Here is a 57,671-nt window from a genome sequence, read left to right on the forward strand (position 1 = left end):
CGGACCGGCTGAATTCATTCAGACCAATATCGTCGGTACCTACAACCTACTGGAGGCAGCACGTCACTATTGGGCGGCGCTGGATGACACTCGCAAAGCCACCTTTCGCTTCCACCATATTTCGACGGACGAAGTTTACGGAGACCTCGAAGGTCCGGAAGACCTCTTCACCGAAACCACTCCATACCAGCCAAGCTCTCCCTATTCCGCCAGCAAGGCCAGTTCCGATCACCTCGTTCGCGCCTGGGGTCGTACCTATGGTTTGCCTACGTTGATCACCAACTGCTCAAACAATTACGGTCCTTGTCACTTCCCCGAGAAGCTCATTCCTTTGATCATTCTCAACGCGCTGGAAGGCAAGCCCCTGCCGGTATACGGTGATGGCAAGCAGGTTCGGGACTGGCTCTACGTCGAGGATCATGCTCGGGCGCTTTATAAGGTTGTAACCCAAGGTGTGGTGGGGCAGACCTATAACATTGGTGGTCACAATGAAAAGCAAAACATTGAAGTGGTGCGTGCAATTTGCGCGTTGCTCGATGAACTCTGTCCAGGCTCCTTGCATCGACCTCATTCCAGTCTGATCACTCACGTTCAAGACCGTCCTGGTCACGACCACCGTTATGCGATCGATGCCGGTAAGGTGCAGCGCGAATTGGGTTGGGTTCCCGAGGAAACCTTTGAATCCGGACTTCGCAAGACTGTCAGGTGGTACCTCGACAATGCTGAGTGGGTTGCTCATGTGAAGAGTGGTAGCTACCAGCAGTGGATCGATCAAAACTACGCCGATCGATTGAGTCAGGTATGAAAATCCTCTTGTTGGGGAAAAACGGGCAGGTGGGCTGGGAGTTGCAGCGCTCTCTCGCCCCCCTTGGTCATCTGATTTCCCTTGATCGGCACACAGTGGATGGCTTGTGCGGTGATCTGGCTGATCTGGTTGCGTTACGCGCGACGATCCGGCAAGTGAAGCCAGACGTTATCGTCAATGCTGCCGCTTACACGGCCGTTGATAAAGCTGAAACCGACACTGAATTGGTCAGTCGTGTGAATGGCCTGGCATGTCAGGTGTTGGCTGACGAGGCGGCGTCATTGGGGGCCTGGCTGGTTTATTACTCATCCGATTATGTTTTCAATGGTCGGAACTCCACGCCATGGCGAGAGTCCGATGCAGTCGCACCGTTGAACCACTACGGAGTCAGCAAGCTGGCTGGCGAGCGGGCGATTATCTCGAGTGGATGCAAACATCTGATTTTCCGCACCAGTTGGGTTTACAGCTCCCGCGGAAATAACTTTGCGCTCACCATGCTGCGCCTGGCGAGGGAGCGAGAGTCTCTGAACGTTATCGCCGATCAGTTCGGTGCCCCAACCGGGGCCGACCTGATTGCCGATGTTACCGCGTTGGCCATTCAGCAGGTGCTGTGGCGTCCTGAGCTGTCGGGTTTGTATCATCTTGCGGCCAGTGGAGAAGTGTCCTGGTACGGCTATGCAAGCCATGTGATCGATTTTGCCCGATCCAACGGTGAGGCATTGGCAGTCACGTCAATCAATCCCATCGAAACCAGCGCGTATCCGACGCCTGCGTGTCGCCCGCTGAACTCGCGTCTGGATACGCAAAAGCTGCGTGACAACTTTTCTCTCAACTTGCCTGATTGGCAGAGTGGTGTGACCCGAATGCTCAGGGAAGTTCTGAACAAATGACAGTGATAAATCGTAAGGGCATCATTCTCGCGGGTGGTTCGGGCACGCGTTTGCATCCGTTGACCTTGGGTACGTCCAAACAGATGCTGCCAATCTACGATAAGCCGATGATTTTCTATCCGCTGTCGGTGCTGATGCTCGCGGGCATACGTGAAATTCTGATCATCTCTACGCCCGTAGATCTACCAAATTTTCGTAAACTGCTGGGGGACGGCAGTCTTTACGGGATCGAGCTGAGTTATGCGGAACAGCCAAGTCCTGATGGGTTGGCACAAGCCTTCATCATTGGTGAGGCATTTATCGGTAAAGACCCATGCTGCCTGATTCTGGGCGATAACATTTTCTATGGTCACTACTTCTCGGAAAGCTTGCGCTCCGCTAGCAAGCAGGAGCACGGGGCGACTGTTTTTGGTTATCACGTGTCTGATCCGGAGCGTTTCGGGGTTGTGGAGTTCGATGCGAATGGCCAAGCCTTAAGCATCGAAGAGAAACCCGATAATCCAAAATCCAATTTCGCTGTCACTGGCCTGTATTTCTACGACAATCAGGTGGTTGAGATCGCGAAGAGCATCAAACCGTCCGGGCGAGGTGAGCTGGAAATAACGGATGTCAATCTCGCTTATCTCAGGCAGAAGGCGCTTAAGGTTGAAATCCTCGGGCGCGGTTTTGCCTGGCTTGATACCGGAACGCCCGATTCGCTGCTTGAGGCCAGCCACTTCGTGCATACCATCGAAAAGCGCCAGGGCTTGAAGGTGGCTTGCCTGGAGGAAATCGCCTACAACAGTGGATGGATTTCCAGCGAAGAGCTGTCAGTTCAAGCAAATCGTCTTGAAAAAACGGCGTACGGGGATTACTTGAAAAAGCTGCTGAAGGTGCCTGGTCCAAGGGCTCATAATTGAAGCTCTTATTTGTTTTCAAATGATTTTTTGTCTCTCGTCGGCGCGTGAGTTATTAATTATCGATACTCCCTGTAGAATGGCCGGCAGGCATATCTGACCTGATTCGGCATTGCATCTCGATCTCAATTGACTTGCTTTCCCTTCGATGGGGACCTCCATGTCGAGCTGTAACCACTGGGGAGGCAAGGGCAGGGGAGGGATCGATCAAGGGTGGAGCAGGACATCAGGGATGTGAGTTCGGGAAGACTCGATAGGTGTGGATCGACATTGAGCTGTCACCTTTGCATTTACTCCAAGTAAAATTTTTTGCATTGATTACGATGCAGGAAATGACTGGAAACATAACTGAGCCCCGCTTGCTGGCCGTACCTGCCAGAAGGGGATTAAGGATTTAGAGCATGGAACTGATTCCTGTAATTTTGTCTGGTGGAGTGGGCAGCCGGTTGTGGCCGGTTTCTCGGGAGGCGCATCCGAAGCCGTTCATGGAACTGCCGGATGGTCAGAATCTCATCCAGAAAACCTTCCTGCGTGCAGCGCGCCTGGAAGGTGTTGTGGAGATTCTGACGGTCACCAACCGCGAGCTCCTGTTCAAGACTGAAGACGAGTACGGCGCGGTCAATAATGCCAAACTTGCTCAAGGGTTCATTCTGGAACCTTTCGGTCGTAATACAGCCGCCGCCGTCGCAGCCGCTGCGCTTCAACTGGAGGCCACCCATGGGCCTGATGCCCAGATGCTGGTGTTGGCCGCAGACCATCTGATCCAGGACGAAAAAGCGTTTGCCGCAGCCGTGGCAAATGCCATGGCGTTGGCTTCCGAAGGATGGTTGGTCACATTTGGTATCCAGCCAACGTACCCGGAAACCGGGTTCGGCTACATCGAAGCGCAAAAAAATGCTCCATTGAAGGGGGGGCTGAAAGTCGCCCGCTTTGTCGAAAAACCCGACCTCGACACCGCTCAAGGTTATGTTAGCGCAGGCAACTATTACTGGAACTCCGGTATGTTCTGCTTCCGGGTTGGCACGGTTCTCGAAGAGCTGCGCGAGCATGCACCGGACGTCGTGGCCGCGGTCAGCAGTACCATCGAGCAATCACGCCTCACCTCATCTTCCAAGTATCGCTGCCTCGCGCTCAATGCCGATGCGTTCGCCGAGGTGCCGGATATTTCCATCGACTATGCATTGATGGAGCGCTCTTCCAAAGTGGCCACCATTCCATGTGATATCGGTTGGAGCGATATCGGTTCGTGGAATGCTGTCAGTGAGTTGACCGAACCTGATGAGAACGGCAACCGCTTTGAAGGAGAGGTGCTCTCTCACGGATCGCGTAACAATTATGTGAGCAGCGATGGTCGTCTGACGGCGCTGGTTGGCGTTGAAGACTTGTTGGTCATCGATACCCCCGACGCGGTGATGATCGCGCACAAGAACCACGCTCAAGATGTAAAGCATATTGTTAGCCAGCTGAAGGCCAGCAGCCATACGGCCCACCTGCTGCATCGGACTGTGCACCGCCCATGGGGAACTTACACGACCCTGGAAAACGGCGAACGATTCAAGATCAAGCGCATTGTGGTGAAACCCAAGGCGTCCTTGTCCCTGCAGATGCACCATCATCGAAGTGAGCACTGGATCGTCGTCAGTGGCACGGCCGTGGTCATCAACGACAAGCAGGAGCTGATGCTGCACACCAATGAGTCCACCTTTATCCGGGCTGGTCATCAGCATCGCCTGATGAATCCAGGGGTCATAGACCTGGTGCTCATTGAGGTGCAAAGTGGCGACTATCTGGGCGAAGACGATATCGTGCGCTTCGAAGATAATTACGGTCGCACCGACAAGTAAGGCCATCGCAAGCCGGGTCGATGAGGTATTCATCGACCAGGTTTTTTTGCAATTTGCCAAGGCCTGATACATTTCCATCCTGACGCATGCGTGGAGGTCCGGTTTGGCCCTCTCATAGCCTATACCTCAGCAAGAGAGTGGTATGAACACCCCTATCAAAACCCAGTGTTTCAAAGCCTATGACATTCGTGGCCAAGTGCCTTCCGATCTCAATGAAGACGTCGCGTACCGTATAGGCCGGGCAATGGTTGCCGAGTTACAGGGCAAGAACATTGTGCTGGGACGGGATATGCGACTTGAAAGCCCCATGCTGGCGCAAGCTATGACTCGCGGATTGCTCGATGCGGGTGCAAACGTGATCGATATCGGTTTGTGCGGAACCGAAGAAGTCTACTTTGCGACCAGTGCCTTTGAGGCGGACGGTGGCGTGATGATCACGGCGAGCCACAATCCCAAGGGCTATAACGGGATGAAGCTGGTGAAGTCCGAATCGCGACCTATCAGCGGTGATACAGGGCTCAATGCCATACGTGACCGGGTGGAGAGCGGTGATCTGGGACCGATTGCCACTACCCTCGGGGAGGTTCGATTCGAGCTGGATAAGACCCGATACATTGATCACCTTCTTACCTACATCAATGTTGCGGACCTGAAGCCACTGAAAATACTTGCTGACCCAGGCAATGGCGCGGCCGGCCCTGTGTTGCAGGCTTTGATTCCAAAGCTGCCATTCGAGTGGGTGATGATCAATGTCGAGCCCGATGGCAACTTTCCCAACGGAGTGCCTAATCCGCTGCTACCAGAGAACCGCAGCCTGACACGGCAAGCGTTGCTGGATAACGGTTGCGATTTGGGTTTGGCCTGGGATGGTGATTTCGATCGTTGCTTCTTTTTCGACCAGGACGGCCGTTTCATCGAGGGCTATTACCTGGTGGGCCTGCTGGCAGAAATGCTGCTCAAGAAGAACCCGGGCTCCAGGATCATCCATGACCCGAGATTGACCTGGAACACAATCGACCAGGTTCGATTGGCGGGGGGTGTTTCAGTACAATGCAAGACCGGGCACGCCTTCATAAAGGAATGCATGCGTCTGGAGGATGCGATCTACGGCGGCGAGATGAGCGCTCATCATTATTTCCGGGATTTTGCCTACTGTGATAGCGGCATGATTCCCTGGCTGTTGGTGACGGCGTTGATGTCTGTTTCGGGCAAGAAATTATCGCAGCTTGTTGATGAGCGCATCGCCGCATATCCATGCAGTGGTGAGATCAACTATCGAGTGAGCGATGTAGCGGCGGCGCTGGAGGAAGTGTTGAAGCACTACATGCCTCAAGCGCCTCACCTCGATCAAACGGATGGAATAGGTCTGGATTTTCCTGACTGGCGATTCAATCTCCGAGGTTCAAATACCGAGCCTTTGTTGAGATTGAATGTGGAAAGCAGAAGGGATCCAGCGTTGGTGGCGTTAAAAGTCAAAGAAATTGAGGGATTGCTGAACAGTAAGCATATGGAATGAAAAAACGAGTCTCACTTCCAGATGGAAGGGGAGGGGCAGCGAACAAGCTGACCCTCCGGTCGAGATTTACTGTTCTATTGATTAATTCAAATTGGTGAAAAAATGAGCGATAAGAAAGTAGCGTTGATTACGGGTATTACTGGTCAAGATGGTGCTTACCTTGCTGAGTTCCTGCTCAAGAAAGGTTATTCGGTACACGGCATCAAACGCCGCGCCTCCCTGTTCAATACTCATCGTATTGACCATCTCTACCATGACCCGCATAAGAAAGGCTATGATCTGAATCTGCACTACGGTGACCTGACTGATTCGAGCAGCTTGATTCGCATCGTGCAGGAAGTACAACCGGACGAAGTCTACAACCTCGGGGCGCAAAGCCACGTTGCCGTTTCCTTCGAGTCACCAGAATATACTGCTGACACTGATGCCATGGGCACCCTGCGCATCCTTGAAGCAATCCGCATCGCCGGGCTGGAAAAGAAGACCAAGTTCTATCAGGCATCCACCTCCGAGCTGTACGGTCTGGTTCAGGAAATTCCTCAGAAAGAAACCACGCCTTTCTATCCACGCTCCCCGTATGCCGTCGCCAAGATGTATGCCTACTGGATCACCGTGAACTATCGCGAGTCTTATGGCATGTATGCCTGCAACGGCATTCTCTTTAACCACGAATCCCCGATCCGTGGTGAAACCTTCGTAACCCGCAAGATCACCCGCGCCCTGGCACGTATCAAGGTTGGTCTGCAAGATTGCCTGTACCTCGGCAACATGGACGCCCTGCGTGACTGGGGTCATGCCCGTGACTACGTGGAAATGCAATGGCTCATGCTGCAACAGGAAACACCGGAAGACTTCGTGATCGCGACCGGCGAACAACATTCCGTGCGGGAATTTGTTGAAGTCGCAGCGAATGAAGCCGGTATCAAGATTCGTTGGGAAGGCAAAGGCGTAGACGAGAAAGGTTACGACGTCGAAACCAACAAATGCATCGTTGCCGTCGACCCACGTTATTTCCGTCCTGCCGAAGTTGAGACGCTGTTGGGTGACCCAAGCAAAGCCAAAGCCAAACTGGGCTGGGAACCTACTACCTCCTTCAATGAGCTGGTAGAAGAAATGATGCGTGAAGACTTGAGTGAAGCCAAACGCGACAAACTGGTCGCTGAACACGGCTTTAAATACTTCAAAGGCCAGGAATAAAGGGGGCTGGGATGATTCCGGTATATCAGCCCTTCTTGGGCGGTCGTGAAAAAGAATACGTAAACCAGTGTCTAGATTCGACCTGGATTTCTTCTCGCGGAGAGTTTATCTCTCGTTTTGAGAGCGAATTTGCCCAATACATTGGTGCAGAACACGCGACCACTGTGAGCAATGGCACCGTTGCCCTTCATCTGGCAATGGCTGCGTTGGGGCTTGGGCCTGGCGATGAAGTGATTGTTCCGACGCTGACCTACGTCGCGTCCGTCAACACCATCATGCAAACAGGCGCGAGCGTCGTATATGCCGAGTCTCTGGCAGATACCTGGAACGTCAGTGTTGAAGACATTCGCAGCCGCATCACGCCGAAAACCAAAGCGGTCATGGTCGTGCACCTGTACGGCTTGAGCTGTGACATGGATGCAGTCGTCGCTCTGTGTAAAGAGCACAACCTGCTGTTGATTGAAGACTGTGCAGAAGCCTTCGGCTCCCTGTACAAGAATCAGCATGTCGGTACTTTTGGTGATGTCGCTACCTTCAGTTTCTTCGGAAACAAAACCATTACCACCGGTGAGGGTGGGATGGTGGTTTGCAAAAACAAGGACATTCACGAAAGAGCCTGTCACCTCAAGAGCCAGGGTGTGTCCAAGACTCGCGAATACTGGCATGACGAGTTGGCATACAACTACCGGATGACCAACATCTGCGCAGCCATTGGCCTGGCTCAATTGGAGCGCGCAGACGAGATCATCGCCCTCAAGCGCCAGGTAGCAGACTGGTATCGTGAAGCGCTCGAAGGTCTTCCATTGCAGATGCATGCAGAACAACCTGGAACACGTCACTCCTATTGGATGTGCTCGGTGCTGCTGGATGATGCTAGCCAGCGTCAGGCGCTGCGTGATCACCTGAAAAACAAAGGCATCGAGACACGTCCGCTGTTTGCTCCCGCTAACACCATGCCGCATTGCAAGACGGATGAAACCTTTCCGGTCGCGCAGGACCTTAGTTCACGAGGGATGAACCTTCCGAGCTACCCGACGCTGACCCGCGAACAGGTGCAGAGCGTAGTTGACGAGATTCGAAGCTACTTCGCCGACTAAAGTGCAGGAAATCGGGGTTGAGTAATCAACCCCGATTGCCAAGTGGAATTCAGAATATCAAGTCTTAACTGAATTTCTGGATTTATTAATTTACTCAGGTGAAAAGATGCTTTCGTATTTTTCTCGTGTATGGGCCGCCCGGTATTTTTGGGTGCACCTAGCACTAGCAGATTTAAGGTCACGATGGAGACGATCTTTTTTTGGAGTGACTTGGTCGATAATCCAGCCGCTTGGGTTGACTTTGTTATTGACACTTGTTTTTAGCAGGCTTTTTAATACAGATATTGTTACGTACGCGCCTTATATTCTCTCCGGAATTATTGTGTGGGAGTATATTTCGGCAAATACGGTAGGCGGCTCTCTATCGTTTGTTCAAGCAGATGCTTATATAAAGCAATGCAATCACCCGTTGGCAATCTATACTCTGCGTGGTGTTGTGGGAAGTGCGATAGTCTTAATGCTGGCTAGTCTATCTCTCTATGGTTGGGTTGCCGTTGTACTGCCACAAAATATTGGTTGGTGCTGGCTGGCAACGCTGACAATTTATCCGATATTGGCACTTATTGCGTGGCCTGTATCAACCATACTAGCCTATATCAGTGCGCGTTTTCGCGATGTTCCCCATGCACTTGGTCTTGTAATGCAGTCATTGTGGTTCGTGTCTCCAGTGTATTTTGAAGCGAAGATGTTTCAAAATGGAGGGTTACATGCGCTCGTAGATTACAATCCTATTTACCATATTCTACAATTAATTCGTGCGCCCTTGCTGCAAGGGCAATGGCCAACAGTTTCTAATTATATGTTCAGTATTGGCACGGCGGTGTTTTTTGGTGTCGTAGCTATTTTGGTTGGATATAAGTCCGAGCGGAAAGTGATCTTTTACCTATGAGAAATAATAGGATTTTATTAAGTAATGTAAATCTTCATTATGCTTCTGTTGCCTATCAGGAGCGCTCCTTGAAGTCTTTGATGGCTAGTGCATTTCGTAAGCGCCCTAACGCTTCAAAGGCTTGTGATATCCACGCGTTGAAAAACATCAACGTGGAGATAAATAGTGGTGAGCGTGTTGGCCTGTTAGGCCACAACGGTGCGGGTAAAAGTACGTTTCTTAAGACTGTCGCAGGACTATATCCGATCTCAAGCGGAACTTTAAGAGTTGAAGGTCAGGTACGCTCGCTCTTCGATCTGAGCTTGGGGTTCGAGCCGGATGCTACTGGCAGGGAAAATATTCTCTACCGTGGTCTATTGCTAGGATTGTCTCCGAAATTCATGCGTGAAAAAGAAGCGGAGATAGTTGACTTCGCCGGTTTGGGGGAATTTATTGATTACCCTATCAAGACCTACTCAGCCGGTATGCAAGTGCGTTTGGCATTTGCGATTTCTACGACAGTAGGTGGAGATATCTTGCTACTCGATGAGGTGATTGGAGCCGGCGATGCCAATTTCATGTCGAAAGCTAAAAATCGAATCACAAGCCTTATTGAGCAGGCGGAAATACTTGTACTGGCTTCTCATGACTTTAGCGCTCTGCAGTCGATATGCAATCGAGGGTTAGTATTTCATCATGGTGATCTTGTTTTTGATGGAGAGATTGCCCTGGCAGTTAATGAATACAATAAAATAAATGGCCTGTGAAATGTTAAATAACTCCCTCAGGGTGATGTGGCTTCTAAATCACACGTCTGCACGAAAATTTGAACTTAAGATGCTGAAGAGCTTAGGTGTAAAAGGGGTTTTTACGCCAAAAAACTACCCTCAATTACCTAGCTTTCGTTCAGCCTCTGTTACATATTCTGAGGATCAGGCATTAGATATCCCGGAAGCTGAACTAAAAATTCTGAATGATCAGGATTGGTATGGCGCTCCGACGGTTGAAGCGTGGGGAATAGCAAATAAATATTTTGATGTTGCTTTTTTTATTGTAAATAAACCGGAAATTGTCCGGAATATATCGAGTAACTTCAACGGGGCGATCCTTTGGCGTGCGTATGGGCAAGTACAAGGCTTGACCCATGGCGATATACTTAACCTAATTTCCCCAGATGATGGAGTTTATAAGCTGAAGGGCTTGGGTGAACGTTTCTGGTTTGCTCAGGCTTATCAGAATCTTTCCGCAAAAGAACCTCAGTGGATGGCTAAAAGAAGTCTCTATCTGCCATTAGGAATGGCCGATTCATCAATTCTTGATGGGTGGGTTGGCGGCGATAAGAGAATTTTCTTTATTTGTCCGGATATCGAGACTAACAGCTATTATTCGGGCGTATTCAATGAATTCGAAAAGAACTTCAAAGGCCTGCCTTATGCAGTAGGTGGCGCTCAGTCGATTCGTAGTTCATCGAAGGATGTTCTGGGGTATGTTACGGATGAAGAACACCAGAGAAATATGCGTGAAATGCGGGTCATGTTTTACCATTCTACCGAGCTGACCCATGTTCATTACCACCCGTTTGAAGCTGTTAGGGCGGGAATGCCTTTGGTATTCATGGCTGGTGGGATGCTGGATTCATTAGGCGGAAAGGAGCTTCCGGGTCGATGCCTGACCATTAAAGATGCGAGAGATAAAATCAAACGCATACTGAATGATGATTGGAAGCTAATTAACAGCATTCGTGATGCTCAAAGTGTTCTTTTGGAGGCGATGAAGGCTGAAAACTGCGAGCCTAGTTGGAGGCTTGGGTTTGAGAGAGTGCTGACAGAGCTTGCAATCACTAAAAAGGAACAAGCTCTTCGCCCGGTGAAAAGAAAACGCATTGCTATTATTGTCCCAGTAGGATACAGGGGAGGTAGTCTGCGAGGAACTAAGTTGCTTGCGGAAGCCTTACTGGAAGGAAGTAAACAATGGGGAGAACCCGCGGAAATTGTACTGCTGCACCTTGATAATGACGAGGTGTATTCGCCTGAAGAGTTTTCTGATTTACATAAAGATGTGAAGGTCAGATCTTTTAATTGGAAAGTCTTGGATCAGGACGCTGCCCGAAGAGCTATGCATTATTCAGGTCGTGAAGGGTGGGAACCAGTATCGGGTAGTTATGTCGTCCCCGATGACGGCATTAAACAGCTTATGGATTGTGACGCATGGGTTGTTATTTCTGATCGCCTTACAGCACCACTGCTCCCTCTACGACCCATCCTGCTTATGGTGTATGACTATTTGCAACGTTATGTCCCCCTTCTAAGTAATGGGGCGGATTTGCCATTTATTGATGCGGCTCGATCTGCTCGTAAGATATTGGTGACAACAGAGTTTACAAGGTTGGATGCTCTTCAATACGCAGGTGTAACGGAGGCTGCGGTTTCTAAAGTCCCCATGCTGGCACCGCTGTTTTTCAACGGATTAAAAAAGCAAGAGAGTGCAGGTTATTTTTTGTGGACTACAAATTTGAGTTTGCATAAGAATCATAAAAATGCACTAAAGGCTCTCAAAATTTATTATGAAGAACTAGGTGGTAAGCTAAGTTGTCATGTAACCGGCGTGAACACAGATGTATTGTTAAAAAGCCCGCTTGACCATTTGAAAGGATTGGCAAGTCTGGTTAAGGGTAGCGAAAAGCTGCGTAGCAAGTTTAGAGTTTTGGGTGAGTTATCAGAAGTAGACTACACAGGAGCACTCTCAAAGTCGGCATTTTTATGGCATGCGGGTACTATTGATAATGGAACCTTTAGCGTGATTGAAGCTGCTTGTCTTGGGGTTCCTTCTCTAAGTAGTGACTATCCACCGATGCGCGAAATTGATGAGCAATTTAGAATAAATTTAACTTGGATGGATTCGGGTTCCCCACGAAAAATGGCTCAGCAGCTTAAATATATGGAGGAGCGGCATTCAGTTATTAGGAGTTCTCTGCCTACTTCAGCTGATTTTAGTGAGCAAAGTGTTGCTAAACTGGCAGGTAAGTATTGGGGAGTGGTGCGCGAATGCCTGTAAAATATTTTGGTATCTATTTGGCCTACGCTCCTGGGGTTGATCTTCGTCATGAAGGATTAGGTCGGTACCTTGCAGCTTTTTTAAAGGGCGCCTCGGAGCGAGAGGATGTTCGCTTCGTTTTAGTTTGCCCTAGTTGGTCAAAGGAAGGCTTGGCTGAGTTGTTTGAAAGTGAGGGGGTAAGTAAAGCTTCCTTTGATGTCGTTGCTCCTGATAAAGAGCCGATGGTGTTGAGGCTTTATGAGGCGTATAAAGCAAGGAAGGAAAGAAGGGCTAAAAGTAGTTTGATGCGTCGCATTTCATTGTTCGGAAATTCAGTCAAGATGAAATTTTTTGACCGAGTAGAACGACGCTTGGTTGAGGCTAACTCCTACAGTGATATGTTTTCTGTTTTTATAGAGGGGTTCCTGCTCAGCTTCTTGCTGGTTTTAGTTTCGCCTCTGTTGTTGATTGGTATGTTTTGTTATTTTTGTTTTTTGATGAAACCTAAGTTTGGTAGTTTTTTCAAGCCGATTACAAAAAAAATTGCGCGACTTCGACGTCTGTTGAGAACTCCCAAAGATGACGCTTTAGTATTGCGCCTTTACAATGGTATTGCTCGCGTAGAAGCTGATAGGATGTTGAAGCTGGTTGATGGCTTATCTCATGTTAAAGCGTGGTATAGCCCAACTGCATTTTGGCCCGCTTTCAATAAAATTAAAGCGCCCCGCGTAATGTGTGTACCTGATGTCGTTTTATCGGATTTTCCTGTGGCATTTTCAACTATTGGGGGGAACAGGTTTGCCCAAGTGTTTTACGATGTAAAGTCTGCCATTGAAGCGGGTTCTAATTATATTACTTACAGTAACGCAGTTAAATGGTCCACCTTGGTCGAGCAATTCGGAGTTCGAGGGTCTAACGTTTCTGTAATACATCATGCACCTAATGATCTCAGTCCTTGGGTGGCTGTCAATGGATATCCAGATAATGAATCGACATCGATAAATTACTGCGAGCAGCTTTTTAAATCAGCTTTGAAGAGATCATCAAATCCAGATTATACTTCCGGGTTTGGCAATGTGAAGGTTGATTTTATTTTTTATGCAAGTCAGTTTAGGCCGAATAAAAATGTAATTTCATTGCTTCGCGCATACGAGAGTCTTTTAAGAAAGAGGTTGATCAAGCATAAGTTAATACTGACTGGTCGCCCTGAAGCCTCTTCCGAGGTGAAGTCATTTATTAAGAAACATCATTTAGAGAATGATGTGCTGTGCTTGCATGGACTCAGTATTCAGCAATTGGCGGCATGTTACAAGTTGGCAGACTTAGTGGTTAACCCAAGTCTGAGTGAGGGGGGGTGCCCTTTTACATTTACTGAAGCTTTATCGGTATCTACACCGGTCGTGATGGCGAGAATACCTGTAAGTGAGGAGGTTCTGACAGATCCGGAGCTGCAGGACGTCACTTTTTTTGATCCTTATAGCTGGGAAGATATCGCTGATAAAATCGAATGGGCACTCGATCACAGAGAGCATGTTTTGAAGGTCCAGTCAGTTGCTTATCAGTCTTTGGCCGAGCGGTCATGGGCTAATGTAGTTGATGAACATATCGATGTTTTACTTAAAATATCAAAAACAGATAAAGTGGTTGAAGAGGTCGCATAATGGCGTTGATGAACGGGGTGTTGATCCTTGGCTTTGGTGGGCACGCCCGTAGCGTTGCGGATGTGGCGCTATCACTTGGTGTAAAACAACTCCGCTTCATAGACAGTAATGCTCGGCCTAATGAAAACTTCGGTGGCTTCCCTGTTCTTTCTGAATGGATGTTGGAGCTACCTGACGGGTGGTCTGTTATGCCTGCGTCCGGCGATAACGCTGCCCGTCAGGCGCAGATCGAAGAAATCATTAAGCGCGGTTGGCCTCTTGCTACTCTAATTGCTCCAACGGCGACTATCGGCTTTGGCTCTAACGTTGGGCCTGGTACCTTGATTGCACACCATGCTCATGTGGGGCCTATGGCGGTTGTGGGTTCGGGATGCATTATCAATACGGGTGCAATTATCGAGCATGAGTGCATTGTGGGTGACTACACGCATGTTTCCGTTAATGCAACCGTGGCAGGTAGGTGCCGGATAGGAAGTCGCTGTTTCCTTGGAGCAAGCTCCACCGTCATTGATGGCGTAAGTGTGGGTGATAGCGTGATGTTGGGTGCCGCCGCTTGCGCGCACCGTGACTTAGTTGAGCCTGGAACTTATATTGGCGTTCCTGCGCGGTTGCTTGTAAGGAAAGATCAAGGTTGAAAGTCTTACATTTTTTCAAAACTTACTATCCTGAAACAATGGGAGGAATTGAACAGGTTATCTTTCAACTTGCAGAGGGCGGTGCGAGGCATGGCATTCACTCTGAAGTCTTGTCTTTAAGCAAGAATGGAGCTTCACGGAATGTTCCTCTCGAAGGGCATTTGACGCACACTTCAAGATTGGATTTGCATGTGGCCTCTACTGGATTTTCCGTCTCCGCATTCAAGGATTTTGCCGAGTTGGCCAAAGAGGCCGATATTATCAACTATCACTTTCCATGGCCTTTCATGGATGTGGTGCATTTTGTATCGCGCATACGTAAGCCTACGGTTGTTAGCTATCACTCGGATATTGTTAAGCAGAAAACCCTGCTAAAGTTGTACCAGCCTTTAATGCACGGTTTTTTAGGTAGCGTAGATCGAATTATCGCATCCTCTCCAAAATATATAGAAAGCAGTCCGACACTCCAGCGGTTTAAGGATAAAGTCACTGTCATCCCGATTGGTTTGGACAAAAATACTTATCCAGATGTTCCTTCGGAGAAGTTGAGTTATTGGAAGGCGCAGCTGGGAGAGCGGTTTTTTCTTTTTGTCGGGGCCCTGCGTTATTACAAAGGTCTGGATTATCTGCTCGAGGCCGCTTGCAAGGCACGGTTTCCGATCGCTATTTTGGGGCAGGGACCTATGGAGGCCGAGTTGAAGGCCAAGGCCATGAAATTGGGTCTTACCAATATTCACTTTCTTGGTGGCCTGCCAGACGTTGATAAAACTGCATTGCTGATGTTGTGCTGCGGCTTGGTGTTCCCCTCTCATCTTCGTTCTGAAGCATTCGGTATTTCGCTTCTTGAAGCCGCAATGTTTGGCAAGCCGCTTATCTCTTGTGAGATTGGCACGGGCACAACCTACATAAACATTGCCGGTGAAACCGGACTCGTCGTCCCGCCCCGTGATCCCGATGCATTGGCGCAGGCTATGATTACGCTTTGGGAAAATCCTGAAGAAAGCAGTGCGATGGGCCGACGGGCCGCATTGCGTTTTGAACAGGTATTTACAGCGGAGCGAATGGTTGACTCTTATGCGAAGGTTTATCGATCTTTGTTGAGTTGAATCATCTACACACCCTCGAGTTTAAAGATGATCTCCAAGTCCATTCTAGTTACTGGCGGTTCCGGCTTTTTAGGAAAGGCTGTTGCTCTGCGTCTCGCATCGATGGGGGGGAATAATCTCATTCTGCCCCTCAGAACGCTTGGCGAGGTTCTGCCCCAAGGGGTGAATGCAGTACAAATCTCCGATATTGATGGCCAGACCGACTGGAAGGCGCTACTCAAGAGCGTCGATGTTGTTGTGCATGCTGCCGCCAGGGTTCATGTGATGCGTGAGCAGGCTGCTGACGCCCTTGCTGCATTTCGCAAGGTGAACGTCGAGGGCACTCTGAATCTCGCTCGCCAGGCTGCCGACGCTGGAGTAAAGCGGTTTATTTTCATCAGCTCTATCAAGGTCAACGGAGAGGGTACGTTGGCAGGTGTGCCCTTCACTGCAGATGATGTTCCAAACCCCGATGATCCATATGGACTCTCCAAGCTTGAAGCGGAGCAAGGTTTAAAAGCTCTCGCGACGGTCACCGGCATGGAGATAGTGATTATTCGCCCCGTCCTGGTCTATGGCCCCGGGGTAAAAGCCAATTTTCTGAGCATGATGCAGTGGCTTTGTAAGGGGATACCGTTGCCTTTTGGCGCTATCAGGAATCGTCGCAGTCTGATCTTCCTGGATAATCTTGTAGATTTAATAGTGACCTGCCTCGATCATCCAGCAGCGGCCAACCAAACCTTTCTGGCGAGCGACGGTGATGATGTTTCTACCTCTGATCTGTTGCGCAAGCTTGCCAGGTGCATGGGGAAATCGGCACATCTCGTTCCCATACCCGTTTGGTTAATGAGCACAATGGCAACTTTGCTCGGCAAGCAGGCCCTTGCTCAACGTCTTTTCGGCTCTTTGCAGGTCGATCTCAGCAAAAATCGGCAACTTTTGGGTTGGACTCCTCCAGTCAGTCTGGATCATGGTTTGAGTCTTACAGCACAACATTTTCTGGATTCTCGAAAGTCATGAGTTGCGTGTGGTTTATTCCGGTGATTGCCGGCATTTCTTTTTTCCTGACTGCGCAACTGCGTAAATATGCGTTGTCCCGCAGCTTGATGGATGTCCCCAATGCGCGGAGCTCGCACTCGACTCCTACTCCTCGGGGCGGAGGGGTATCCATCGTTGTGGCTTTTCTTTTTGCGTTGGTTCTTTTGTTCTTGATGGGCCGGATTCCATTAGCCCACTTCCTGGCTATGGCTATTGCAGGCGCCATAATTGCGATCATCGGTTTCATGGACGATCACGGCCATATCGCTGCACGTTGGCGCTTACTCGGCCATTTTTCTGCGGCAATCTGGTTTCTGGCCTGGATGGGCGGATTGCCTCCCGTGGAAGTCTTCGGCATCGATGTCAGTTTGGGATGGGCAGGTCATGTGCTCGCCGCGTTCTATCTGGTGTGGCTGCTCAATCTCTACAATTTCATGGACGGCATCGATGGTATTGCCAGTGTCGAAGCCATCTGTGCCTGCCTCGGGGCTTGCCTGCTTTATTGGTTGTCAGGGCTCGACAGTCTGATGTGGGGGCCTCTGCTGCTCGCCGCGTCCGTGGCCGGTTTCCTGTTCTGGAATTTTCCACCCGCGAAGATTTTCATGGGCGATGCCGGCAGCGGGTTTCTCGGCATTGTGTTGGGCGGACTTTCCCTACAGGCAGCATGGTTGAGTCCGTCTATGCTTTGGGCTTGGCTGATTTTGCTTGGGGTGTTTATTGTTGATGCGACGTTCACGCTGTTTCGTCGATTGCTCAGAGGAGACAAAATCTATGAGGCACATCGCAGTCATGCCTACCAGTTCGCTTCACGTCGCTTTGGCAAGCACTTGCCGGTGACTGTCACGGTGGGCGTGATCAATCTGTTCTGGCTGGTACCGATCGCCGTTTGCGTGACGCGCTTTGGTCTGGACGGTGCCTTGGGGGTGATGCTGGCTTACGTACCGTTGATCGTGTTGGCGGTAAAGTTTCACGCCGGAGAACTGGAAGTTCCGCTGGTCAAGAACTAAGCAGTAACTAGCGTGTCTTTTAGGTTTAGAGTCATCGTGATGCGCCCTTGAAATTTCACCATGGCGAAGGGGGCGCTGAAAGGAGTGATTGAGGTGTTTGAAGGGTTTATGGATAAAATCAGAGAGTACCTGGTAGGACTGCCCCGACGCCGAAAACGGTTGATTCAGGTCGCCACGGATATTGTACTGGTCTGGGCTGCCTTGTGGTTGGCCTTTATTGTCCGGTTAGGTGTGGACGATATGTACAACCCGTTCAAGGTGCATTTCTGGCTCTTCGTTTGCGCGCCCATTGTTGCCATCCCTTTGTTCATCCGTTTTGGCATGTACCGCGCCGTCATGCGCTATTTCGGAAACGACGCACTCATCGCCATTGTCAAAGCCGTCAGCCTCTCATCGCTGGTCCTGGCGCTCGTGGTCTATTGGTACAGCAATCACGAAGCGGTAGTGCCACGTTCCATCGTCTTCAACTACTGGTGGCTTAGCCTCGTCATCATCGGCGGTTTGCGCCTGTGCATGCGTCAATACTTCATGGGGGACTGGTTCTCCGGGGCTCATCATGTGCCATTTACCAACCGCGATGACGGCCTGACCAAGGTTGCGATCTACGGTGCAGGCGTGGCGGGAAATCAGTTGGTTGCAGCGCTGCGCATGGGCCGGGTCATGCGCCCTGTGGCTTTCATCGATGATGACGCAAGCATTGCGGATCGGGTGATTGCCGGTCTGCAGGTCTACAAACCCAAGCATATTCAGCAGATGATCGATGAGACGGGCGCTCAGGAGATTCTTCTGGCGCTGCCATCCTCCACGCGTGCGCGGCGTCGGGAAATTCTTACGTTTCTCGAGCGTTTCCCGCTGCACATTCGCAGCGTTCCGAACTTCACCGATCTGGCCAGTGGCCGGGTAAAGGTCGAAGACATCCAGGAAGTGGACATTGCCGACTTGCTGGGGCGCGATTCGGTGCCGGCGCAACCGGATCTGCTCGAGCGTTGTATCAAAGGCAAGACAGTCATGGTGACTGGCGCGGGTGGTTCGATCGGTGCGGAGCTTTGCCGGCAGATTTTCGTCCTTGGCCCGACCACACTTTTGCTGTTTGACCACAGCGAGTTCAACCTCTACAGCATTCTGTCGGAACTGGAGCAGCGCGGTTGTCGCGACTCGGTTCAAGTCCGGCTTCTGCCGATTCTCGGTTCCATTCGTCATCAGGACAAACTGCTGGATGTCATGAAGACCTGGGGGGTGGACACGGTTTACCACGCCGCGGCTTACAAGCACGTGCCCATGGTCGAGCACAACATCGCCGAGGGGGTGTTGAACAACGTCATAGGCACGCTTAACACCGCTCAGGCGGCGTTGCAGTCAGGTGTTTCCAACTTTGTATTGATCTCCACCGACAAGGCGGTTCGTCCGACGAATGTGATGGGCAGCACCAAGCGCCTGGCCGAGTTGACGCTTCAAGCCTTGAGTCGCGAGATTGCGCCGGTTCTGTTCGGCGATAAGGCCAATGTGTCCCGGGTCAACAAGACACGTTTCACCATGGTTCGATTCGGCAATGTGCTCGGGTCGTCCGGTTCGGTCATTCCACTGTTTCACAGCCAGATCAAGTCCGGTGGGCCGTTGACGGTGACTCACCCTAAAATCACCCGCTATTTCATGACCATTCCCGAAGCCGCGCAGTTGGTGATCCAGGCGGGTTCCATGGGGCAGGGGGGCGATGTGTTCGTGCTGGACATGGGCGAGCCGGTGAAGATCGTCGAGTTGGCAGAGAAAATGATCCATCTGTCCGGCTTGAGTGTGCGTTCGGACAAAAACCTGCAAGGCGACATCTCGATCGAATTCACCGGTCTTCGTCCTGGGGAGAAGCTTTACGAGGAGTTGCTGATTGGCGATAACGTGTCGGCAACACAACATCCCATGATCATGAGCGCCAATGAGGATCATCTGCCCTGGGATGTGCTCAAGGGCCGTTTACGGGCGTTGTTGACGGCGGTTGATCAGGATGATTACTCAAAAGTCCGGCAACTGCTGAGCGACACCGTCAGCGGCTACACCCCAGACGGCGACATCGTCGACTGGATCTACCAGCAACGTCGACTCGAACCCTGATTGTTTCATATCCCGCAACAGACACGTTTTTGACAGGCTCCAGACATCGCCTAAGTTTGGGAGGCAGCTTCGGAAAAGCTGCTTCCTCAATCGATGTCATGGAGCGTCATTTATGCGTACTGGCTATTTCTACTCCCTGGTTTTTGCCCTGCTCACCAGCTTCTCCACAGCTGCCCTTGCAGCACCTGCTGTAAAGGAGGCTGGCAATGTGCCGCAAATGCAAGAGGTGACCTCGAAGGCACAGAGCGATAAGGTCAATCTCAACGTGGCCGATGCGCCAACTTTGCAGCGCGAGTTGTCTGGTATAGGCGAGGCCAAGGCTAATGCGATTGTTGCGTATCGTGACATTAACGGGCCATTCGCTTCGGTGGACGAATTGCTGGAAGTGAAGGGCATCGGCAAGGCGATCCTGGATCGCAATCGCGAGAAGCTGGAAGTGAACTAAGCTCATTATTCAACGCCAAGGGGCCGGTCATTGACCGGCCTTTTTGCATCCCGGCGAACACTGCCGGGAAAAACCTTCTGTCGGCGCTGTGAAAATTATGGCTATCATATGCAGATTAGATTATGCCTATAATAAATTCGTTTGCCGCTGAGGCGCCCTGACATTCCGCGCCAGGCTTTCCCTTTAGCATTTCACAGGAGCACTGCCATGAATTCTGTTCAGTCCCAAGGTACGGCCCTCGTCACCGGTGCTTCTTCCGGTATCGGCGCGGTTTACGCGCAGCGTCTGGCGTCACGTGGTTTTGATCTGCTGCTGGTTGCTCGCGATCAGCAGCGGCTGGACGAGGCGGCGAGCAAATTGCGCGCTGAATATGGTGTTCAGGTCGAGGTGGTCAAGGCGGATCTGACGCAAAAGGATGACGTGTTCAAACTCGAGCAACGCTTGCGCAGCGATTCGAGCATCAGCTTGCTGTTGAACAATGCCGGCGTGGCGGCCGATGGCTTGCTGGGTAATGCCGATACCGATCAGTTGGAGCGGATGATCCAGTTGAACGTCACGACGGTCACACGTCTGGCTTCGGCAGCGGCGTCCAGTTTTGCCAAGGCGGGTCGGGGCACGATCATCAATATCGCGTCAGTGGTGGCGCTGTTTCCCGAGCGATTCAACGCCACCTACAGCGCCAGCAAGGCGTATGTATTGAGTTTGACCCAGTCGTTGAACGCAGAGCTTGATGGCACCGGGGTCAAGGTCCAGGCTGTGTTGCCAGGGGTCACACGTACTGAAATCTGGGAGCGCTCCGGTATCGACGCGTCGCAGATCCCGGCAGAAATGGTCATGGAAGCGGGCGAGATGGTCGACGCGGCATTGTCGGGGCTGGATCAGGGCGAATTGGTCACCATTCCGTCGCTGCCGGATGTCGCCGACTGGGACAAATTCGTTGCGGCACGTTACGTCATGGCTCCGAACCTTTCCAAAAGCAAAGCCGCCGCGCGTTACAAATGAAGCGCGAGAATTCGGCAAGGGGAATTGCGGTATGAACGATCGTCGAGTGGTTGTAACGGGCATGGGCCTGGTGTCTCCGTTGGGTAGCGGAGTCGAAGTGGTCTGGGGGCGTCTGTTGGCCGGGCGTTCCGGGTTGCGCAATTTGCCGGACGAAGTGGTAGCCGATCTGCCGGCCAGGGTCGGCGGTGCAGTGCCGACCCTGACGGACGATGCCGAGGCGGGATTCAACCCGGACCTGGCGACGCCACCCAAAGAACAGAAAAAGATGGACCGCTTCATTCTGTTTGCCATGGAAGCGGCGCGTCAGGCGCTGGAGCAGGCCGGTTGGCAAGCGCAGACCGCCGACGCCCAGGAACGCACGGCCACCATCATCGGTTCCGGCGTGGGTGGTTTCGGTGCAATTGCCGATGCAGTACGCACGACAGACAGCCGAGGCCCGCGGCGGTTGTCGCCATTCACTATCCCCTCGTTCCTGGTCAACCTGGCGGCGGGGCATGTGTCGATCCAGCACGGTTTCAAAGGCCCGCTGGGTGCCCCGGTGACAGCGTGTGCGGCTGGGGTCCAGGCGATCGGTGACGCGGCGCGGCTGATTCGTTCCGGTGAAGCGGATATCGCGGTGTGTGGCGGCGCGGAGGCGGCGATCGATCGGGTCAGCCTCGCGGGATTTGCTGCCGCTCGCGCCTTGTCCAGCGCTTACAACGACACCCCGGAACGTGCCTCGCGCCCCTTCGACAGTGGCCGTGATGGCTTTGTCATGGGCGAAGGTGCTGGCCTGGTGGTGATCGAGTCCCTGGAGCATGCCTTGGCCCGTGGAGCACAGCCTCTGGCGGAGTTGGTCGGCTACGGTACCAGCGCCGATGCTTTTCACCTGACCGCGGGTCCCGAAGATGGCAACGGTGCGCGTCGCGCGATGTCGTTGGCGTTGGCTCAGGCCGGCGTTTCACCGGATCAGGTTCAGCATCTGAATGCGCACGCAACCTCGACACCGGTAGGCGATCTGGGCGAGCTGGCAGCGATCAAGGCGTTGTTCGGTGCGCAAAACGGCATCGCGGTGACCTCCACCAAATCGGCCACAGGGCATTTGCTCGGGGCGGCGGGTGGGCTTGAGGCGATCTTCACGCTGCTGGCGATTCGCGACCAGGTTGTACCCGCGACACTGAACTTCGATGATCCGGATCCCGCCACCGAAGGCGTGGATATCGTCCATGGCCAGGCCAGGCCGATGGCCATCGAATACGCGTTGTCCAATGGCTTCGGGTTTGGCGGAGTCAATGCCAGCGTGTTGTTCAAGCGCTGGCAGGGTTAGTCCTGTGAGTTGAGGTGTTCGCGCGTGACGTCGAGTATCCGCCGGGCGAACTCGACGTCGGCGACGCTGCGCGATAACAACAGGGCGCCGACGAGCGTAGCCATGATGACAATGCTGCGTTCGTCGGCGTTTTCGCCTTCAAGGGTGCCTTCGATCTGGTCAAGTCGGGCCTTGAGCACCACGTCGCTGGTTGGACTCGGCTGGCCACGTAAGCCCAGCTCCGAAGAAATGGTCAGCAGCGGGCAACCTTCGTGGGGCGAAGTCTTGTGCCATTCAGACAAGTAGGCATCGATGAACGCCTGCAGCGGGCGATCCTGGGCGAACAGCTCGGCGCACACCCCGGCGACTTGATCGCCAGCGGCTTGTAACGCCTTTTCCACCAACTCATCCTTGGATTTGAAGTGCGAGTAAAAGCCACCGTGAGTCAGTCCCAGCGACTTCATCAGAGGTTGCAGGCCGGTTGCGCCGATACCGTCACGGCGAAAGCGTTCTGAGGCTTCCTTGATGATGCGCTGGTGGGTCTGGGCTTTATGGTCCTGCGAGTAACGCATCTGATATCTCCGCATCAATGCGCCATATTAACCAATGAAAATTGGATGGTGACTGTACTTCTATTTCTAAAAAGCGTGCAGATGCGTCGAATCGGGCGCAAATGGACGCATTTCTTGGCATGAATAGTGATTACTCATAAGTTGACGATTGTTGAACAATCCTGAGGCGTTGAGTATGAACAGCGGACTGTCCCTGGCCGATCACATCACATTGGAGTTACGTGCCGATATCATCGGCGGTCGTCTACTGCCCGGTATGGCGCTGGTTGAAAATGACTTGGTATCGGCCTACAACGCCTCGCGCAATACCATTCGTGAAGCCTTGCATCGGCTGGGGCAGGAAGGCCTGACCCGTTATGTGCGCAATAAAGGCGTGATGGTACGCCGCCTGGGATTTGAGGATGTGCGGGATCTGTTCAAGGTCCGACGCACACTGGAATTGCAGGCCATCAGCACGAGTCGCCCACTGCGCGACTATCAATCCGACCGGATGCTCGAAGCCCTCGAAGCCACCGAACTGGCCCGGGAGCGCGAAGACTGGCGCGCGGTTGGCACCCACAGCCTGGCCTTTCATCAACACATCGTCGGGTTGCTGCGCAGTCCGTTATTCGATGAGTTCTTCACCAATGTCGTGGCGCAATTGCGCCTGGTGTTCTGCACCGCTCCCGACGAATCGAGTTTCCAGGCGCCCTGGCTGGCTCGCGACCGACATATCCATGAGTTGCTGGTCGAGGGTGACAAGCCCGCCGCCGAGGATGCGATGAGCTGTTATCTCGACGACTCCGAATACCTGCTGTTGCAAATGCTTGTTCCAGATTCCCATCACTGATCGAGGATTCGTGCGATGTACAAAGACTATCCGGCGGCCTATCAAGTCAGCAAAGGCTCGGCCTTGCAGGTGGACAAAGCCTTCTACGAACGGGTGCGCGACGCGAAGGACGGGCGCACGCTGATCGAGTCCTTCGAAGTACCAATTCGCACTGGCCGCGCCTGGACAGTCCCGGCCGGGCATGTGTTCAGGGTGACGACCCCTGTCGGTCCGCAGGTGGGGGACTTCAACGTCTGGAATGCCCATGATCCGCGCGAACGGCTTTGGGCTTCGCGCACCCGACAATTGCAGGGCGCACACGTCAGCACCCATGACCGGCTCTGGTCGAACCTGCCGTTTTTACGGCCGCTGGTGACCATCACCGATGACAGCCTGGCCGGTTACGGCATCGATGAGCATGGGGGGCGCCTGCACGATTTGCTCGGCACCCGCTGCGATCCCTATGTGAACAAGATGCTCACCGGCGAAGATTTCCATCATCACTGCCATTCCAATCTGACCCGCGCCGTGCTGCCCCATGGCCTGACCGAATTTGACGTGCATGACGTGCTGAACATTTTCCAGTGCACGGGACTGAATCACGACGACATGTACTTCATGAAAGCCTGTCCGGCGCAGAAGGGCGACTACCTGGAGTTTTTTGCCGAGATCGATCTGTTGTGTGCACTGTCGACCTGTCCGGGCGGTGATTTGTCGCTGGCCATGTGGGGGCCGGATGCACAAGACCCGCTGAGCGTGTGTCGTCCATTAGGGGTGGAGATCTATCGTCTGGAGGATTCATTGCTGGAGGGCTGGAGCCAGCCGGAGCGTGCGGCGTACAAAGGGCTGCATGGCTTGCACATTGCCAAAGCGGATTGGGAAAAGTAACTGCAAAAAAGATCGCAGCCTTCGGCCGCGCCTACAGGGAAACGTATATTCCGTGCAGGCGCTGCCGAAGGCTGCGATCTTTTTTATCTAGCGGTCCTGCGCATCCTTGGCGTCCGCTTCCGCGTTGCGTTCGGCCACGCGTCTACGTTGTTCATCGGTCAACTCGACCTTGTTGGCAGTGTCACGCAGCATCATCAGGCCGCCAACGATCGAGCCGATTGCAACGATCAGAATCAACCAGGCATACCAGGGCATAGGAGTCTCCTTGAAGGCAGGCCGATTGACGGGTTTTGCCAATCGATCGCGCTTACCACTTTTGAGCGACTAATTTTCGCAGTGGTTCAATTGTGCGCCTGGATTCAGGAAAAGACTTCAGCGTCCTTGAACAATTGCCCGGCCTGGTCCTTCGCGGACAATTGCGGGGCTTCGTCAAGTTGCCAGTCGATGGCAAGGTCCGGATCGTTCCAACGAATGCTGCGCTCAGCCGACGGAGTGTAGTAGTTGGTGGTTTTGTAGAGGAATTCGGCAAATTCACTCAACACCACGAAGCCGTGAGCGAAACCCTCCGGAACCCAAAGCTGACGACGATTCTCGGCGGACAGGCGTACAGCAACCCATTTGCCGAAATGCGGTGAGCTGCGGCGAATGTCCACCGCCACATCGAGTACTTCACCTGCCGTCACGCGAACCAATTTGCCTTGGGTGTTTTCCAGCTGGTAATGCAGGCCACGCAACACGCCTTTTTGAGAGCGCGAATGGTTGTCCTGAACGAACTGAGTGGTTAGACCCGTGGCGTCCTCAAAAGCCTTTGCGTTGAAGCTCTCGTAAAAAAAGCCCCGTTCATCACCATATACCTTCGGCTCGATGATCAGAACACCGGGCAGGTCGGTGGTGATTACATTCATGGTGTTTCTCCAGCAATAAGCACGATGGCCCACATTCTTGCGCAAAGTGCTGACCGGCACGAGGGCCGATGTAGAAAACCCTTCAAAACCCAGGCGTAACCCCTCCGTAAACTCACTCTTTACGCTTTCTTTATGCCCCGCCACGCCCCTCGGTCTCGTTCCTTTACAGCCTTCCTTCCGACAATGAACCACACGCGGCAATACGCCGTAACACGGAGATCTTCCATGAGCGTTCTGGACGGGGTGTCACTGCTGTTGGCAGTGGGGCTGTTCATTTATCTGTTGGTTGCGCTGTTGCGCGCGGACCGGAACTAGGAGCGGCTATGCACAGTTATGACTATTGGCTGATCCTCGCGTTTTTCGCGGTGGTATTGGTCCCGGCGCCGTTTCTCGGGCGCTTCTACTACAAGGTAATGGAGGGCCAGCGCACCTGGCTGACGCCGATCCTCGGTCCGGTCGAGCGTGGTTGCTACCGGTTGTCCGGGGTCGATCCGCAGGCCGAACAGAGCTGGCAGACGTACACCCTGGCCTTGCTTGCCTTCAACCTCGCGGGTTTCCTGCTGCTGTTCGCGATCCTGTTGTTTCAGGACCATTTGCCGCTCAACCCACAAAACTTGCCGGGCCAGGAGTGGACCCTGGCGTTCAACACTGCCATCAGCTTCATGACCAACACCAACTGGCAGGCCTACAGCGGTGAAGCATCCCTGAGCTACCTGAGCCAGATGGTCGGCCTCACCGTGCAGAACTTCGTCAGCGCCGCCACCGGGCTCGCTGTACTGGTTGCTCTGTGCCGTGGCATCGGTCGCAAATCCACCCGCAACCTCGGTAACTTCTGGGTCGACATGACCCGCGCCACCCTCTACGGTTTGCTGCCGCTGTGCTTGTTGCTGGCGCTGTATCTGGTGTGGCAAGGCGTGCCGCAAACCTTCGCGCAATACGTGAATGCGGTGACGATGCAGGGCGTCGATCAAGTGATCCCGCTGGGTCCTGCCGCCAGCCAGATTGCGATCAAGCAACTGGGCACCAACGGCGGCGGCTTCTTCGGTGTCAACTCGGCGCATCCGTTCGAGAACCCGACTGCCTGGGCCAACCTGTTCGAGCTGGCGTCGATCATTCTGATACCGGTCGCACTGGTGTTCACCTTCGGCCACTACGTGAAAGACCAGCGTCAGAGCAGGGCGATCATCGCCTGCATGCTGGCCCTGTTCCTGATCGGCGGCGCCACTTCGTTGTGGGCGGAATATCAACCGAACCCGGCGCTGAATAACGTCGCCGTCGAGCAGACCGCGCCGCTGGAAGGCAAGGAAGCGCGGTTCGGTACTACTGCCACCGTGCTGTGGTCGGTGACTACGACGGCGGCCTCGAACGGTTCGGTCAACGGCATGCACGACAGCCTAAACCCGCTCAGCGGCATGGTGGCGCTGGTCAACATGATGGTCGGCGAAGTGATCTTCGGCGGCGTCGGTGCCGGGCTCTACGGCATGTTGCTCAACGTGTTGATTGCTGTATTCCTCGCCGGCCTGATGATCGGCCGCACCCCGGAATACCTCGGTAAAAAGCTGCAGGCCAGGGAAGTGCAATTGCTGGTGGCAACCTTGCTGGTCATGCCGATTGGCGTGCTGGTGCTCGGCGCGATTGCCGCCAGCCTGCCCGGCCCGGTGGCGGCGGTGAGCAACCCCGGCGCCCACGGCTTCAGTCAGTTGCTTTACGCCTACACCTCGGCCAGTGCCAACAACGGTTCCGCGTTCGGTGGTTTCAGCGCCAACACGCCGTTCCACAACCTGATGCTGAGCCTGGGGATGTTGATCGGTCGTTTCGGCTACATCCTCCCGGTCATGGCCCTGGCCGGCAGTCTGGCGGCGAAGAAAACCGCGCCGATTGGCCAGAACAGCTTCCCGACCCACGGCCCGTTGTTCGTGACCCTGTTGACCGTGACCATTTTGCTGGTGGGCGGCCTGACCTTTCTGCCAACCCTGGCACTTGGGCCAATCGCAGAACACCTGAGTATGGGCTTCTAAGGAATCCATCATGAATATGCCTGTAACCAAAACCGTCGCTGCCAAAGCGCCGGAACAACCGAAAACCGCGATCTCGGCCCTGTGGCGTCCGGCGCTGGTGCAAGCCTTCGTCAAGCTCGATCCACGGCAATTGCAGCGCGCGCCGGTGATGCTGGTGGTCGAGCTGACGGCGGTCCTGACCACCGTGCTGTGCTTCATTCCCGATACCGTGGTGCCGACCTTCGTCGCCGCGCAAATAGCCGTGTGGCTGTGGTTCACCGTGCTGTTCGCCAACTTCGCCGAGGCCCTGGCCGAAGGTCGGGGCAAGGCCCGCGCCGACAGCCTCAAGGCCGGTAGCGAAGGTTTGAGTGCCCGCCGCAAAACCAGCAACGGCACCTTTCAAGTGGTGCCGGCCACCAGCCTGCGCAAGGGCGATGTGGTACGCGTCGAAGCCGGGGAGATGATCCCGGGTGACGGCGAAGTGATCGAGGGCATCGCCGCGGTCAATGAGGCGGCGATCACCGGTGAGTCGGCGCCGGTGATTCGTGAGTCCGGCGGCGATCGTTCGGCCGTCACCGGCAATACCCGGTTGGTGTCCGACTGGCTGTTGGTGAAGATCACCGCCAACCCCGGTGAGTCGACACTGGACCGCATGATTGCCCTGGTCGAAGGTGCCAAACGGCAGAAAACCCCGAACGAAGTGGCACTCGACATTCTGCTGATCGGCCTGACCCTGATCTTCCTGTTGGTCGTGGTCACGCTGCAACCGTTCGCGCACTTTGCCAATGGCAGCCTGCCGCTGGTGTTCCTGGTGGCGTTATTGGTCACGCTGATTCCGACCACCATCGGTGGTTTGTTGTCCGCCATCGGTATCGCCGGGATGGATCGCCTCGTGCGGTTGAACGTGATCGCCAAGTCCGGCCGCGCCGTGGAAGCAGCGGGGGACGTGCACGTCCTGTTGCTGGACAAGACCGGCACCATCACCTTCGGCAACCGTCGTTGCACCGCTGTCATTGCGGCACCGGGCGTAACCGCCAGGGAGCTGGCAGAGGGCGCCTTGTTTGCCTCGCTGGCCGATGACACGGCAGAAGGTAAATCCATCGTCGAATACCTGCGTGGCACTCAACCGCAGCCTGAGCCGGCCAGCGAATTACTGACGGCCGTGCCATTCAGCGCCGAAACCCGGTTGTCGGGTGTCGACTATCAGGGCCGCGTGTATCGCAAGGGCGCCGTGGATTCGCTGCTGGCGTTCGTCGGCCTCAAACGCGCCGACCTGGCTGCGTCGCTGTCCCGGGAAATCGACAAGATTGCCCAGAGTGGCGGCACGCCGTTGCTGGTGTGCGCCGACGGCAAACTGCTTGGCGCCATCCATCTCAAGGACGTGGTCAAGCCCGGCATCCGTGAACGTTTCGCCGAATTGCGCAAACTGGGGATCCGCACGGTCATGGTGACCGGCGACAACCCGCTGACCGCCGCGGCGATTGCCGCCGAAGCGGGTGTGGACGATGTGCTGGCCGAAGCCACGCCGGAGAAAAAACTGGCGCGCATTCGTCATGAACAGAACGACGGTCGCCTGGTCGCCATGTGCGGCGACGGCGCCAACGACGCCCCGGCCCTGGCCCAGGCTGACGTGGGCATGGCGATGAACGACGGCACCCAGGCCGCGCGCGAGGCGGCCAACATGGTTGACCTCGACAGCGACCCGACCAAGCTGCTGGACGTGGTGCAGATCGGCAAGGAATTGCTGGTGACCCGCGGTGCGCTGACCACGTTCTCCATCGCCAACGACGTGGCCAAGTACTTCGCGATCCTGCCGGCGCTGTTTGCCGCGATCTACCCGCAACTCGGCGTGCTGAACATCATGCACTTGAGCAGCCCGCAGAGCGCGATTCTCTCGGCGATCGTGTTCAACGCCCTGATCATCGTCGTGCTGATTCCCCTGGCGCTGCGTGGTGTGCGGGTGCAGGCGGCGAGCGCGGCGGCATTGCTGCGACGCAATCTGCTGATCTATGGGCTGGGCGGGATTCTGGTGCCGTTCGTGGGCATCAAGGCCATCGACATGCTGTTGACGGCGATGCATCTGGTTTGACCTTGTGCGGCGATGTATCAGACACACCGCCTTCGCGAGCAGGCTCGCTCCCACATTGGAATGCGTCCCCCTGTGGGAGCGAGCCTGCTCGCGAAGAACACGACACGATGCATCTGACTGAACGCCGTATTTGTTTACCGAATTCGAGGATTTTGAAATGTCCACAATGATACGTCCGGCCCTGAGCCTGCTGGTCCTGATGACCCTGATCACCGGCGTCGCCTATCCCCTGGTGGTCACCGGCGTAGCCCAGGTGGCATTCCCGGATCAGGCCAACGGTAGCCTGGTCCGCGATGCCGATGGCAAGGTCCGCGGCTCTTCGCTGATTGCCCAGGATTTCGTCGGTGACGCCTGGTTCCACCCACGCCCATCGGCCGGTGCTTTTGCCACCGTGTCGAGCGGCGCCAGCAACCTGTCGCCGAGCAACCCGGCCCTGGCCACTCGCGTGTTCGACGACGCCAACAAATTGCAGGTGCCCGGCCAGGGTCCGGTGCCATTGGCAATGGTCACCACTTCCGGCAGTGGCCTCGATCCACACTTGCCACCAGCCGCAATTGCCTATCAACTGGCGCGTGTCGCCGCAGCGCGCAACCTGCCGGTGGCGACTCTGCAAAACCTGCTGGACGCGCACATCGAGCGGCCACTGGTGGGACCGCCGGTGGTGAATGTGCTTGAGTTGAATCTGGCGCTGGAAAAGCTCTAGATCGGCGGCGCGGCCATTCGCGAGCAGGCTCGCTCCCACATTGGAATGCGTGCCCCTGTGGGAGCGAGCCTGCTCGCGAAGACGGCCTGACAGGCACTCAATCAACACCTGAAAAAAGAGATCCCCAAGCATGAGCGACTCCGGCCGCGCCGACGCACTGTTAGCCAACCTGCCCCGCGATGGCCGTGGCCGGCTCAAGGTTTTCCTCGGCGCCGCGCCCGGAGTCGGCAAGACCTACGCCATGCTGCAAGCGGCCCATACCCAACTGCGTCAGGGCGTGAAGCTCATCGCCGGCGTGGTCGAGACCCATGGCCGCGCCGAGACCGAAGCACTGCTCGGCGGTTTGCCGCAGCAACCGCTGGTGCGCTCGGAATACCGCGGTGTGACCCTCGAAGAAATGGACCTCGATGGCGTACTCGCGGCCAAACCGAAACTGGTGCTGGTGGACGAATTGGCTCACACCAACGCACCGGGCAGCCGCCACGCCAAACGCTGGCAAGACATTCAGGAACTGCTCGCCGCCGGCATCGATGTGTACACCACGGTCAACGTCCAGCACCTGGAGAGCCTCAACGATCAGGTGCGTGGTATTACCGGCGTGCAGGTCCGCGAAACCCTGCCGGACTGGGTGCTGCAAGAAGCCTACGAATTGCTGTTGATCGACTTACCGCCACGGGAGCTGCTTGAGCGCCTGCGCGACGGCAAGGTTTACGTACCGGAGCAGGCGCGGGCGGCGATCGATGCGTACTTCTCCCAGACCAACCTCACCGCGTTGCGGGAGCTGGCGATGCAGACTGCGGCGGCCCAGGTCGATAACGATCTGGCCCAGGGGTATCGTCAGCTTGGCCAGGCCGCACCGGCGGTGCGCGGTCGACTGCTGGTCGGTGTCGATGGCGATACCCAGGCCGAGCGTCTGGTGCGTCACGCCAGTCGCGTCGCCCAGCGTCGGCATTTGCCGTGGAGCCTGGTGCATGTGGACAACGGCAGCGTGCGTGACGAGCAATCGCGCCTGCGCTTGCAAAGTGCCCAGCAACTGGCCGAGCGCCTGGGCGGCGAAGTGGTGTTGCTGCGCGCCGGGGAGGTGGCGAAGACCCTGATCCAGCATGCCGCCGAGCGTCGCGCCAGCCTGGTACTGGTCGGCCAGTCCCGGCCGCGTTTGCGCCGGCGTCTGTTTGGCGGTGGCCTGGCGGCGCGATTGCTGCGCAATGCCAGTGGCCTGGAAATCAATGTGCTCGACAGCGACCATGAACAGCATCAGCCACGGCAACGCTCGATGCAGCCGCTCGTGTGGTTCGACTATGCCCTGGCCGTGGTGGCGACGGTGTTGGCCAGTGCCTTGGCATGGGCCGTGGCCAGTGTCCTGCCGCTGCCGAATATCTCGCTGGTGTTCCTCGCCGCCGTATTGCTGGTGGCGGTGCGCAGCAGCCTCGGCCCGGCGCTGGCCTGCGCCGCGCTGTCGTTTCTGACCTACGATTTTCTGTTCATCCCGCCGAATTTTTCCTTCAGGATCCAGCGCGAAGAAGACGTGCTGACCTTGCTGTTCTTCCTGCTGATGGCGGCCCTCACCGGTAACCTCGCGGCGCGGCAACGGCGGCAATTGCAGGCTCTGCGCGACACCCAGGAAGAAACCACCGAACTGCTCGACCTGTCGCGCAAACTGACGGCCGCCACCGACCGTCAGGCGGTCATCAGCGCGGCGGCCCAACACCTTAATGGCTGGAGCGATCTACAACTGTGCCTGCTCAATCGCGACGGCCAGAGTGGCTGGAAAGTCGAAACCGGTGGTCCGCTGGAGTTCTCCGAAGCCGAACGCGCCGCCGCCGATTGGGCCTGGCAACACGATCAACCGGCAGGGGCGGGCACCGGTACTCTGCCGTTCGGGCGTTGGTGGTGGTGGCCATTGTCGGTGGAAGATGGACCGCTGGCGCTGCTCGGCGTGTGTGCCAAAGAGGGGCAGACCCTGAGCGGCCAACGCCGGCGCTTGCTGACCGCGTTGAGCCAGCCGCTGGCCCAGGCGCTGGCCCGCGCGCAGTTGGCCGACGACCTGGAGGCGGCGCGGCTGCACGGTGAAACCGAGCAACTGCGCAGCGCCTTGCTGGCCTCGGTGTCCCACGATTTGCGCACCCCGCTGACGTCCATGCGCGGCAGCATCGACAGCCTGTTGGCCCTCGGCGAAGCGATCCCGCTGAAGGATCGCCGCGAGCTGCTTGAAGGCACCCGCGATGAAGCCGAACGCCTCGACCGTTACATCCAGAACCTGCTGGACATGACCCGCCTCGGTCACGGCGCCCTGAAGCTGGCGCGGGACTGGGTATCGCCGGCGGACATCGTCGGCAGTGCGCTCAATCGCCTGCGCGCGGTGTTGGCGCCATTGCAGGTCAGCATCGAAGTGCCGGCGGAGCTGCCGCTGCTGTTCGTCCATGCGGCGCTGATCGAGCAGGCGTTAATCAATGTGATGGAAAACGCCGCGCGATTCTCGCCTTCCCATGGGCGCCTGCAATTGAGCGCCGGGGCTGACGACACTGAGTTGTTTTTCTCGGTGAGTGACGAAGGGCCGGGGATTCCGGAGGCAGAGCGGGAGAAAATTTTCGACATGTTCTACACCGCCGCCCGCGGTGATCGCGGCGGGCAGGGGACCGGGCTGGGGCTGGCGATCTGTCAGGGAATGGTGGGTGCCCATGGCGGACGGATCAGTGTCGCCGACGGTATCGAAGGGCGCGGCACCTGCATTACCTTGCATCTGCCATTGCAGGCGCAGCCGGGGTACGAAGGTGAAGCCTGATCGTGCTTGCGTTACTCTTTTGCCAATTCTCCTTGTTGATATGAATCCATGAGCCAGACCGCGACCATTTTGGTCATCGACGACGAACCGCAGATCCGCAAATTCCTGCGCATCAGCCTCGTTTCCCAGGGTTACAAGGTGCTGGAGGCGGGCACCGGCAACGAAGGGTTGGCCCAGGCCGCGCTGAATAAACCGGACCTGCTGGTGCTCGACCTGGGGTTGCCGGACATGGACGGCCAACAGGTGTTGCGTGAGTTTCGCGAGTGGTCGATGGCGCCGGTGCTGGTGCTTTCGGTGCGTGCCGGCGAAGGGCAGAAGGTTGAAGCCCTGGACGGCGGCGCCAATGACTACGTGACCAAACCCTTCGGTATTCAGGAATTCCTGGCACGGATACGCGCGCTGTTGCGACAAGCCCCGGTGGGCGAAGCGCAACAAGCGGCATTGACCTTCGGCCCGCTGACGGTAGACCTGGCGTATCGCCGGGTGATGCTCGATGGCAGCGAAGTCGCACTGACGCGCAAGGAATACGCGGTGCTGGCGCAACTGGCGCGGTATCCGGGGCGGGTCATCACCCAACAGCAACTGCTCAAGGACATCTGGGGCCCGACCCATACCGAAGACAGCCATTATTTGCGGATTGTGGTTGGGCATTTGCGGCAGAAGCTGGCGGATGATCCGACGCAGCCGCGGTTTATCGTCACCGAAGCGGGGGTGGGGTATCGGTTGTTGAGTGAGGGTAGCCTTTAGATTTGTGCTAAATGGACCGGCCCCATCGCTGGCAAGCCAGCTCCCACAGGGTTCGTCGGTGTTCACACCATTTGGGTGACCGCCAACAATCCTTGTGGGAGCTGGCTTGCCAGCGATGGGGCCCGCTAATTCACCCGAGAAACATCAGGAATCCCGATCGTTCTCATACCGATCCAGCGTATCCCGAGCAATCTCCCGTCCCAGCGCGATCAGCTCCGGCGCCTTGTAAAACTCGAAAAACCGGCACACCCGCTTCGGCACGTTGATCAGGATATCCGGCGGATACCCGGCGATCTTGTACTGCGCCAACGAGGTCTGCATCACCTCGAAACTCTGGTTGATCAAGTCCAGCAAGGACGCCGGCCCGACGTTGTCGATGATGAACGAACCGGTGGCCGATTTTGGCGCGCCGTCACGTTCAGGGGCGGCGGCCGGTTGCTGGGCTTCGGGTTCGGCGGATTCGATCCATGGGTTGATCTCGCCTGCCTCCGCCAACATCGCTTCCTTTTCCAGTTTGAGTAATTGTTCCGCCTGCGTGCGCCGGAACGGCATCTTCGAGCCGAGCGAGCTGATCAGGTTGTCGAATCGGGTCTTGAACGCGGCGGGCCGCTGGATCACCGGCATCTTATAGTGACGCTGGTTAGTGGAGTTGAGGTTGACCGCGATGATCAAGTCGCAATGACTCGATACCACTGGCACGATCGGCAACGGGTTGAGAATGCCGCCGTCCACCAGCATGCGATTGCCCTGCATCACCGGGGTAAACAGACTGGGTATCGCCGCCGAGGCCCGCATGGCCTGGTGCAGGCAACCTTCCTGGAACCAGATTTCCTGCTGGTTGGTCAGGTCGGTGGCCACGGCCGTATAGGGAATGCGCAGGTCTTCGATATTGATCTCGCCGACGATCTTGCGGATCTGCCCGAACACCTTTTCCCCGCGAATCGCGCCGAGACGAAAACTGACATCCACCAGGCGTAACACGTCGAGGTAATCCAGGCTCTCGATCCAGTCGCGATAATCATCCAGTTTGCCGGCAGCGTAGATCCCGCCGACTACCGCCCCCATGGAGCAACCGGCGATGCAGGCGATGTCGTAGCCCCGCCGCTCGATCTCCTGGATGACGCCGATATGGGCATAACCCCGGGCTCCACCCGAGCCCAACACCAGTGCGACACGCTTTTTCATGAATCGCCCTCGTTCGAATGCTTCAACAATGCACCCATCGAGGGCCGCGCTTCAATCGTTGAGGTCGCTCGGTGGAGTGAGTGCGTCGTTTTTTCGACAGCTTATGGCGGCACTTGATTATTCTCGCCAGCACTATAGTTTGCGCAGGCGATGGACGGCACTTTTCCCGCGCCACACCGTCCTACCTGCATGACTGTTTCCTATCTTTGAGGTGTAAGTAATGAAAGCCTGGATCTGTGTGCCATTGATTGCCCTGGTACTCGCCGGTTGTGCCGGCAAAACCGCCTATCGCGACAGCTGCGGCAGCGGGCTCGATGCGGCGTGGCATGAACTGGACCTGGCCAAGGCCGAGGGTTTCGCCGGCACCGTCAGCTACTCCAAGGCCTTGTCGCTGTTGACCGCAGCCAAGACCCAGCAGCAATTCGAAGGGTTCGAGGGCTGCGCCAAGAAAGCCGAGAAGGCGCGTTTTTATATTCGCGAGTCGAGAGCGGGGCGTTAAAAACACTGCTAATCCTGTAGGAGCCGGCTTGCTGGCGAAATGACCGCAACGATCACGCGACCTTGAGGTCGCTTTCGCTGGCAAGCCAGCTCCTACAGATTGGTATTGATTACGGAGTGCTCCCCCCATGATCAATCGGTTGGTGGCCCATGTCCTGGGTCTGGAAGTCCGTCTGCTGGCTATTCAGGCCCGCTTGAGTGCCCGTACCGATCCTGAAGCCTTGCATGATCTTCGCACCACGGTGCGCCGGTTGCGCAGCCTGCTGCGGCCATTGCGCGGCTTGCCCGGCGTTGAACAACTGGAGGCGGCGGCATCCCACGTTGGCGACCTGACCACCCCATTGCGCGATCGCGAAGTGCTGGCGGCGTACCTGCTCCAGCATGGTCAGCCTGAGGCCGCGCGTCGCCGCATGGTCCAGATGGCTCAGGCCTACCCGGCCGTGGCGACGAGCATGGAACTCACGCAGTTACTGTTGATCCTCGATGCGTTTCCACGCTTTTTGCGGGCAGCCCAGCGTCAAGAACTGCTCAACGGACTGGGCAAACTCATCGAAAAACGCCTGGCCAAGCAATGGAAGAAACTCGACAAGGCCCTGCACGACCCGGCCCACGACCGTCATCGTTTGCGTCTGCTGATCAAACGCGTTCGCTATGGTATCGAAGCCTATCCCGAGCTGAACCGTTTGCCGGACGCGGCAATGCCCAGGCTCAAGGCGGCCCAGGGGGCTTTGGGCGACTGGCATGATTGCGTGCAATGGTTGGCCATCGCGGAGCAGGAGGCGGATCTGCAGCCTTGTGTCGCGGAGTGGAAAACCGCCATGGTCAAGGCTGAACAGCGTGCTGACCGGGTCCTCGACAAACTCGACAAGGCCTGCTTCAAATCCTGAAAACTCCCCATTTACCTTTGTGGGAGCGAGCCTGCTCGCGAATGCGGTGTATCAGCTGCCATCGTTTTCGCAGATAAATTGCATTCGCGAGCAGGCTCGCTCCCACAGGGGATTGTGTATGGCATGGGGGGCTGAGCGGCCCTTCTGTCAGTGCATTTGGCCGGAATAGGCGCTGTACAGCCTTCGCCGTCTGGTTAAGATCCCTTCATCGTTTTCCTGTCCTTGAGGTTTTCATGCGCTTTTCCGATCTGCTCGACGCCGTCCGCCGCCAGCCGCTGGAGCTGTCTATCCCGGCAGGATGGGCGCAAGGGCGAGCCAGTTTCGGTGGCCTGGTGGCCGCCTTGCAGTACGAAGCCATGCGCGCAAAGGTACCGGCGGATCGTCCGGTGCGCTCGCTGGCGATCACCTTCGTCGGACCGGTCGAACCTGAAGTGCCTGTCAGTTTTGAAGTCGATGTGTTGCGTGAAGGCAAGGCAGTCAGCCAGGTGCTGGGCCGGGCGGTGCAGAACGGCCAGGTGGTGACCTTGATCCAGGGCAGCTTCGGCGCCTCGCGGCCTTCTGAGGTCGCAGTGTCGGCGCACCCTGCGCCAGAGATGAAACATTGGGACGACTGCCAGGAGCTGCCTTTCATTGAAGGCGTCATTCCGGAGTTCATGCGCCATCTGGCGATGCGCTGGAGTGTCGGCGGAATGCCGTTCACCGGTAGCACCTCACGCCAAATGGGTGGCTGGGCGCGTTTGCGCGGCGATGTGAAGGAAGAGGCGGTCAGCGAAGCGCATATTCTGGCGCTGGTGGACGCCTGGCCACCGGCCGTGATGCCGTTTCTGAAAAAGCCGGCCATGGGCAGCACGCTGACCTGGACCATCGAATTCGTGCAGCCCTTACTGGAGTTGAGCACACTGGATTGGTGCAAATACCTGGTGGAAACCGAGCACGCCGCCGACGGTTACGGCCACGCGGCGGCGAAGCTGTGGGATGTGGAAGGCCGCTTGATTGCCATGAGCCGGCAGACGGTCACAGTGTTTGCCTGATCAGTACACGCCTGATCAATGACGGCGGTGGCGCTCACGCCAGGCGCGCCACCAGCCTCCACTAAGGAAAAAGCGCGGAAAGGTCAGGAACTGCTCGACCATCAGGCGCGACACCGCGTCTTTGCGGTCACTGAACGGCTCGGCAGCTTGCGCTTCAAGGCTGTGACCGTGACGTTGCAAACCCAGCGCTGCGATCACACCGATGACGCCGATGGCGAGGTTCGCCAGATTCAGGTTGAACACCCCGCAAACAATCAACAGAAATGCCACGATGAACAGCGGTACGGCAATCAGGTGCAACACCAGATTGGTCGGGTGCTGGTGATTGTTCGGGTAGGCACGCCATTGCCAGGCGGGAAGGTTGGGATGACGTTTGCCCATGATGCTGATCCTCAAGTCCATGTTGAACACATGATTGAAGGATAGGCGCGGTAAATGCAGGCGGCGAATCAAGGTTGGCTATCGGAGTGATAGGGGTCATGGGCAATATTGATGTTGACCTTGATGACGCCATCGCGGGCAAGCCCGCTCCCACAGGGAATAGTGATCGACCTGTGGGAGCGAGCCTGCTCGCGATGGGGTCCTTACAGCCTGAGCTGCCCTATGGCCTTGCTCAACTCCCCGGCCAACACCGCCAACTCATGACTGGTAGTCGCTGAGCCGACCGTCTGCTGCACGGTGTTCTCGGTCACATCACGGATACTCACCACCGCCCGGTTCATCTCCTCCGCCACCTGGCTTTGCTGCTCGGCCGCCACCGCAATCTGCGTATTGCTTTCACGCATTTGCGCCACCGCGCCGGTGATTTGTGCCAGCGCCGCGCCAGCCTCTTGCGCCTGTTGCACGCAGTCATCGGCCTTGAACGAACTCTCCTGCATGAAGTCCACGGCGTCCCGCGTTCCGGCCTGCAACGCCGATACCATCACAGTGATCTCGTCGGTGGACGTCTGCACACGCTTGGCCAGGTTGCGCACTTCATCGGCGACCACGGCAAAGCCACGCCCCATTTCACCGGCCCGCGCCGCTTCGATTGCCGCGTTCAGCGCCAGCAGATTGGTCTGCTCGGCAATGCTGTGGATCACATTGACCACACCGTTGATCTTCTGGCTGTCTTCGGCCAGTCGCTGAATCATCTCGGCGGTTTGCTGTACACCGGTGGACAGCCCGGCAATCGACTGCTGCACGCGTATGACCACTGCCTGCCCGCTGCCGGCCAGGCTATCGGCCGATTGCGAGAGATCGCGGGTGGCGCCAGCGTGCTGGGCAATGTGGTGGACGGTGGCCGTCATTTCATTGATGGCCGTGGCCGCCTGATCGGTCTCACTCTGTTGGCCAAGCATGCCGTGACGCACTTCATTCATGCTCGACGCCAGCCGCGCGGCACCTTCGTCCAGTTGCCGGGCGGTGCTGGCGACGGTATTGACCACCCGCTGATAGCCAGCCTGCATGGCGTTGAAGGCATTGGCCATTTGCCCGACTTCGTCGCTGCACGCCAGGGGGACGCGGGCCGACAGGTCGCCGGTTTTCTCGACATGGAGCATCACGTCTTTCAGCATGTTGAGCTGGCTGAGCAGGAAACGGATCAACAATTGCGACGCGCCCAGCATGGCCAGCATCAGGATGAACACCGCTACGGCATAGTTCGCGAAGCGCTCGCTGAACACCTGACTCAGACTGGGGCCGCGGGCAATCACCGCAATCTTTTGGCCATCCGCGGGTGTGAATACCTCGGCGCCCAACAACAGGTTGTCACCGAAAATCGGCAGGTCGTTGATCTTGACCCAGCCATTTGCACTATTGGCCAGTTCCGGTATTGGCTGGCCATTGAACACCGGCGCCTGGCCGCGACTGAAGGTCAGCAGGTTCTCGGCTTTTGGCAGCGGCTGCCCGGCAGGCCAGGCACTGAGCAAGCGCGCCTGAACCTGGGCCGATACCTGCGCGGCCTGGCAGCGGGCTTGTTGTTCGAGCTGCACGGCGTACAGCACCAGCAGCAGGGTGGTGACTAAGGCGACGGCATTCACCGCCCAAAATTTGTATTTCAGCGAGATATTGCTAAGCCAGGCACCCATGGAGGTCTTCTCTGATAGCGGAAACAGTTTTGGCAAGGTGCCAGCATTGTGCCGCTACTCAGCTCATGGATTCTTGATGTGGATCAATGTGGGAGCGAGCCTGCTCGCGAATGCGGTGTATCAGTCAACTTCTACATTGATTGTTGCACCGCTTTCGCGAGCTGGCTCGCTCCCACAAGGGAAATTTGTGTTTACTGGGGGAGGGCAGGCAACCCGTAAAACGCCCGCGCGCAGGCAGTGGTGTGTGCCGCCAGGTCTTCCTGAGTCTCCCCGCGATGCAACGCCACCTCACGCAACACTTCGGTCAAGTACGCCGGTTCATTGCGACCATTCTTCGGCTTCGGACGCAAACTGCGCGGCAGCAGGTAGGGGGCATCGCTTTCGAGCATGAGGCGCCCGCGCTTGATCTCTTTTACCAGTGGATGCAGATGCGTGCCACGGCGCTCGTCACAGATCCAGCCAGTGATGCCGATGTGCAGGTCCATATCGAGGTAGCTGAACAGCGCCTTCTTTTCCCCGGTGAAGCAGTGCACGACCGCGGCCGGCAACTGGTCGCGGTAGTCGCGCAGGATCTCCAGCAAACGTTGACTGGCATCGCGCTCGTGCAGGAACACCGGCAACTGCATTTCGACTGCCAGTGCCAGGTGCTCTTCGAGGACTTTCTCCTGCTGCGGGCGCGGCGAGAAATCGCGGTTGAAATCCAGGCCGCATTCACCCACGGCCACTACGTTCGATTCCTTCAGGAGACTACGCAGTTGACGGGCGCTGTCGGCATTCCAGTCACTGGCCGCGTGAGGGTGAATGCCGGCAGTGGCGAATAGCCGTTGCGCGCTCGCATCCAGTTGCCGGCACAACTCCAGCGCCTGCTCGCTGCCCTCGACATTGGTGCCGGTGAGCACCAATTGGCAGACCCCGGCGGCATAGGCGCGGTCGAGTACAGCCTGGTGTTTGTCGGCAAAACTGGGGTTGGTCAGGTTGACGCCGATATCGATGAGTTGCATGGTGCTACCTCGGACCAAAGGCCGGAAAGCATATCAGAGCTGTAGATTTATAAGAAAAGCCAAGAACTACAACGAGTTATAGCTGTCTTCTGAGCCGTGCCCCTGATCCGTGTGCAGGGCAGGATGGTCAAAGTGCCATCACTGTGCCAGTCTTTCGCACTTTTTCAGCGTTCCAGGCACTGTGTCTTCAGTCATTTGATTGCATGAAATGCTCATGTCGTCGACCCGAATTCTTTCCGGAGAGTGGATGATTCGTCCCTCGGTTTTGCTACTGCTGTGCTGTTCGCTGCTGCTGCCGATGTCGGCGGTTGCGCGTCTGCCCGGGCCGCTGCAAGCCGTACCGGCGACCCAGGTGCGCGATCTGACGGAAATCCGCAACAGTCGCGTGTTGCGGGTACTGGTCAACCAGAGCCGCAACAGCTCGGGTGAAGTGCAGGGCCAGGCCATCGGCGTCGAATACCACCGCTTGCGCGCTTTCGAGCAATACCTCAACGGCCACGCCCGTGACGGTCAGGAAATCACCCTTAAAATCATCCCCAAGGCCAAGGATCAACTGCTCGGCGCGTTACAGCGCGGGGAGGGCGATCTGGTGGCGCCCGGGGAATTGCTCGATCTGCGAGCGGGGTACGCCGTCAGCACCAGTGAACCGATTGCCAGCAACATCCCGCTGGTGCTGGTGGGGATCAAGGGCGAACGTCGATACACCCGTCTCGAACAACTCTCGGGTAAAACCCTGGCCCTACCCACCGGCAGCGCGGCCGGGGATGCCGTCAGCCAGATCAATCAGAAGCTCGCCCTGCACAAGCTGCCACCCGTCAATATCGAGTGGGTTGACCCGAGCCTGGCCGTCGAGGACGTGCTGGAGATGGTCCAGGGCGGAATCTTTCACCTGACCATCGTCGAGCAGCCAATTGCCGAGCGCTGGGGCAAGATCCTGCCCAAGTTGCGTTTCGACCGGCAGGTGCTGATCAGCGAGCCGGGCGAGGAGTATTGGTTCGTGCGCCGCGATGCGTCGATGCTGCGGGCGAGCATTGATCGCTTCCTCAGTGGCTACAAGAAACCGTCGGACCAGGATGCGGCTTTCCTGCGGATCTATCGGCGTCTCTATCAAGTGCACTATCCCTTGGCCAAGGCCGACCGCCAGCGTCTGGAAAAACTTCGCCCGGTGTTACAGAAACACGCCGATGCCCAAGGTATGGACTGGCTGAACCTTGCAGCACTGGCGTTCAAGGAATCCGCCCTGCAACCCATGGCCCGCAGTGGCAGCGGCCCGACCGGCCTGATGCAGATCACACCGTCGGCGGCTCAGCGGGTGGGGGTCAACAACATTCAGGATCTCGATGCCAATGTGCAGGCCGGGGCCAAGTACCTGGCAATGATTCGCCGCAAGTTCTTCGCCAGCCCCAAACTCAACGAGCGCGAGCGCATGGCCTTCGTGCTGGCCGCCTATAACATTGGCCCGGAGCGGGTTCAGGGAATGCGCGCCGAGGCGCGGCGGCGGGGCTTGAATCCGAATCAGTGGTTCTTCCAGGTCGAGCGTGTCGCCATGGAACAGGTGGGAATGGGACCTGTCAGCTATGTTAATAGCGTGAACAAGTATTACCTGGCGTTCGATCGGGAGCGAGAGTCGTTGGAGCCCCAGGGGCAAAAGGTCGCCCTGCGCAAATGATCGAATAAACTGAAGTGTTATAGCGGTTTTTTGCGCTTTAAATATGATGTTTACTGATTAATATGGCGACCAACCCACACACTCTCACAATGGATGACACAGCATGAGCACACTGATCAACAAGGTTCTGTTTACCCGCGCTGGCTACGGCCTGACCGTTCTGCGAATTTTTGTCGGCATCATCTTCGCCGCCCACGGCTCGCAGAAACTCTTTGGGGCGTTCGGTGGCTACGGCCTGGCCGGGACCGCGCAGTACATGGAAAGCCTCGGCCTGACGCCGGGCTACCTGATGGCGACACTGGCGGGCGGTATCGAGTTCTTCGCCGGTCTGGCACTGATCATTGGCTTGCTGGCTCGCCCGGCAGCGCTGGGTCTGATAGTTCTTTCGCTGGTAGCGATCTTCTCGGTGCACATCAGTCACGGGCTGTTCATGGCCAACAACGGCTACGAGTTCGCCCTGGCCCTGCTCGGTGGCAGCATCGCGGTATTGAGCGAAGGCGCCGGCAAGCTCTCGGCCGACCGCGTCATCGCGGGTTGATCGATCCGATTAAACGAACGTTTTTCTCTGTGCGGCCTCAAAGCTTCAAATCCCTGAAGATTGCGAGGCACGCCATGACAGCGAATATCAGCGGCAAGGAAGTTGACAGCCATCGTGCAACACGACTCTTACTACCGGCCTTGATTCTCGGGCTGCTGCTCACGCCCCTGGCAATGGCGGCCGGTGACGGCGACGCCGCGGTCGGTGGCGGGATTGGCGGCGCACTGGGTAACGTCGTCGGCGGGCATATGGGCGGCAGTACCGGCGCTGCGATTGGCGCCGGTGTCGGTGGCGCCGCCGGTAGCGCAGTCGGCGCGCGCAAGGGCAGTCGCACAGAAGCGGCGGTCGGTGGTGGCCTGGGCTCGGCGGGTGGTTCGGTGATTGGTAACAGCCTCGGCGGCTCAACCGGTTCGACCATCGGCGCAGGCCTCGGCGGGGCGGCGGGGGGCGCGGTCGGCAACAATCTGGGAAGCGACCACGACAGCTCCCATTCCGGTGGGGGCCACAAACACAAGCATAATCACCGTAACAAACATCACTGATGTCGGTATCGCCCGACAGAACAAACCCGGCCAAGTGCCGGGTTTTGTGTTCCAGTGCATGACCGATTGTCTATCTGATCGAACGCGTGCATCGCCGCTGCCTCGAAATGTCAGGGCCTGCCTTTCAGGCTCTCTGCGAGGTGCTCCATGAACGCTGATCCGAAAGACACCGACATCGACGATACCCCTGAATATCCGCTGCCTTCACCTACCGATCCCCTGAGCCGCGATCAGCGTCCACCTGATGATGACGCGGGTGTCGAGCAAGTGCCCAATGAAGACGTCAAGCGCATGGACATTGAAGTGACCCCTGATGATCCGGACATCGCCGGGAAGGATTGTTCGGGTGAGCCCAGCTGATTTGCACCCGCGATGCAGTGTCGCTCGTCGATTTTGTGGCCCCCTGGAAAGTGGCTGCTGCCTGAAGCTGCTGGCTGGCGGGACAGCGCTGACGGAGCTGACGCCATCGCGGGCAAGCCGCGCTCCCACAGATTTTATGTTGATCCCGATTCTTACGCACGACACAAAACCCTGTGGGAGCGGGCTTGCCCGCGAAGAGGTAGTAGTAGGAATGGTGTGAATAATTCAGAAGTAAAGAGTTAGTGATTTGAGCTGTGCTTCTAGTGGGGGCATGTCGTAGACAAGCTTTAGAGTAAAAACTAATCGAAGTCACCAAAAGAGTTCATCCATTTTTGGTGAAAATCTCGCTGCTCGGAAATGTCGCTAGTAATGTTCTGATCGTCAAAATCGAAAATGCTGACTATTAAATCGAAAGATGCCTTTTCTCCGAGAGTTTTTTCATATGCAACAGCACCATTACTCATCTGTGAACACATTGAGGATGGAAAAACATTGATTTTTGCTCCTTTGCAAAGAAATTTTATGTTGGGGAATTCTTGCCTTATTTGTGCAAGGCATAAATATAAATCTTCATCGGTGTATGTTTTTCTGAATCCATTTTTTCTAATTAGTGTCAATTTGTTGTAGTTGTCTATAAGGATCGCGGTTTCTATAGAGTGTTCGAGTTTTAGTTTTATCTTTCTTTTTGGCATATTCGTTCCGGATTATGTTCGTACGGCACTGATAAGACATCATGTGAGAGAGGTGCTTATTTAAAAGATTGGTTTGGCAATGGGTTTATTGTTTGGTTAGCGAGGTTATCCATTTTTTATAGAAAGAAATTTGCTCTTCAATATTGCTTGTTATGTTTTCATCCTCATAATCAAATATGCGTACCACGTCTTCCTCCTCGCTGGATTTGCCAAGTTTTAATTCGTACGCGACGAGTCCCTTGGACATCTGGGATGACATTCTAGAGGGGTGGACATTCAACTTTGCTCCTTTGCACAGAAATTTAATCTTAGGGTGCTCGGCTCTTAACATGCCGAAGCATACAAAGAGATCGTAGGCTGTATAGGTTTTCCTTAAGCCGTCTTGCATTTCAAATGTGAGCGTGGATGTTCGCCTATCACATTCAATTATTGCTGTTTCAATGGTGCCTTCTATATCGATCGTTATTGTAAATGGCTTCATGGTTTCTTCCTTTGTGGGTTGGGTATCGAATACCCTTTGTAGCTACCATCATCGTTGACTGGTGTGGCACCGACGATGTCGTAATTTTTAATTCCTCCGGGAAACGCAATTTCAACCTCCCGTTTGTGTGGGGACATTAGGCCAAGGTCCTTGTTTACATCTATTCCTTTAATGTTTTTCAATACATAAACATATCCATCAACAAGTCCGTAGCCAGTGGCAAATTTTATTGCTTCACTTTCTTTGATTGATGTGCTGACAAAGTAACTTGGAGGGTTTCGATTGTCCACGGCATGTAGGTAAAGGTCTTTGCTATCTCCCAAAGGTTCAAATCCAGCTTCAAAAATTTCCCATGGTTCTCGATCATCTCCACGGTATAAATAATAGTTCTCTTTTTTTTGACCTGGTTGGACAGGCTCCCCTTCATCAACCTTAGTCTTCGCGCTCGAATCCCGCTCCCCAACCGCCGGCCTTTTACACCCATCCCCACCCGGACAATCACTCAACCCCAACGGATCCACCCACCCCGTCGGGTTCGGCACATAGCGATAGGCATTCAAGCCACCCGCCAGCTTCACGGGATCCGGCGTCAGATAACGGCCACTATCCGGCTGGTAATAACGATGGCGGTTGTAGTGCAGCCCGCTCTCAGCATCGAAGTACTGGCCCTGGAAGCGCAGTGGTTGCTCCAGTTGTTCGCCGCCACCGTGGGTCAGTTGGCGCAGTTTGCCGTAGGCCGTGTAGCGGGCCGACCAGACGATTTCGCCGCCGTAGTCGGTGAGTTCCTGCGGGGTGCCGAGGTGGTCGAGTTGGTAGTAGAACGGGCAGGCTTTTGTCGGGCCTTTTCCATCGAGCAGGGCCAGCGGGCGGAAGCTGCCGGGTTCGTAGAGGTAGCTGCGGTAGTGGCTCGGGCTGCTTTCGGCGACGAGTTGGTCGCCTTGCCAGAAGAAGCTGGTGGTGTGGCCGTCGACGGTCTTGCTGATGCGCCGGCCGAAGGCGTCGTAGCGGTAGGCCGCGTGGCGGCCGTCCGGCAGGGTGATGCCGATCAGGCGGTGCTGGCTGTCGTAGCGGTACTCGGTGACGCGGTCGCCCCGCCGTTCGCGGCTCAGGTTGCCGAAGGCGTCGTAGGTGTAGTGGCGATCGGCGCGGCGTAGCAGGCGGTTGCCCTTGAGGTGCCAGGGGCCGGGGCGGTCGTGGATCAGCAGGTTGCCGGCCGGGTCGTGGCTGAAGTGTTCCGCCTCGTCGTGACGGGCATGACGCACGCCGGTCAGGCGGTCGCACGGGTCGTACTGGTAGTGGCGCGGGCCGTGACGGCTGTCGTCGATCTGCAGGAGCTGGCCGCTGGCGCTGTAGGCATAATCGCGACGGTACCGTGGGCGTTGCTGTTGGCTGACGGCGTGGGCCTGCAGGCGGCCCTGATCGTCGTAGGCGTAGTCGCTCAACAAGGTCCCTTGCTGGCGCTGGCGTTCGCGGCCGCACGCGAACTGGTGGCCGGTCAGGCGCGTGCCGTTGAGGTCGATGGCGGTCAGCGCGCCGCCTTCGGCGCGGTGGTACTGCAAGCGGTTGTTGTCCGGCAGGCGCAGGTGCTGCAGCTGGCCGCAGGCGTCATAGCCGTAGCGCAGGGTGCCCCAGCCCTGGTGTTCAGTGATCAGCCGGTCATGGGCGTCGTACTCGAACGCCAGCGGATGCGCCTGGCCGTCGTCGACGCTGACCAGCCGCCCCAGGCGGTCATAGCGGTACTCGACCTTGCTCCCGTCGGGCAGGGTCTTGAGCAACAGGCGTCCGGCGCTGTCGCGTTGATAGGCGGTGACGAGCTGCGAGCCGTCATCGCCGAACTCGGTTTTCTCCAGCAATTGACCCTTAAGGTCGTAGGCATAGGCGGTGCGCCGACCGTCGAAGCCGGTTTCCTGGCGGATCAAGCCACCGGGCGTGTAGTCCAGCCGATAGCTGTCGCCGGACTCGTTCTCGATCGCGGTGAGCAACAGCTGCGCGTGGTCGTAGCGGTACTGCAGCGTGCTGCCGTCGGGGTTGATCCGCCGGCTGACCAAGTGCAAATCGTCGGCGTACTCGTAGCGGGTGACGCGCTCCAGTTCGTCGCGCTCGGCGGTAATCCGGCCGTAGGCGTTGTAGCTGAAGGTGCGGCGGGCGCCGCTCGGCAACGTCACCTGCAACAGGCGGCCGACGGCGTCCCACTGGTAGCGGGTGATGCCGCCGAACTCGTCCTCGACCGTGGTCCGTCGCCCCCGCGCGTCGTAGGCATACTGCCGGCGTCCGCCGTCGGGGCGGGTTTCTTCGAGCAGTTGGCCGAGGCGGTTCCAGGTGAACAGATGCTGACTGTGGTCCGGATAGCGGATCAGCACCAGGCGCCCTTGCGCGTCGTATTCGTGGTAGGTGCTCTGGCCGTCGGGGTCGATCAGCCAGGTGAGATCGCCCTGGGCATTGCGCTGGTAGGTCCACTTGGCTTGACCGCGATAGCGCGCATGCAGGAAGCCGTTGCGGTACTCGTAGGACGTTGGCGCGTCTTCCGGCGGAATCAGCGCGACCAGCCGTCCGACTTCGTCGTAGCGGTATTCGGTGACCGCGCCCAGCGCATCCTGTTCGGCGATCAGGCGGCCCTGGGCGTCATAAGCCTTAAGCAGCTCACCACCGTCAGCCTCGATCCGACGCACCAGCCGCGCCTGGTCGTCGTGGACGTAACGTTCCTGGCTGCCATCGGCGTGGGTGAGCCGCCCCCCCCCGGCGTCGTCCCAGGCATAACGCGTGTCCATCTGCGCAAAGGAGGCCCAGTGGCGGATGCAGCGGGCTGCCTTGCCGGCGCGCTCCCACTCCCAGTAGAAACTGGCGCCGCCGGCCAGCTGCCGTTGCAGGAGGACGTGCTGCTCGTCGTAGTCGTAGCGCTCGCTTTCACCGACGGCGTTGCTCGCCTCGATCAGCCGGCCGCGGCCGTCGTAGCGGTAGCTGACCAGGGTCTGCTCCGTGCGCCAGGCCGGCGGCTGCTCGTCGGCCAGGTCAAAGCACTGGTAGTCGACGGCGATCAGGTGCTGGCGGTCATAGCGCAGCCGCAAACAACGCCCGGCACCGTTATCGAGGCGCTGGATGCGGCCAGACAAATCGCGCTGCACCGTCAGCCGGTTGCCGTAGGCGTCGCTGATCGCGCTCAGACGCCCGTCGATAAAGTGCTGGAAACGCGGCGCCTCGCCGGCCAGCGCCACGATCAGCTCATCCGCCTGCTCGCCGAGGTAGATTGCCGCCCGCGCCAGGCTGTTGTGGATCGCCGGGCGCGCCAGGCTGGGGCGGGGAAACGGCGTACGGCGGTTTTCCGGATCGACCCAGGTGACGGTGTCGCCGTCGAGCTCCAGGCGCTGGCTCAGCGCATGGCTCCAGCCGAAGCCGAGGCCGCAGTCGATGTCGATGTCGACGGCGCTGGTGCGATACAGGCGGGTGAAGGCGAAGGGCAGCAGACCGTCGAGGGTGCCGTCGGTGAGGCTCAGCAGTTCCTCGCCGGTAACCAGCGACAGCGGACAGCCGTGGGTGGCGGTGTGGGCGGCGGGTTCGGCGCTGTCGCCGTTGGGGTTCTTCGCCTGTTTCGGAACGTCGTCCCGATGTTCCTGTCGCCCCAGACGCGTCCTGGCTTCAGACTTGTTCCGCGCAATGGCAACCGGATTGTCTACCAGCCTATCCGCCGAACCTGCCGCTCTGATCCGCAACGGCACGGTGGGGGCAGGCTTCAGCGGTGCGTTTCGGGCACTCACCATCAAGGGCTTGAGAGCGCCCGCGTGAGCGGTCAGATCAGGGCGGCTCGTGAGTTCTGCCAGTCGCAAAACCGCCGCGGCCAGCCAGCGTCGGGCGCGCTCGGACTTGATCCTGCCCAGCACTTTGGTGCTCATGCCGAGCTTCAACCCTAATGGACCGGTCAAGCACACCAGCAGGAAACTGATCAGCAGCTCTGTACGAATTTGTGCCACGACTTCGGCGATGTACTGCGGCGGCAACATCTTCAGCCAACTGGTGAAAGCCGCCAGATAAATGAACATCAATGGCTCGTCGCTCAGCACCAGCAACAGATTGGCAATGGCGTCGGTCGATGCCTTCAGCAGCCTCTCGAGTTCGGCTTCGGTCAGGTATTCAAGGAGTTTTGCACTGTTGGCCTGCAGGTCGGCGATCAGGGCGTAGAGTTGCTTTACGTCGTCCCATAAGCCGTTCAGTGAGTTCTCGAAGCCCCGCCAGTCGGCGCGTTGCAGCATGCCGTAGCGTTCTTTGAAATTTGCCTCGGAAAACCCGGCCCACTGTGTTTGAAACTCGCTCTCCCACTCGCTGCGCAACCAGCCTTCCAGTTCACCGACGACACCTTGGTATGAGTCGTAAAGTGCTTTGATGTGATCAGTGGTGACGTTGGGAAAAAAGGTGATGCGGTAACGATTGCCGCGCCAGCAATCGGGGATTTCGAGGATGCCGCCGGGGCCGATGGTTTCGTGAATCGGTGCGCCATACTGGGGCTCGCCCTGGCCTTCGTTGAGCAAGGGTTCGAGCATCACTGGCGTATTGCCGATCGGCACGAAGCGCGCGGCTTCGAACATATGCACCAGGGTCAGCGGTCCGCTGGCGGGGCACATGGCGACGGTGGAACTGATGGGGGCGGTGGCGTTCTTCGGCGCACTGAGGTGGACGTCATTGCCGACCTTGAACACCTGCTCGACATCCAGTGTGCCGCCGGTCCAGAAGCTTTGCGCCCAGGCCTCGTAGTCGTTGAGACAGAGGCGGAATTCACCGAGCAGTGCTTCGATGTCCGGTTGCTCCGGGTTCATCGCGGCGACCACCAGCAAGCCGATGGTGTTGTTCAGGGCCAGCAGCTTGTCAGGATCGAACATTCGCAGTCTTTCGTACGGCTGAAGAGGGAGCGCGAAACTCTGCGGTGGATCAGTCGAGAAAGAAGTCGGGAAAGGTGGTGTTTGCTGTAGGGCAAATCGCTAAATCATCGTCATTGCTTAAACAGGGGCGGATTCTGCCCGTTGCTCTATGCCGGTCGCGCTCGCTATGCTGCTGAAACCTTTAATCCATCACGGAACCGGCCGCACCCGAGCCGCCTGGGATGCCATTGAAAACGGATCTGATGCGATGAATGCAGCGCTGAATGAGTTCGGCCCGATCAAGGCCGTGATATTCGATATGGACGGCTTGCTGCTGGACACCGAGTGCATTTACACCGAAGTCACGTCCATCATTGCCGGGCGCTATGGGCGGATATTCGACTGGAGCATCAAGCAGAACATCATCGGTCGTGGCGCCGGCGACCTGGCCCGTTACGTGGTCGAAGCGCTGGACTTGCCGATCAGTGCCGAGGAGTTTCTGCTGATCCGCGAGCCCCTGATGCGCGAGCGTTTTCCTACAGCACAAGCGATGCCAGGCGCACAGGAATTGGTACGGCATCTGAAGGCCAATAACATTCCCATCGCGGTGGGTACCAGTTCGTCGAGCCAGTCGTTTGGTCAGAAAACCACCTTGCATCGGGAGTGGTTCGCGCTGTTCGACACCATCGTCACTGCTGATGACCCGGAAGTTGGCGCGGCCAAACCGGCACCGGATATCTTCCTGACCGCTGCGCGACGCCTGGGTGTTGCACCGGAGGATTGCCTGGTGTTCGAGGATTCGCCGTTCGGTGTCACGGCGGCGAAAGCGGCGGGGATGACGGCGATTGCGATTCCGGATGTTGCGATGGCTGATGAAAAATACGCACACGCTGATGGGATTCTTCGTACGCTCAGAGCGTTCAAGCCAAGTGCCTGTGGTTTGCCAGCGCTCGATTGGGCCTGACACAAATCCCTCTGTAGGAGCGAGCCTGCTCGCGAAGGCGGTGTGTCAGGTGACATTGATGTCTCTGATCTACCGCTATCGCAAGCAGGCTCGCTCCTACAGGGGGATTGTATTGAGCTGACCTGTATCAGGCGCCGAAACCACCGTCGATGGTCAGGCTCGCACCGGTGATATAGCCGGCTTCCGGGCCGACGAGGTAGGCGACAAAACTGGCGATCTCTTCGGCTTTGCCGTAACGCCCCACGGCCATCAACGGAATCAGGCTGTCGGCAAAGTCACCGTCGGCCGGGTTCATGTCGGTATCCACCGGGCCGGGCTGCACGTTGTTGATGGTGATGCCTTTAGGTCCGAGGTCCCGGGCCAGGCCTTTGGTCAGGCCGACCAGCGCCGATTTGCTCATAGCGTACGGGCCACCACCGGCAAAGGGCATGCGATCAGCGTTGGTGCTGCCGATGTTGATGATTCGGCCACCCTCGGTCATGTGGCGGGCGGCGGCTTGAGTCGCGATGAACACGCTGCGTACGTTGATGGCCAGGGTCTGGTCGAAATCTTCGAGTTTGAATTCTTCCAGCGGGGCAACGGCCAGCACGCCGGCATTGTTGACCAGGATGTCCAATCGACCAAAGGTTTCTACCGTGGCGTTCACGGCATTGCGAATGGCGTCGGCGTCGGCGCTGTCGGCCTTGATGGCCAGGGCTTTGCCACCGTTGGCGATGAGGCTGTTTTGCAATTCTTCGGCCTTGGCCGTGGAGCTGACATAGGTAAAGGCGACTGTCGCGCCTTCAGCGGCCAGGCGTTTGACGATGGCGGCGCCAATCCCGCGGGAGCCGCCCTGGATCAAAGCCACTTTGCCGCTGAGGTTCTGAGTAGTCATATCGATCTCCAAAGTCCCGAGGCAGGATGTCCCGGTTGATGGAGCCTAGTATCGATTTCCGATTACACGCTGTGTAGACGGTAATTACGATAGTCTGTGTAAACCAAAAGTTTATAGTGGCGACCATGGAAACCTTCAGCAGTATCGAATGCTTTGTGCGCAGCGCCGAGGTCGGCAGCTTCGCCGAAGCCGCACGACGCTTGAGCCTGACACCGGCAGCGGTGGGCAAAAGCGTCGCCAAGCTTGAAGCGCGATTGGGAGTCCGACTGTTCCAGCGCAGTACCCGCAGCCTGACGCTGACAGAGGCAGGTCAGCTGTTCCTCGGCGAAGTCAGTGCCAGTTTGCACACGATCCAGAATGCCGTGGCCAATCTCGCCAGCGCCGAGGGGCGTCCGGCGGGAACGTTGAAGGTCAGCATGGGCACGGTGTTCGGGCGCTTGTACATCGTGCCGTTGCTCGGGGAGTTTTTGCGACGCTTTCCGGCGATCAACCCGGACTGGCATTTCGATAACCGTCAGGTCGATCTGATCGGCCAGGGCTTCGACGCTGCGATTGGTGGTGGATTCGAACTGCCCCAAGGCGTGGTGGCGCGCAAGCTGACACCGGCCCATCGCGTGTTGGTCGCTTCTGCGGACTATCTGGTGGCGCACGAGGCAATCATCGAGCCCGACGATCTCAAGCATCACGATGGCATCCTGATTCGCTCGCCGCAGACCGGCCGCGTACGCTCCTGGCAATTGACCAGCCGCAGCCGGCAACACAGTCCGCTGTCCCTGAAAGCGCGAATGACCATGAGCGACTCGGAAGCGGCGTGTGCCACGGCGGCCCAGGGTCTGGGCATTGCGCTGGTGAGCATGCCCTTCGCCGTCGGCTATCTGGACGCGGGCAAGTTGCAGCGGGTATTGCCGGATTGGTATGTCGATGATGGCAATATTTCGATCTATTACGCCGAGCACAAACTGCTGCCGGGCAAGACCCGGGCGTTTGTCGATTTCATTATCGAACAGTTTGCCGAGCAGGGGTTGGGGCAGCGGTTTAGTGCCGTTTGAGACAGGATTGAGACCGAGGTGTGGCCATCGCGGGCAAGCCACGCTCCCACAGGTTTTGCGTCGTACCACAGTAATGTGAACGGCACAGAACCTGTGGGAGCGTGGTTTGCCCGCGATAAACGATAACGCGGTCTAACGGGCAAACCGCCCCGGCCAGCCAATGATGTTCTTCGGCCGCGGCGTCGCATAAGTCCGCACCTTCGAGGTGGACAACCCCAATCGCACCAGCGATTCGGCAATGGTCACCGCTGCCGTCACACCATCCACCACCGGCACGCCGGTACGTCGGCGAATCTGCTCATCCAGCCCGGCCATCCCGCCGCAGCCCAGGCAAATCACCTCGGCTTTGTCCTGGGTCACCGCCAGTTCGGCCTGCTGCACGATGGCCTCCAGAGCGCGTTGCGGCTCGTGTTCCAGTTCCAATACGGCCAGGCCACTGGCCCGCACCGACGCGCAGCGATCCCAAAGCCCGGATAGCTTCAGACGATCCTCGATCAGTGGCACGGTGCGGTCGAGAGTGGTGACCACCGAATAGGCATGACCGAGGAACATCGCGGTGCTCGCCGCCGCATCGGTGATGTCCACCACCGGCACGTTGAGCAGTTCTTGCAGACCTTCACGGCCGTGTTCGCCGTAACCGGCCTGGATCACCGCATCGAAGGGCTGGTCGTAGGACATCACCCGGTCCATGACCGCGATGGCGGCCAGGTAGCTTTCGAAATTGCCTTCGATCGAGTCGGCGCCGAAGTGGGGTGTCAGGCCGACGATTTCCGTACCGGGAGAAGCAACGGCCTGCGCCGAACGGGCGATGGCCTGGGTGATGGATTCGGTGGTGTTGACGTTGACCACGAGAATTCGCATGGGAAGTCCTTATAGCGGGATGCTTATAAAAGAGTGGGTCTGCGGCCCGACACTGCCGGGCCGCGATGGAGTCAGTGGCTGACGTTATCGACGGCGATGGATTCACCGCTGACGTCGGTGTAATGAGGTTGGCGTTTGGCGATGATCAGGTAGAGCATCCCGGCAATACCGGCGCCGATCAGCCAGGAGAATGGCGATACCAGATGAAAGCCCGGTACCAGTGCCAGAACGATGGCGATCAAGGCGGCGGGAATGAACGCCGCCACGGCGCGCAAATTGACCCCGCGGCTGTAGTAATAAGCGCCGTTCGGGTCTTCGCTGTACAACTGCGGCACGTTGATCCGGCCTTTTCGTACCAGCCAGTAGTCGACCATGATCACGCCATACAACGGCCCGAGCAGCGCGCCAAGGCCGGAGAGGAAGTACACGATCACCAACGGGCTGTTGTAGAGGTTCCACGGCAGGATCAGCACGGCGATGGTCGCGCTGATCAGCCCGGCCCGGCGAAAGGTCAGGTATTTGGGCGCCAGGTTGCTGAGCACGAAGGCCGGGGCGACGAAATTGGCCATGATGTTGACCGCCACGGTGACGATCAGGAACGCCAGGCAACCGAGGACCAGAAAGAACGTGTTGGGAATCGAAGCAATGATTTCGGTCGGGCTTTCGATGATCCGGCCATTGATCTGAAATTGCGCGCCGCACAGCAGGACAGTGATGGCGGCGAACACCAGAATATTGACCGGCAAGCCCCAGAAATTTCCGACCTTGATGGTCTTGCGGCACGGCGAAGAACGGGCGAAATCACAAAAATTGAGGATCAGCGTGCCGTAGATCGCCAGCCACAACGCGCCACCGGCAAAGATATTGCGCCACATCTCACCGCCGGTCAGCGGCTCGCGGATCGACCAGGCGATGGTCGCATTGGCCTGAAAGTACATCCACCCGGCGAGTGAGGCGACGGTCAGCAGAATGACCGGCCCGGCAAACGCCTCGTAGCGCCGCACCATCTCCATGCCGTAAGCGAGAATCGCCAGCTGCACGAACCAGATTGCCACGAAGCACACCCAGCCCAGGGTCGATAGTCCGAGGATCGAGTCATGGTCATAGTCGGCGAAGCCGGGGTGTATGGCGGTCAGCAGGACACGGAAGACCACTGAAGCCAGGTACGTCTGAATCCCGAACCAGGCGATGGCGATCACGGCCCGGATCAATGCAGGAATTTGCGCACCGTGGATGCCGAAACTTATCCGGCTGATGACCGGAAACGGCACACCCGTCTTTTGGCCCATGTAGCCGGAGAGATTCATGAAGCAGTACACCAGCGCCGCGCCGATCCCCAGGGACAGCAGAATCTGCCAGCCACCCAGGCCAAGGGCATACAGGCCGATGGCGAACGAGTAGTTGGCGATGTTGTGAACGTCGTTGGTCCACAGGGCGAAAATGCTATAGCGACCCCAGCGTCGGCCTTCGGCCTTGGTCGGCGCCAAATCCTTGTTGTGCAGGCGCGGGCTGAGCACCACGGGGCATTCAAAGGTTTGCTCGCCGACGGTGTGAGTGGAATGGGAGGAGGGTAGATCCAGCGCAATATTGTTATTGGAGAGACTTGTACGCATTCCGGCAGGCTCCTGATGCTCGACGCCGCGATGACTGTGCTTGAGCGTGGGCTCGACAAATCTTCGTCGCGGGTGGCGAATATCATTGGTTACGGGGCATCTGCAGCCTGTACGGGATAGGGCGCTTCAGGCTTGCGGATCTAAAGTGTATGTATGATTTGAATTGATTGTATACAAAACATGTATGCACTTAAGCGAGATCTATGCCAGCCCTGGATCTATGGAAATTACTGCTCATTTCGTTTTGTTATCAGCGGGTGATAAACCACTGAAAAGCGGGCGATATAAGCTGACTGATCGAACAGGTATTTATTTTCTGGACGGGGTTTGAGAAGGAAGTGGCAGCGCAATTGAGGCGGGGTAAATGTAACTTTTGGGGGCGCAGAAACAAAAAGTGCACACATAAATGGCACCGATGGTGACATTCGTGTGTACACATTTTCTCGGTCGGTCACCAAACCTGTAGGAGCCAGCAAGCCGGCTCCTACAGAGGGTTGCCAGACGGGATCAGGCTTTGGATTTGCTGATGATGTTGCCGGCATGCAGCCCGCATTCCTTCTGCGTGGCTTCTTCCCACCACCAGCGACCTTCACGCTCGTGCTGGTTCGGCAGTACCGGGCGGGTGCAGGGTTCGCAGCCGATGCTGATGAAGCCGCGCTCATGCAGGCTGTTGTACGGCAACTCCAGCATGCGGATGTAGCCCCAGATCTCTTCGCTGGTCATCTGTGCCAGCGGGTTGAATTTGTACAGAGTGCGCTCCGGGGTGGAGAACGCGGTGTCGATTTCCATCACCGCGACGGCGCTGCGGGTGCCAGGGCTCTGGTCGCGACGCTGGCCGGTAGCCCAGGCTTTGACGCCGGACAGTTTGCGGCGCAGCGGTTCTATCTTGCGGATGCCGCAGCATTCGCCATGGCCATCCTTGTAGAAACTGAACAGTCCCTTTTCCTTAACGAACGGTTCGAGTTTGGTGTAGTCCGGCGACACCAGTTCGATGTCGATCTTGTAGTGCTCGCGCACCTGATCGATGAAACGGTAGGTCTCGGGGTGCAGGCGACCGGTGTCGAGGCTGAACACCTTGACGTTCTTGTTCAGCTTCCAGGCCATGTCCACCAGCACCACGTCTTCGGCACCGCTGAAAGATATCCACAGGTCATCGCCGAACTCGGAGAAAGCGAGTTTCAGGATGTCCTGGGCAGATTTGTTGGCATAGGTCGTGGCGAGTTCCACGACGTCGAACGTTGGGCTCATCAGGGCGGCTTCCTACAGGTCGGTGGCGCTGGGCGCTCTATATGGGGTCGATGTTAACAAAAAGCTGCACCGACCGGGGCGTCCTCTGCGTTGCGCGGTGGGGGTGGAGTCGCTAGAGTTCGGGCTCGCTCGACTCAATAAACAATACAAATGGGAGTGTCTTGTGGAAATTGCCTGTCTGGATCTTGAAGGTGTGCTGGTCCCGGAAATCTGGATCGCGTTTGCCGAAAAAACCGGGATCGAATCCCTCAGGGCCACCACCCGGGACATTCCCGACTACGACGTGTTGATGAAGCAGCGTCTGCGGATTCTCGACGAACACGGCCTCAAGCTCGCCGATATCCAGGAAGTGATCGCCACGCTCAAACCGCTGGACGGTGCCATCGAATTCGTCGACTGGCTGCGTGAGCGCTTTCAGGTGGTGATTCTGTCAGACACCTTCTACGAGTTTTCCCAGCCATTGATGCGTCAACTGGGCTTCCCGACTTTGCTTTGCCATCGTCTGATTACGGATGAAACAGGGCGGGTAACGGGTTATCAGTTGCGTCAGAAAGATCCCAAGCGTCAGTCAGTCCTGGCGTTCAAGAGCCTTTACTACCGGGTGATTGCGGCAGGGGATTCCTACAACGACACCACGATGCTGGGCGAGGCGGATGCCGGCATTCTGTTTCATGCACCGGATAACGTGATTCGCGAGTTCCCGCAGTTCCCGGCGGTGCATACGTTTGAGGAATTGAAGCAGGAGTTCATCAAGGCTTCGAATCGACCGTTAGGCCTGTAGTCGTCTGTTCTGACGTCATCGCGGGCAAGCCTTGCTCCCACAGGTCTTGTGTCGGACCACAACATTGGAATCGACACAAAACCTGTGGGAGCAAGGCTTGCCCGCGATGCTTTTAAAGATTTTGCAGGGTATCGAGCAGCACCTTCACCTTGGTAATCGATTCCTGATACTCCGCCTGCCACTCGGAATCCGCCACAATCCCGCCGCCCCCCCAGCAACACACCTGCCCGTCCTTGACCAGCAAACTGCGAATGGCGATGGAGCTGTCCATCTCGCCGCGCACGTCCAGGTACAGCAATGAGCCGCAATACAACCCGCGTCGGGTCGGCTCCAGCTCATCGATGATCTGCATCGCGCGAATCTTCGGTGCGCCGGTAATCGAGCCGCCGGGAAAGCTGCCGGCGATCAGGTCCAGCGCGTCCCGGTCATCCGCCAGTTCGCCGGTCACGCTGCTGACCAGATGGTGCACGTTGGGGTAGCTTTCCAGGCTGAACAGTTCCGGCACCCGGACCGAACCGGTGCGGCAGGTGCGACCGAGATCGTTGCGCAGCAGGTCGACGATCATCAGGTTTTCCGCGCGGTC

At 56.9% G+C, this 57,671-nt stretch carries 53 protein-coding genes (2 of these 53 cut by a window edge); 37 read left to right on the forward strand and 16 right to left on the reverse strand.

Translation table 11 applies throughout. From position 1 onward, the window contains the following. The 19 genes from rfbB to fabF form a co-directional block, all read left to right on the forward strand. Positions 1–805, forward strand: the 3' portion of a protein-coding gene (rfbB, locus tag LAB08_RS07525; RefSeq protein ID WP_096512812.1) for a dTDP-glucose 4,6-dehydratase. Its footprint begins 272 nt before the window's first position; only the last 805 of its 1,077 coding nucleotides appear in the window; its start codon lies beyond the left edge, outside the window; its stop codon occupies positions 803–805. After that, positions 802–1,695, forward strand: coding sequence for a dTDP-4-dehydrorhamnose reductase (gene rfbD, locus LAB08_RS07530; protein WP_096512811.1), 894 nt, complete (start codon positions 802–804; stop codon positions 1,693–1,695). Before rfbB ends, rfbD begins: the two co-directional genes overlap by 4 nt. After that, the gene (gene rfbA, locus LAB08_RS07535) at positions 1,692–2,594 is read left to right on the forward strand and encodes a glucose-1-phosphate thymidylyltransferase RfbA (protein ID WP_096512810.1); all 903 of its coding nucleotides are present in this window, start codon (positions 1,692–1,694) and stop codon (positions 2,592–2,594) included. The genes rfbD and rfbA overlap by 4 nt, the downstream gene beginning before the upstream one ends. Positions 2,595–2,992: 398 nt before the next feature. After that, on the forward strand, positions 2,993–4,435 hold the full coding sequence (locus tag LAB08_RS07540) for a mannose-1-phosphate guanylyltransferase/mannose-6-phosphate isomerase (RefSeq protein ID WP_096512809.1): 1,443 nt from the start codon (positions 2,993–2,995) through the stop codon (positions 4,433–4,435). A 142-nt stretch (positions 4,436–4,577) separates the two neighbouring features. Continuing rightward, positions 4,578–5,951 (forward strand): phosphohexomutase domain-containing protein, encoded by a 1,374-nt coding sequence (locus LAB08_RS07545; protein WP_096512808.1) that lies wholly within the window; start codon positions 4,578–4,580, stop codon positions 5,949–5,951. A 102-nt stretch (positions 5,952–6,053) separates the two neighbouring features. Then, positions 6,054–7,148, forward strand: a complete 1,095-nt coding sequence (gene gmd / locus LAB08_RS07550; RefSeq protein WP_096512807.1) for a GDP-mannose 4,6-dehydratase — start codon at positions 6,054–6,056, stop codon at positions 7,146–7,148. Between the two features lie 11 nt (positions 7,149–7,159). Further along, a complete protein-coding gene (locus LAB08_RS07555; RefSeq protein ID WP_096512806.1) occupies positions 7,160–8,245 on the forward strand; it encodes a DegT/DnrJ/EryC1/StrS family aminotransferase in 1,086 nt (361 codons plus the stop codon). Between the two features lie 106 nt (positions 8,246–8,351). Next, positions 8,352–9,134: an ABC transporter permease gene (locus tag LAB08_RS07560; protein ID WP_096512805.1), complete on the forward strand. Its 783-nt coding sequence runs from the start codon at positions 8,352–8,354 to the stop codon at positions 9,132–9,134. Positions 9,135–9,202: 68 nt separating this feature from the next. Further along, complete coding sequence (locus LAB08_RS07565; protein ID WP_254007502.1) at positions 9,203–9,880, forward strand: ABC transporter ATP-binding protein; 678 nt, start codon at positions 9,203–9,205, stop codon at positions 9,878–9,880. Between the two features lie 70 nt (positions 9,881–9,950). Continuing rightward, positions 9,951–12,167, forward strand: a complete 2,217-nt coding sequence (locus LAB08_RS07570; protein ID WP_254007503.1) for a glycosyltransferase — start codon at positions 9,951–9,953, stop codon at positions 12,165–12,167. Beyond that, positions 12,158–13,807 carry a glycosyltransferase gene (locus LAB08_RS07575; protein ID WP_254007504.1) on the forward strand — a complete coding sequence of 550 codons (1,650 nt, stop codon included), beginning with the start codon at positions 12,158–12,160 and terminating at the stop codon, positions 13,805–13,807. Before LAB08_RS07570 ends, LAB08_RS07575 begins: the two co-directional genes overlap by 10 nt. Next, complete coding sequence (locus tag LAB08_RS07580) at positions 13,807–14,442, forward strand: acetyltransferase (RefSeq protein WP_096512802.1); 636 nt, start codon at positions 13,807–13,809, stop codon at positions 14,440–14,442. Before LAB08_RS07575 ends, LAB08_RS07580 begins: the two co-directional genes overlap by 1 nt. Beyond that, positions 14,439–15,548: a glycosyltransferase family 4 protein gene (locus LAB08_RS07585; RefSeq protein WP_197706304.1), complete on the forward strand. Its 1,110-nt coding sequence runs from the start codon at positions 14,439–14,441 to the stop codon at positions 15,546–15,548. Before LAB08_RS07580 ends, LAB08_RS07585 begins: the two co-directional genes overlap by 4 nt. 27 nt (positions 15,549–15,575) lie before the next feature. Then, positions 15,576–16,547, forward strand: a complete 972-nt coding sequence (locus LAB08_RS07590; RefSeq protein WP_096512801.1) for a UDP-glucose 4-epimerase family protein — start codon at positions 15,576–15,578, stop codon at positions 16,545–16,547. Continuing rightward, entirely contained in the window at positions 16,544–17,572 is a 1,029-nt protein-coding gene (locus tag LAB08_RS07595; RefSeq protein ID WP_096512800.1) for an MraY family glycosyltransferase, read from the forward strand. Before LAB08_RS07590 ends, LAB08_RS07595 begins: the two co-directional genes overlap by 4 nt. Before the next feature lie 108 nt (positions 17,573–17,680). Next, complete coding sequence (locus LAB08_RS07600) at positions 17,681–19,675, forward strand: polysaccharide biosynthesis protein (RefSeq protein ID WP_096515517.1); 1,995 nt, start codon at positions 17,681–17,683, stop codon at positions 19,673–19,675. Positions 19,676–19,787: 112 nt separating this feature from the next. Further along, positions 19,788–20,120: a ComEA family DNA-binding protein gene (locus tag LAB08_RS07605; protein ID WP_096512799.1), complete on the forward strand. Its 333-nt coding sequence runs from the start codon at positions 19,788–19,790 to the stop codon at positions 20,118–20,120. A 207-nt stretch (positions 20,121–20,327) separates the two neighbouring features. Next, a complete protein-coding gene (locus tag LAB08_RS07610) occupies positions 20,328–21,122 on the forward strand; it encodes an SDR family NAD(P)-dependent oxidoreductase (RefSeq protein ID WP_096512798.1) in 795 nt (264 codons plus the stop codon). Positions 21,123–21,153: 31 nt separating this feature from the next. Beyond that, positions 21,154–22,428, forward strand: a complete 1,275-nt coding sequence (gene fabF, locus LAB08_RS07615) for a beta-ketoacyl-ACP synthase II (RefSeq protein WP_096512797.1) — start codon at positions 21,154–21,156, stop codon at positions 22,426–22,428. Here fabF and LAB08_RS07620 read toward each other — a convergent pair. Continuing rightward, positions 22,425–22,979 (reverse strand): TetR/AcrR family transcriptional regulator, encoded by a 555-nt coding sequence (locus LAB08_RS07620; protein ID WP_096512796.1) that lies wholly within the window; start codon positions 22,977–22,979, stop codon positions 22,425–22,427. The two genes, fabF and LAB08_RS07620, sit on opposite strands and share 4 nt — an antisense overlap. Positions 22,980–23,154: 175 nt before the next feature. Between LAB08_RS07620 and LAB08_RS07625 the strand changes: the two genes are divergently transcribed. Next, a complete protein-coding gene (locus tag LAB08_RS07625; protein ID WP_096512795.1) occupies positions 23,155–23,808 on the forward strand; it encodes a GntR family transcriptional regulator in 654 nt (217 codons plus the stop codon). Between the two features lie 15 nt (positions 23,809–23,823). Further along, complete coding sequence (locus tag LAB08_RS07630) at positions 23,824–24,675, forward strand: urea carboxylase-associated family protein (protein ID WP_096512794.1); 852 nt, start codon at positions 23,824–23,826, stop codon at positions 24,673–24,675. Positions 24,676–24,762: 87 nt separating this feature from the next. On the opposite strand, the gene LAB08_RS07635 is transcribed toward LAB08_RS07630, so the two are convergent. Beyond that, on the reverse strand, positions 24,763–24,930 hold the full coding sequence (locus LAB08_RS07635; protein ID WP_096512793.1) for a DUF2897 family protein: 168 nt from the start codon (positions 24,928–24,930) through the stop codon (positions 24,763–24,765). 104 nt (positions 24,931–25,034) lie between these two features. Beyond that, positions 25,035–25,580, reverse strand: coding sequence for a dTDP-4-dehydrorhamnose 3,5-epimerase (gene rfbC / locus LAB08_RS07640; protein WP_096512792.1), 546 nt, complete (start codon positions 25,578–25,580; stop codon positions 25,035–25,037). 225 nt (positions 25,581–25,805) lie between these two features. Here rfbC and kdpF point away from each other — a divergent pair, with 225 nt between their 5' ends. From kdpF to LAB08_RS07670, 6 genes are all read left to right on the forward strand, one after another. After that, complete coding sequence (kdpF, locus tag LAB08_RS07645) at positions 25,806–25,895, forward strand: K(+)-transporting ATPase subunit F (protein ID WP_007899818.1); 90 nt, start codon at positions 25,806–25,808, stop codon at positions 25,893–25,895. 8 nt (positions 25,896–25,903) lie between these two features. Then, on the forward strand, positions 25,904–27,598 hold the full coding sequence (kdpA, locus tag LAB08_RS07650) for a potassium-transporting ATPase subunit KdpA (protein ID WP_096512791.1): 1,695 nt from the start codon (positions 25,904–25,906) through the stop codon (positions 27,596–27,598). Between the two features lie 10 nt (positions 27,599–27,608). Next, complete coding sequence (gene kdpB / locus LAB08_RS07655) at positions 27,609–29,666, forward strand: potassium-transporting ATPase subunit KdpB (protein WP_096512790.1); 2,058 nt, start codon at positions 27,609–27,611, stop codon at positions 29,664–29,666. 157 nt (positions 29,667–29,823) lie between these two features. Then, positions 29,824–30,369: a potassium-transporting ATPase subunit KdpC gene (gene kdpC, locus LAB08_RS07660; RefSeq protein ID WP_096515515.1), complete on the forward strand. Its 546-nt coding sequence runs from the start codon at positions 29,824–29,826 to the stop codon at positions 30,367–30,369. Between the two features lie 130 nt (positions 30,370–30,499). Next, positions 30,500–33,151, forward strand: a complete 2,652-nt coding sequence (locus LAB08_RS07665) for a DUF4118 domain-containing protein (RefSeq protein WP_096512789.1) — start codon at positions 30,500–30,502, stop codon at positions 33,149–33,151. A gap of 48 nt (positions 33,152–33,199) precedes the next feature. Beyond that, positions 33,200–33,898 (forward strand): response regulator, encoded by a 699-nt coding sequence (locus tag LAB08_RS07670; RefSeq protein ID WP_096512788.1) that lies wholly within the window; start codon positions 33,200–33,202, stop codon positions 33,896–33,898. A gap of 144 nt (positions 33,899–34,042) precedes the next feature. Here LAB08_RS07670 and LAB08_RS07675 read toward each other — a convergent pair whose 3' ends face one another. Next, the gene (locus LAB08_RS07675; protein ID WP_096512787.1) at positions 34,043–35,083 is read right to left on the reverse strand and encodes a patatin-like phospholipase family protein; all 1,041 of its coding nucleotides are present in this window, start codon (positions 35,081–35,083) and stop codon (positions 34,043–34,045) included. Positions 35,084–35,303: 220 nt separating this feature from the next. On the opposite strand from LAB08_RS07675, the gene LAB08_RS07680 reads away from it, so the two are divergent. The 3 genes from LAB08_RS07680 (at position 35,304) to LAB08_RS07690 (ending at position 37,499) form a co-directional block, all read left to right on the forward strand. Continuing rightward, entirely contained in the window at positions 35,304–35,582 is a 279-nt protein-coding gene (locus LAB08_RS07680) for a hypothetical protein (protein WP_096512786.1), read from the forward strand. Positions 35,583–35,709: 127 nt separating this feature from the next. Continuing rightward, complete coding sequence (locus tag LAB08_RS07685) at positions 35,710–36,468, forward strand: CHAD domain-containing protein (protein WP_096512785.1); 759 nt, start codon at positions 35,710–35,712, stop codon at positions 36,466–36,468. Between the two features lie 233 nt (positions 36,469–36,701). Beyond that, complete coding sequence (locus tag LAB08_RS07690) at positions 36,702–37,499, forward strand: acyl-CoA thioesterase (RefSeq protein ID WP_096512784.1); 798 nt, start codon at positions 36,702–36,704, stop codon at positions 37,497–37,499. A 15-nt stretch (positions 37,500–37,514) separates the two neighbouring features. Here the strand turns inward: LAB08_RS07690 and LAB08_RS07695 are convergent, their stop codons facing one another. From LAB08_RS07695 to LAB08_RS07705, 3 genes are all read right to left on the reverse strand, one after another. Next, the gene (locus LAB08_RS07695) at positions 37,515–37,880 is read right to left on the reverse strand and encodes an Mpo1-like protein (RefSeq protein ID WP_096515514.1); all 366 of its coding nucleotides are present in this window, start codon (positions 37,878–37,880) and stop codon (positions 37,515–37,517) included. Positions 37,881–38,083: 203 nt separating this feature from the next. Further along, entirely contained in the window at positions 38,084–39,568 is a 1,485-nt protein-coding gene (locus LAB08_RS07700) for a methyl-accepting chemotaxis protein (protein ID WP_096512783.1), read from the reverse strand. Positions 39,569–39,759: 191 nt separating this feature from the next. Continuing rightward, on the reverse strand, positions 39,760–40,569 hold the full coding sequence (locus LAB08_RS07705; protein WP_096512782.1) for a TatD family hydrolase: 810 nt from the start codon (positions 40,567–40,569) through the stop codon (positions 39,760–39,762). Positions 40,570–40,816: 247 nt separating this feature from the next. Between LAB08_RS07705 and LAB08_RS07710 the strand changes: the two genes are divergently transcribed. The 4 genes from LAB08_RS07710 to LAB08_RS07725 all read left to right on the forward strand — a co-directional run bounded on the left by LAB08_RS07710 (position 40,817) and on the right by LAB08_RS07725 (position 43,678). Next, positions 40,817–42,238, forward strand: a complete 1,422-nt coding sequence (locus LAB08_RS07710; RefSeq protein ID WP_096512781.1) for an MltF family protein — start codon at positions 40,817–40,819, stop codon at positions 42,236–42,238. A 103-nt stretch (positions 42,239–42,341) separates the two neighbouring features. Then, a complete protein-coding gene (locus tag LAB08_RS07715; RefSeq protein WP_096512780.1) occupies positions 42,342–42,776 on the forward strand; it encodes a DoxX family protein in 435 nt (144 codons plus the stop codon). A 173-nt stretch (positions 42,777–42,949) separates the two neighbouring features. After that, entirely contained in the window at positions 42,950–43,318 is a 369-nt protein-coding gene (locus tag LAB08_RS07720) for a glycine zipper domain-containing protein (RefSeq protein WP_121103798.1), read from the forward strand. Positions 43,319–43,465: 147 nt separating this feature from the next. After that, positions 43,466–43,678, forward strand: coding sequence for a hypothetical protein (locus tag LAB08_RS07725; protein WP_096512778.1), 213 nt, complete (start codon positions 43,466–43,468; stop codon positions 43,676–43,678). Between the two features lie 299 nt (positions 43,679–43,977). Here the strand turns inward: LAB08_RS07725 and LAB08_RS07730 are convergent, their stop codons facing one another. From LAB08_RS07730 to LAB08_RS30575, 3 genes are all read right to left on the reverse strand, one after another. After that, positions 43,978–44,370: a hypothetical protein gene (locus LAB08_RS07730; RefSeq protein ID WP_096512777.1), complete on the reverse strand. Its 393-nt coding sequence runs from the start codon at positions 44,368–44,370 to the stop codon at positions 43,978–43,980. An 85-nt stretch (positions 44,371–44,455) separates the two neighbouring features. Next, the gene (locus LAB08_RS07735) at positions 44,456–44,851 is read right to left on the reverse strand and encodes a hypothetical protein (RefSeq protein ID WP_096512776.1); all 396 of its coding nucleotides are present in this window, start codon (positions 44,849–44,851) and stop codon (positions 44,456–44,458) included. Beyond that, entirely contained in the window at positions 44,848–49,719 is a 4,872-nt protein-coding gene (locus LAB08_RS30575) for an RHS repeat-associated core domain-containing protein (protein WP_096512775.1), read from the reverse strand. The genes LAB08_RS07735 and LAB08_RS30575 overlap by 4 nt, the downstream gene beginning before the upstream one ends. Positions 49,720–49,966: 247 nt before the next feature. Between LAB08_RS30575 and LAB08_RS07745 the strand changes: the two genes are divergently transcribed. Then, positions 49,967–50,662, forward strand: a complete 696-nt coding sequence (locus tag LAB08_RS07745) for an HAD-IA family hydrolase (RefSeq protein WP_096512774.1) — start codon at positions 49,967–49,969, stop codon at positions 50,660–50,662. A 127-nt stretch (positions 50,663–50,789) separates the two neighbouring features. Here LAB08_RS07745 and LAB08_RS07750 read toward each other — a convergent pair whose 3' ends face one another. After that, on the reverse strand, positions 50,790–51,536 hold the full coding sequence (locus LAB08_RS07750) for a 3-oxoacyl-ACP reductase family protein (RefSeq protein WP_096512773.1): 747 nt from the start codon (positions 51,534–51,536) through the stop codon (positions 50,790–50,792). Positions 51,537–51,661: 125 nt separating this feature from the next. On the opposite strand from LAB08_RS07750, the gene LAB08_RS07755 reads away from it, so the two are divergent. Next, on the forward strand, positions 51,662–52,585 hold the full coding sequence (locus LAB08_RS07755) for a LysR family transcriptional regulator (RefSeq protein ID WP_096512772.1): 924 nt from the start codon (positions 51,662–51,664) through the stop codon (positions 52,583–52,585). Between the two features lie 132 nt (positions 52,586–52,717). Here the strand turns inward: LAB08_RS07755 and LAB08_RS07760 are convergent, their stop codons facing one another. The 4 genes from LAB08_RS07760 to LAB08_RS07775 form a co-directional block, all read right to left on the reverse strand. Beyond that, complete coding sequence (locus LAB08_RS07760) at positions 52,718–53,446, reverse strand: aspartate/glutamate racemase family protein (RefSeq protein ID WP_093217412.1); 729 nt, start codon at positions 53,444–53,446, stop codon at positions 52,718–52,720. Between the two features lie 71 nt (positions 53,447–53,517). Beyond that, entirely contained in the window at positions 53,518–55,059 is a 1,542-nt protein-coding gene (locus LAB08_RS07765; protein WP_096512771.1) for an NCS1 family nucleobase:cation symporter-1, read from the reverse strand. Positions 55,060–55,286: 227 nt separating this feature from the next. After that, the gene (locus tag LAB08_RS07770; RefSeq protein ID WP_157755740.1) at positions 55,287–55,601 is read right to left on the reverse strand and encodes a hypothetical protein; all 315 of its coding nucleotides are present in this window, start codon (positions 55,599–55,601) and stop codon (positions 55,287–55,289) included. Then, positions 55,567–56,307 carry a phosphoadenylyl-sulfate reductase gene (locus tag LAB08_RS07775; RefSeq protein WP_096512770.1) on the reverse strand — a complete coding sequence of 247 codons (741 nt, stop codon included), beginning with the start codon at positions 56,305–56,307 and terminating at the stop codon, positions 55,567–55,569. Before LAB08_RS07775 ends, LAB08_RS07770 begins: the two co-directional genes overlap by 35 nt. 163 nt (positions 56,308–56,470) lie before the next feature. Here LAB08_RS07775 and thrH point away from each other — a divergent pair, with 163 nt between their 5' ends. Continuing rightward, positions 56,471–57,088, forward strand: a complete 618-nt coding sequence (gene thrH, locus LAB08_RS07780) for a bifunctional phosphoserine phosphatase/homoserine phosphotransferase ThrH (protein WP_096512769.1) — start codon at positions 56,471–56,473, stop codon at positions 57,086–57,088. Between the two features lie 112 nt (positions 57,089–57,200). Here the strand turns inward: thrH and pabB are convergent, their stop codons facing one another. Then, on the reverse strand, positions 57,201–57,671 hold the 3' portion of the coding sequence (gene pabB / locus LAB08_RS07785) for an aminodeoxychorismate synthase component I (RefSeq protein ID WP_096512768.1). 873 nt of this gene lie beyond the right edge of the window; the window shows 471 of its 1,344 coding nt (coding positions 874–1,344); its start codon lies off the right edge, out of view — the gene reads right to left on this strand; its stop codon occupies positions 57,201–57,203.

The organism is Pseudomonas izuensis, assembly GCF_002356535.2.
Lineage (GTDB): Bacteria > Pseudomonadota > Gammaproteobacteria > Pseudomonadales > Pseudomonadaceae > Aquipseudomonas > Aquipseudomonas izuensis.

Bases quoted from the DNA above. Each gene is read 5' to 3' on its own strand.
- rfbD (WP_096512811.1), top strand. From the start codon at position 802: ATGAAAATCCTCTTGTTGGGGAAAAACGGGCAGGTGGGCTGGGAGTTG.
- rfbA (WP_096512810.1), top strand. From the start codon at position 1,692: ATGACAGTGATAAATCGTAAGGGCATCATTCTCGCGGGTGGTTCGGGC.
- LAB08_RS07540 (WP_096512809.1), top strand. From the start codon at position 2,993: ATGGAACTGATTCCTGTAATTTTGTCTGGTGGAGTGGGCAGCCGGTTG.
- LAB08_RS07545 (WP_096512808.1), top strand. From the start codon at position 4,578: ATGAACACCCCTATCAAAACCCAGTGTTTCAAAGCCTATGACATTCGT.
- gmd (WP_096512807.1), top strand. From the start codon at position 6,054: ATGAGCGATAAGAAAGTAGCGTTGATTACGGGTATTACTGGTCAAGAT.
- LAB08_RS07555 (WP_096512806.1), top strand. From the start codon at position 7,160: ATGATTCCGGTATATCAGCCCTTCTTGGGCGGTCGTGAAAAAGAATAC.
- LAB08_RS07560 (WP_096512805.1), top strand. From the start codon at position 8,352: ATGCTTTCGTATTTTTCTCGTGTATGGGCCGCCCGGTATTTTTGGGTG.
- LAB08_RS07570 (WP_254007503.1), top strand. From the start codon at position 9,951: ATGCTGAAGAGCTTAGGTGTAAAAGGGGTTTTTACGCCAAAAAACTAC.
- LAB08_RS07575 (WP_254007504.1), top strand. From the start codon at position 12,158: ATGCCTGTAAAATATTTTGGTATCTATTTGGCCTACGCTCCTGGGGTT.
- LAB08_RS07580 (WP_096512802.1), top strand. From the start codon at position 13,807: ATGGCGTTGATGAACGGGGTGTTGATCCTTGGCTTTGGTGGGCACGCC.
- LAB08_RS07590 (WP_096512801.1), top strand. From the start codon at position 15,576: ATGATCTCCAAGTCCATTCTAGTTACTGGCGGTTCCGGCTTTTTAGGA.
- LAB08_RS07595 (WP_096512800.1), top strand. From the start codon at position 16,544: ATGAGTTGCGTGTGGTTTATTCCGGTGATTGCCGGCATTTCTTTTTTC.
- LAB08_RS07600 (WP_096515517.1), top strand. From the start codon at position 17,681: ATGGATAAAATCAGAGAGTACCTGGTAGGACTGCCCCGACGCCGAAAA.
- LAB08_RS07605 (WP_096512799.1), top strand. From the start codon at position 19,788: ATGCGTACTGGCTATTTCTACTCCCTGGTTTTTGCCCTGCTCACCAGC.
- LAB08_RS07610 (WP_096512798.1), top strand. From the start codon at position 20,328: ATGAATTCTGTTCAGTCCCAAGGTACGGCCCTCGTCACCGGTGCTTCT.
- fabF (WP_096512797.1), top strand. From the start codon at position 21,154: ATGAACGATCGTCGAGTGGTTGTAACGGGCATGGGCCTGGTGTCTCCG.
- LAB08_RS07620 (WP_096512796.1), bottom strand. From the start codon at position 22,979: ATGCGTTACTCGCAGGACCATAAAGCCCAGACCCACCAGCGCATCATC.
- LAB08_RS07625 (WP_096512795.1), top strand. From the start codon at position 23,155: ATGAACAGCGGACTGTCCCTGGCCGATCACATCACATTGGAGTTACGT.
- LAB08_RS07630 (WP_096512794.1), top strand. From the start codon at position 23,824: ATGTACAAAGACTATCCGGCGGCCTATCAAGTCAGCAAAGGCTCGGCC.
- LAB08_RS07635 (WP_096512793.1), bottom strand. From the start codon at position 24,930: ATGCCCTGGTATGCCTGGTTGATTCTGATCGTTGCAATCGGCTCGATC.
- rfbC (WP_096512792.1), bottom strand. From the start codon at position 25,580: ATGAATGTAATCACCACCGACCTGCCCGGTGTTCTGATCATCGAGCCG.
- kdpF (WP_007899818.1), top strand. From the start codon at position 25,806: ATGAGCGTTCTGGACGGGGTGTCACTGCTGTTGGCAGTGGGGCTGTTC.
- kdpA (WP_096512791.1), top strand. From the start codon at position 25,904: ATGCACAGTTATGACTATTGGCTGATCCTCGCGTTTTTCGCGGTGGTA.
- kdpB (WP_096512790.1), top strand. From the start codon at position 27,609: ATGAATATGCCTGTAACCAAAACCGTCGCTGCCAAAGCGCCGGAACAA.
- kdpC (WP_096515515.1), top strand. From the start codon at position 29,824: ATGTCCACAATGATACGTCCGGCCCTGAGCCTGCTGGTCCTGATGACC.
- LAB08_RS07665 (WP_096512789.1), top strand. From the start codon at position 30,500: ATGAGCGACTCCGGCCGCGCCGACGCACTGTTAGCCAACCTGCCCCGC.
- LAB08_RS07670 (WP_096512788.1), top strand. From the start codon at position 33,200: ATGAGCCAGACCGCGACCATTTTGGTCATCGACGACGAACCGCAGATC.
- LAB08_RS07675 (WP_096512787.1), bottom strand. From the start codon at position 35,083: ATGAAAAAGCGTGTCGCACTGGTGTTGGGCTCGGGTGGAGCCCGGGGT.
- LAB08_RS07680 (WP_096512786.1), top strand. From the start codon at position 35,304: ATGAAAGCCTGGATCTGTGTGCCATTGATTGCCCTGGTACTCGCCGGT.
- LAB08_RS07685 (WP_096512785.1), top strand. From the start codon at position 35,710: ATGATCAATCGGTTGGTGGCCCATGTCCTGGGTCTGGAAGTCCGTCTG.
- LAB08_RS07690 (WP_096512784.1), top strand. From the start codon at position 36,702: ATGCGCTTTTCCGATCTGCTCGACGCCGTCCGCCGCCAGCCGCTGGAG.
- LAB08_RS07695 (WP_096515514.1), bottom strand. From the start codon at position 37,880: ATGGGCAAACGTCATCCCAACCTTCCCGCCTGGCAATGGCGTGCCTAC.
- LAB08_RS07700 (WP_096512783.1), bottom strand. From the start codon at position 39,568: ATGGGTGCCTGGCTTAGCAATATCTCGCTGAAATACAAATTTTGGGCG.
- LAB08_RS07705 (WP_096512782.1), bottom strand. From the start codon at position 40,569: ATGCAACTCATCGATATCGGCGTCAACCTGACCAACCCCAGTTTTGCC.
- LAB08_RS07710 (WP_096512781.1), top strand. From the start codon at position 40,817: ATGATTCGTCCCTCGGTTTTGCTACTGCTGTGCTGTTCGCTGCTGCTG.
- LAB08_RS07715 (WP_096512780.1), top strand. From the start codon at position 42,342: ATGAGCACACTGATCAACAAGGTTCTGTTTACCCGCGCTGGCTACGGC.
- LAB08_RS07720 (WP_121103798.1), top strand. From the start codon at position 42,950: ATGGCGGCCGGTGACGGCGACGCCGCGGTCGGTGGCGGGATTGGCGGC.
- LAB08_RS07725 (WP_096512778.1), top strand. From the start codon at position 43,466: ATGAACGCTGATCCGAAAGACACCGACATCGACGATACCCCTGAATAT.
- LAB08_RS07730 (WP_096512777.1), bottom strand. From the start codon at position 44,370: ATGCCAAAAAGAAAGATAAAACTAAAACTCGAACACTCTATAGAAACC.
- LAB08_RS07735 (WP_096512776.1), bottom strand. From the start codon at position 44,851: ATGAAGCCATTTACAATAACGATCGATATAGAAGGCACCATTGAAACA.
- LAB08_RS30575 (WP_096512775.1), bottom strand. From the start codon at position 49,719: ATGTTCGATCCTGACAAGCTGCTGGCCCTGAACAACACCATCGGCTTG.
- LAB08_RS07745 (WP_096512774.1), top strand. From the start codon at position 49,967: ATGAATGCAGCGCTGAATGAGTTCGGCCCGATCAAGGCCGTGATATTC.
- LAB08_RS07750 (WP_096512773.1), bottom strand. From the start codon at position 51,536: ATGACTACTCAGAACCTCAGCGGCAAAGTGGCTTTGATCCAGGGCGGC.
- LAB08_RS07755 (WP_096512772.1), top strand. From the start codon at position 51,662: ATGGAAACCTTCAGCAGTATCGAATGCTTTGTGCGCAGCGCCGAGGTC.
- LAB08_RS07760 (WP_093217412.1), bottom strand. From the start codon at position 53,446: ATGCGAATTCTCGTGGTCAACGTCAACACCACCGAATCCATCACCCAG.
- LAB08_RS07765 (WP_096512771.1), bottom strand. From the start codon at position 55,059: ATGCGTACAAGTCTCTCCAATAACAATATTGCGCTGGATCTACCCTCC.
- LAB08_RS07770 (WP_157755740.1), bottom strand. From the start codon at position 55,601: ATGCCGGCAACATCATCAGCAAATCCAAAGCCTGATCCCGTCTGGCAA.
- LAB08_RS07775 (WP_096512770.1), bottom strand. From the start codon at position 56,307: ATGAGCCCAACGTTCGACGTCGTGGAACTCGCCACGACCTATGCCAAC.